Origin of the sequence: Curtobacterium sp. 1544, assembly GCF_040544915.1 — a bacterium.
Classification (GTDB): domain Bacteria; phylum Actinomycetota; class Actinomycetes; order Actinomycetales; family Microbacteriaceae; genus Curtobacterium; species Curtobacterium pusillum_C.
The window spans coordinates 1-57,671 of sequence record NZ_JBEPKX010000023.1 but is presented as its reverse complement, the minus strand read 5'-3'; the positions used below and the strand labels follow the sequence as shown (position 1 = coordinate 57,671).

At 71.5% G+C, this 57,671-nt stretch carries 49 protein-coding genes and 2 tRNA genes (1 of these 51 running past the window's edge); 37 read left to right on the top strand and 14 right to left on the bottom strand.

The features are described 5' to 3' along the window. The 6 genes from ABIC61_RS13380 to ABIC61_RS13355 all read left to right on the top strand — a co-directional run. On the top strand, window positions 1-2,508 hold the 3' portion of the coding sequence (locus tag ABIC61_RS13380) for an AMP-binding protein (protein WP_354030292.1). The gene continues 312 nt to the left of window position 1, outside the view; the window shows 2,508 of its 2,820 coding nt (coding positions 313-2,820); the start codon falls outside the window, past its left edge; the stop codon is at window positions 2,506-2,508. A 372-nt stretch (window positions 2,509-2,880) separates the two neighbouring features. Beyond that, window positions 2,881-3,792: a glycosyltransferase family 2 protein gene (locus ABIC61_RS13375; protein WP_354030291.1), complete on the top strand. Its 912-nt coding sequence runs from the start codon at window positions 2,881-2,883 to the stop codon at window positions 3,790-3,792. Next, a complete protein-coding gene (locus tag ABIC61_RS13370; RefSeq protein WP_354030290.1) occupies window positions 3,789-4,751 on the top strand; it encodes a glycosyltransferase family 2 protein in 963 nt (320 codons plus the stop codon). Before ABIC61_RS13375 ends, ABIC61_RS13370 begins: the two co-directional genes overlap by 4 nt. Continuing rightward, window positions 4,748-8,371: a glycosyltransferase gene (locus ABIC61_RS13365; protein ID WP_354030289.1), complete on the top strand. Its 3,624-nt coding sequence runs from the start codon at window positions 4,748-4,750 to the stop codon at window positions 8,369-8,371. The genes ABIC61_RS13370 and ABIC61_RS13365 overlap by 4 nt, the downstream gene beginning before the upstream one ends. Before the next feature lie 37 nt (window positions 8,372-8,408). After that, a complete protein-coding gene (locus ABIC61_RS13360) occupies window positions 8,409-10,676 on the top strand; it encodes a DUF7402 domain-containing protein (RefSeq protein WP_354030288.1) in 2,268 nt (755 codons plus the stop codon). After that, window positions 10,661-11,656, top strand: coding sequence for a glycoside hydrolase family 16 protein (locus tag ABIC61_RS13355; RefSeq protein WP_354030287.1), 996 nt, complete (start codon window positions 10,661-10,663; stop codon window positions 11,654-11,656). Before ABIC61_RS13360 ends, ABIC61_RS13355 begins: the two co-directional genes overlap by 16 nt. A 255-nt stretch (window positions 11,657-11,911) precedes the next feature. Here ABIC61_RS13355 and ABIC61_RS13350 read toward each other — a convergent pair whose 3' ends face one another. The 3 genes from ABIC61_RS13350 to ABIC61_RS13340 are packed head-to-tail and all read right to left on the bottom strand — an operon-like array spanning window position 11,912 to window position 15,635. Beyond that, window positions 11,912-13,159 carry a glycosyltransferase family 4 protein gene (locus ABIC61_RS13350; RefSeq protein ID WP_354030286.1) on the bottom strand — a complete coding sequence of 416 codons (1,248 nt, stop codon included), beginning with the start codon at window positions 13,157-13,159 and terminating at the stop codon, window positions 11,912-11,914. Beyond that, the gene (locus ABIC61_RS13345) at window positions 13,156-14,703 is read right to left on the bottom strand and encodes a lipopolysaccharide biosynthesis protein (protein WP_144757428.1); all 1,548 of its coding nucleotides are present in this window, start codon (window positions 14,701-14,703) and stop codon (window positions 13,156-13,158) included. Before ABIC61_RS13345 ends, ABIC61_RS13350 begins: the two co-directional genes overlap by 4 nt. Then, window positions 14,700-15,635, bottom strand: a complete 936-nt coding sequence (locus tag ABIC61_RS13340; RefSeq protein ID WP_354030285.1) for a beta-1,6-N-acetylglucosaminyltransferase — start codon at window positions 15,633-15,635, stop codon at window positions 14,700-14,702. The genes ABIC61_RS13345 and ABIC61_RS13340 overlap by 4 nt, the downstream gene beginning before the upstream one ends. Window positions 15,636-16,069: 434 nt before the next feature. Here ABIC61_RS13340 and ABIC61_RS13335 point away from each other — a divergent pair, with 434 nt between their 5' ends. After that, window positions 16,070-17,380 carry a glycosyltransferase family 2 protein gene (locus ABIC61_RS13335; protein ID WP_354030284.1) on the top strand — a complete coding sequence of 437 codons (1,311 nt, stop codon included), beginning with the start codon at window positions 16,070-16,072 and terminating at the stop codon, window positions 17,378-17,380. A 491-nt stretch (window positions 17,381-17,871) separates the two neighbouring features. On the opposite strand, the gene ABIC61_RS13330 is transcribed toward ABIC61_RS13335, so the two are convergent. Continuing rightward, on the bottom strand, window positions 17,872-19,200 hold the full coding sequence (locus ABIC61_RS13330) for a glycosyltransferase (protein ID WP_354030283.1): 1,329 nt from the start codon (window positions 19,198-19,200) through the stop codon (window positions 17,872-17,874). A gap of 211 nt (window positions 19,201-19,411) precedes the next feature. Between ABIC61_RS13330 and ABIC61_RS13325 the strand changes: the two genes are divergently transcribed. From ABIC61_RS13325 to ABIC61_RS13295, 7 genes are all read left to right on the top strand, one after another. Next, on the top strand, window positions 19,412-19,951 hold the full coding sequence (locus tag ABIC61_RS13325; RefSeq protein WP_354030282.1) for a ricin-type beta-trefoil lectin domain protein: 540 nt from the start codon (window positions 19,412-19,414) through the stop codon (window positions 19,949-19,951). 240 nt (window positions 19,952-20,191) lie between these two features. After that, window positions 20,192-21,475: an ABC transporter substrate-binding protein gene (locus ABIC61_RS13320; RefSeq protein WP_354030281.1), complete on the top strand. Its 1,284-nt coding sequence runs from the start codon at window positions 20,192-20,194 to the stop codon at window positions 21,473-21,475. Window positions 21,476-21,636: 161 nt separating this feature from the next. Further along, the gene (locus ABIC61_RS13315) at window positions 21,637-22,611 is read left to right on the top strand and encodes a carbohydrate ABC transporter permease (protein ID WP_354030298.1); all 975 of its coding nucleotides are present in this window, start codon (window positions 21,637-21,639) and stop codon (window positions 22,609-22,611) included. Between the two features lie 44 nt (window positions 22,612-22,655). Next, window positions 22,656-23,519: a carbohydrate ABC transporter permease gene (locus ABIC61_RS13310; RefSeq protein ID WP_354030297.1), complete on the top strand. Its 864-nt coding sequence runs from the start codon at window positions 22,656-22,658 to the stop codon at window positions 23,517-23,519. A 5-nt stretch (window positions 23,520-23,524) separates the two neighbouring features. Next, window positions 23,525-23,944, top strand: coding sequence for a hypothetical protein (locus tag ABIC61_RS13305; protein ID WP_354030280.1), 420 nt, complete (start codon window positions 23,525-23,527; stop codon window positions 23,942-23,944). Between the two features lie 20 nt (window positions 23,945-23,964). Continuing rightward, on the top strand, window positions 23,965-24,966 hold the full coding sequence (locus tag ABIC61_RS13300) for a LacI family DNA-binding transcriptional regulator (RefSeq protein WP_354030279.1): 1,002 nt from the start codon (window positions 23,965-23,967) through the stop codon (window positions 24,964-24,966). A 53-nt stretch (window positions 24,967-25,019) separates the two neighbouring features. Then, complete coding sequence (locus ABIC61_RS13295; RefSeq protein ID WP_354030278.1) at window positions 25,020-25,655, top strand: MBL fold metallo-hydrolase; 636 nt, start codon at window positions 25,020-25,022, stop codon at window positions 25,653-25,655. Window positions 25,656-25,686: 31 nt separating this feature from the next. Here ABIC61_RS13295 and ABIC61_RS13290 read toward each other — a convergent pair whose 3' ends face one another. After that, a complete protein-coding gene (locus ABIC61_RS13290) occupies window positions 25,687-26,526 on the bottom strand; it encodes a DUF72 domain-containing protein (RefSeq protein WP_354030277.1) in 840 nt (279 codons plus the stop codon). Between the two features lie 102 nt (window positions 26,527-26,628). On the opposite strand from ABIC61_RS13290, the gene ABIC61_RS13285 reads away from it, so the two are divergent. The 3 genes from ABIC61_RS13285 (at window position 26,629) to ABIC61_RS13275 (ending at window position 27,337) form a co-directional block, all read left to right on the top strand. Then, window positions 26,629-26,704: transfer RNA gene (locus tag ABIC61_RS13285), tRNA-Glu, on the top strand. 73 nt (window positions 26,705-26,777) lie between these two features. After that, a tRNA-Glu gene (locus ABIC61_RS13280) sits at window positions 26,778-26,850 on the top strand. A gap of 64 nt (window positions 26,851-26,914) precedes the next feature. After that, window positions 26,915-27,337, top strand: a complete 423-nt coding sequence (locus ABIC61_RS13275; protein WP_354030276.1) for a hypothetical protein — start codon at window positions 26,915-26,917, stop codon at window positions 27,335-27,337. 16 nt (window positions 27,338-27,353) lie between these two features. On the opposite strand, the gene ABIC61_RS13270 is transcribed toward ABIC61_RS13275, so the two are convergent. The 5 genes from ABIC61_RS13270 to ABIC61_RS13250 all read right to left on the bottom strand — a co-directional run bounded on the left by ABIC61_RS13270 (window position 27,354) and on the right by ABIC61_RS13250 (window position 33,193). Further along, a complete protein-coding gene (locus ABIC61_RS13270) occupies window positions 27,354-28,820 on the bottom strand; it encodes an SDR family NAD(P)-dependent oxidoreductase (protein WP_354030275.1) in 1,467 nt (488 codons plus the stop codon). Between the two features lie 17 nt (window positions 28,821-28,837). After that, window positions 28,838-29,911, bottom strand: a complete 1,074-nt coding sequence (locus ABIC61_RS13265) for a threonine aldolase family protein (protein WP_354030274.1) — start codon at window positions 29,909-29,911, stop codon at window positions 28,838-28,840. A 4-nt stretch (window positions 29,912-29,915) separates the two neighbouring features. After that, entirely contained in the window at window positions 29,916-30,587 is a 672-nt protein-coding gene (locus ABIC61_RS13260) for an SDR family NAD(P)-dependent oxidoreductase (protein WP_354030273.1), read from the bottom strand. Next, a complete protein-coding gene (locus ABIC61_RS13255) occupies window positions 30,584-32,041 on the bottom strand; it encodes a DUF6421 family protein (RefSeq protein WP_354030272.1) in 1,458 nt (485 codons plus the stop codon). Before ABIC61_RS13255 ends, ABIC61_RS13260 begins: the two co-directional genes overlap by 4 nt. A gap of 144 nt (window positions 32,042-32,185) precedes the next feature. Further along, on the bottom strand, window positions 32,186-33,193 hold the full coding sequence (locus tag ABIC61_RS13250) for a TerC family protein (protein ID WP_354030271.1): 1,008 nt from the start codon (window positions 33,191-33,193) through the stop codon (window positions 32,186-32,188). Between the two features lie 111 nt (window positions 33,194-33,304). Here ABIC61_RS13250 and ABIC61_RS13245 point away from each other — a divergent pair, with 111 nt between their 5' ends. From ABIC61_RS13245 to ABIC61_RS13230, 4 genes are all read left to right on the top strand, one after another. Beyond that, window positions 33,305-33,712 (top strand): RidA family protein, encoded by a 408-nt coding sequence (locus ABIC61_RS13245; protein WP_144749291.1) that lies wholly within the window; start codon window positions 33,305-33,307, stop codon window positions 33,710-33,712. A gap of 159 nt (window positions 33,713-33,871) precedes the next feature. Beyond that, window positions 33,872-34,318 (top strand): fluoride efflux transporter FluC, encoded by a 447-nt coding sequence (locus ABIC61_RS13240; protein WP_354030270.1) that lies wholly within the window; start codon window positions 33,872-33,874, stop codon window positions 34,316-34,318. After that, window positions 34,315-34,689: a fluoride efflux transporter CrcB gene (gene crcB / locus ABIC61_RS13235; protein WP_354030269.1), complete on the top strand. Its 375-nt coding sequence runs from the start codon at window positions 34,315-34,317 to the stop codon at window positions 34,687-34,689. The genes ABIC61_RS13240 and crcB overlap by 4 nt, the downstream gene beginning before the upstream one ends. Continuing rightward, window positions 34,686-35,291 (top strand): histidine phosphatase family protein, encoded by a 606-nt coding sequence (locus tag ABIC61_RS13230; protein ID WP_144749295.1) that lies wholly within the window; start codon window positions 34,686-34,688, stop codon window positions 35,289-35,291. The genes crcB and ABIC61_RS13230 overlap by 4 nt, the downstream gene beginning before the upstream one ends. A 115-nt stretch (window positions 35,292-35,406) precedes the next feature. On the opposite strand, the gene ABIC61_RS13225 is transcribed toward ABIC61_RS13230, so the two are convergent. Continuing rightward, window positions 35,407-36,474 carry an FUSC family protein gene (locus ABIC61_RS13225; RefSeq protein WP_354030268.1) on the bottom strand — a complete coding sequence of 356 codons (1,068 nt, stop codon included), beginning with the start codon at window positions 36,472-36,474 and terminating at the stop codon, window positions 35,407-35,409. Between the two features lie 159 nt (window positions 36,475-36,633). On the opposite strand from ABIC61_RS13225, the gene leuC reads away from it, so the two are divergent. The 6 genes from leuC (at window position 36,634) to ABIC61_RS13195 (ending at window position 43,122) form a co-directional block, all read left to right on the top strand. Next, window positions 36,634-38,073 carry a 3-isopropylmalate dehydratase large subunit gene (gene leuC, locus ABIC61_RS13220; RefSeq protein WP_354030267.1) on the top strand — a complete coding sequence of 480 codons (1,440 nt, stop codon included), beginning with the start codon at window positions 36,634-36,636 and terminating at the stop codon, window positions 38,071-38,073. After that, complete coding sequence (gene leuD / locus ABIC61_RS13215; RefSeq protein ID WP_354030266.1) at window positions 38,073-38,669, top strand: 3-isopropylmalate dehydratase small subunit; 597 nt, start codon at window positions 38,073-38,075, stop codon at window positions 38,667-38,669. The genes leuC and leuD overlap by 1 nt, the downstream gene beginning before the upstream one ends. After that, window positions 38,669-40,036, top strand: a complete 1,368-nt coding sequence (gene murA, locus ABIC61_RS13210; RefSeq protein ID WP_144749303.1) for a UDP-N-acetylglucosamine 1-carboxyvinyltransferase — start codon at window positions 38,669-38,671, stop codon at window positions 40,034-40,036. The genes leuD and murA overlap by 1 nt, the downstream gene beginning before the upstream one ends. A gap of 5 nt (window positions 40,037-40,041) precedes the next feature. Beyond that, on the top strand, window positions 40,042-40,887 hold the full coding sequence (locus ABIC61_RS13205) for a lysophospholipid acyltransferase family protein (protein ID WP_354030296.1): 846 nt from the start codon (window positions 40,042-40,044) through the stop codon (window positions 40,885-40,887). Window positions 40,888-40,978: 91 nt separating this feature from the next. Further along, window positions 40,979-41,992 carry an NAD(P)H-dependent glycerol-3-phosphate dehydrogenase gene (locus ABIC61_RS13200; RefSeq protein WP_502908810.1) on the top strand — a complete coding sequence of 338 codons (1,014 nt, stop codon included), beginning with the start codon at window positions 40,979-40,981 and terminating at the stop codon, window positions 41,990-41,992. A 32-nt stretch (window positions 41,993-42,024) separates the two neighbouring features. Then, window positions 42,025-43,122, top strand: a complete 1,098-nt coding sequence (locus tag ABIC61_RS13195; protein WP_354030264.1) for a D-alanine--D-alanine ligase family protein — start codon at window positions 42,025-42,027, stop codon at window positions 43,120-43,122. 14 nt (window positions 43,123-43,136) lie between these two features. On the opposite strand, the gene ABIC61_RS13190 is transcribed toward ABIC61_RS13195, so the two are convergent. Continuing rightward, window positions 43,137-43,622 (bottom strand): DUF3515 family protein, encoded by a 486-nt coding sequence (locus ABIC61_RS13190; RefSeq protein WP_354030263.1) that lies wholly within the window; start codon window positions 43,620-43,622, stop codon window positions 43,137-43,139. Window positions 43,623-43,646: 24 nt separating this feature from the next. Here ABIC61_RS13190 and thiL point away from each other — a divergent pair, with 24 nt between their 5' ends. Next, window positions 43,647-44,651: a thiamine-phosphate kinase gene (gene thiL, locus ABIC61_RS13185; RefSeq protein ID WP_354030262.1), complete on the top strand. Its 1,005-nt coding sequence runs from the start codon at window positions 43,647-43,649 to the stop codon at window positions 44,649-44,651. A gap of 204 nt (window positions 44,652-44,855) precedes the next feature. Here the strand turns inward: thiL and ABIC61_RS13180 are convergent, their stop codons facing one another. Continuing rightward, the gene (locus ABIC61_RS13180) at window positions 44,856-45,419 is read right to left on the bottom strand and encodes an RsmD family RNA methyltransferase (RefSeq protein WP_354030261.1); all 564 of its coding nucleotides are present in this window, start codon (window positions 45,417-45,419) and stop codon (window positions 44,856-44,858) included. A gap of 129 nt (window positions 45,420-45,548) precedes the next feature. Between ABIC61_RS13180 and ABIC61_RS13175 the strand changes: the two genes are divergently transcribed. The 7 genes from ABIC61_RS13175 to ABIC61_RS13145 all read left to right on the top strand — a co-directional run bounded on the left by ABIC61_RS13175 (window position 45,549) and on the right by ABIC61_RS13145 (window position 54,754). Further along, window positions 45,549-47,738 (top strand): ATP-dependent DNA helicase RecG, encoded by a 2,190-nt coding sequence (locus ABIC61_RS13175; protein WP_354030295.1) that lies wholly within the window; start codon window positions 45,549-45,551, stop codon window positions 47,736-47,738. A gap of 40 nt (window positions 47,739-47,778) precedes the next feature. Next, on the top strand, window positions 47,779-48,273 hold the full coding sequence (gene coaD / locus ABIC61_RS13170; protein ID WP_144749313.1) for a pantetheine-phosphate adenylyltransferase: 495 nt from the start codon (window positions 47,779-47,781) through the stop codon (window positions 48,271-48,273). 71 nt (window positions 48,274-48,344) lie between these two features. After that, window positions 48,345-48,920: a YceD family protein gene (locus tag ABIC61_RS13165; RefSeq protein WP_354030260.1), complete on the top strand. Its 576-nt coding sequence runs from the start codon at window positions 48,345-48,347 to the stop codon at window positions 48,918-48,920. Window positions 48,921-48,968: 48 nt separating this feature from the next. After that, window positions 48,969-49,172: a 50S ribosomal protein L32 gene (rpmF, locus tag ABIC61_RS13160; RefSeq protein ID WP_022905230.1), complete on the top strand. Its 204-nt coding sequence runs from the start codon at window positions 48,969-48,971 to the stop codon at window positions 49,170-49,172. Between the two features lie 13 nt (window positions 49,173-49,185). Continuing rightward, window positions 49,186-49,911: a ribonuclease III gene (gene rnc / locus ABIC61_RS13155; protein ID WP_260852428.1), complete on the top strand. Its 726-nt coding sequence runs from the start codon at window positions 49,186-49,188 to the stop codon at window positions 49,909-49,911. A 4-nt stretch (window positions 49,912-49,915) separates the two neighbouring features. Next, complete coding sequence (gene mutM, locus ABIC61_RS13150) at window positions 49,916-50,887, top strand: bifunctional DNA-formamidopyrimidine glycosylase/DNA-(apurinic or apyrimidinic site) lyase (RefSeq protein ID WP_354030259.1); 972 nt, start codon at window positions 49,916-49,918, stop codon at window positions 50,885-50,887. Window positions 50,888-50,944: 57 nt separating this feature from the next. After that, window positions 50,945-54,754 (top strand): chromosome segregation SMC family protein, encoded by a 3,810-nt coding sequence (locus ABIC61_RS13145; RefSeq protein WP_354030258.1) that lies wholly within the window; start codon window positions 50,945-50,947, stop codon window positions 54,752-54,754. A 416-nt stretch (window positions 54,755-55,170) separates the two neighbouring features. On the opposite strand, the gene ABIC61_RS13140 is transcribed toward ABIC61_RS13145, so the two are convergent. Continuing rightward, window positions 55,171-56,196 (bottom strand): TerC family protein, encoded by a 1,026-nt coding sequence (locus ABIC61_RS13140; RefSeq protein WP_144749321.1) that lies wholly within the window; start codon window positions 56,194-56,196, stop codon window positions 55,171-55,173. Between the two features lie 215 nt (window positions 56,197-56,411). Here ABIC61_RS13140 and ftsY point away from each other — a divergent pair, with 215 nt between their 5' ends. Further along, the gene (ftsY, locus tag ABIC61_RS13135; RefSeq protein ID WP_144749323.1) at window positions 56,412-57,281 is read left to right on the top strand and encodes a signal recognition particle-docking protein FtsY; all 870 of its coding nucleotides are present in this window, start codon (window positions 56,412-56,414) and stop codon (window positions 57,279-57,281) included. 65 nt (window positions 57,282-57,346) lie between these two features. Continuing rightward, complete coding sequence (locus ABIC61_RS13130) at window positions 57,347-57,505, top strand: DUF4175 domain-containing protein (protein ID WP_137767577.1); 159 nt, start codon at window positions 57,347-57,349, stop codon at window positions 57,503-57,505. The last annotated feature ends 166 nt before the right edge of the window (window positions 57,506-57,671 follow it).

Sequence of the window (57,671 nt, the reverse complement as noted above, 5' to 3'; positions counted from 1 at the left end):
GGCGTGCTCGCGCTGATCCGTGCCGGGCGCACCGTGGTGGTGCTCGACGACCACCTGCCGCCCGCTCGCCTCGCGCACGTCGTGCGGCTCGCGGGCGTCGACGAGGTCCTGGCCGACGTCGACCGTGCGGACGCCGCGGAATCGGTGGTCGCCGAGACCGGCGGACGCGTCCACGACCTCACGAGCCTGCTCGAGCGGTCGGTGCAGACGCAGACGGCAACAGCACCGGCAACAGCACCGGCAGCGGACGCCGCGCCGGCCGGTGAGACCGAGCGCCCCGGCGGCACCGACCCGCTCGTGCTCATCTTCACCTCCGGGTCCACCGGCCTGCCGAAGGGCGTCGCCGTCACGCACCGGCAGACGCTCGAGAACGCCGAGCACGACGCGATCGCCCTCGGTCTCCGCCCGGGGGACCGGGTCGGCCTCGTGCTGCCGCTGTCGTTCGCGGCCGGGTTCTCGTACACGTTCAACACGCTGCTGAACGGCGGGACCGTCGTGCTGCTCGACCCGCGCGACCTCGGGATCGAGCGGCTCCTGCAGCGGCTCGACGCCGAGGGCGTGAACGGCCTGGCGGCGACCCCGCACCTGGTCCGCTCGATCGTGCGGGCGCAGCCCGACGTGCCGGACCGACGGGTCCTCGGCGCGTTGCGCTTCGTCGTGACCGTGGGAGAACCCGTCACCGGGACCGACATCGCCGCGGCCCGGCCACACCTCGGACCGTCGACGACGTTCTGGAACGGGTTCGGGTCGAGCGAGATGGGCTGCGTGGCGTACTGCCCCGTCGGCCCGGACGACGCCCTGCCCGCCGGGGTCGTCCCCGCCGGGTGGCCCCTGCCGGGCAAGCGCGTCCGGGTCATCCGCGAGGACGGGACACCAGCCGCACCGGGGGAGAGCGGTGAACTCGTCGTGCTGTCCCACGGCATGACCACCGGGTACTGGGGTGCACCGGCCCTCACCGCCGAGCACCTGACACGAGCCGAGCCCGCACCCGAAGACGACGACGTACCCGACGACGGATCTGCAACGGCCGACCAGCGCACGGACGCGATGCCCGCCTGGCGGCAGGGCGACCTCGCCCGCATCGACCCCGACGGCCGCCTCGTGCTGCTCGGCCGCGCCGACGACGCCGTGAAGGTGCGCGGCTACCTCGTCGAGCCGAGCGAGATCGAGGCGGCGCTCCGTGCCCTGCCCGAGGTCTACGACGCCGCGGTCACCGCCCTCGTGGCGCCGCCCGCGGTGACACGCCTGGTCGCCTACGTCGTCGGCCGCCCGGGACGCCGGACCCCGGCGCCGGCGGCGATCCGCCGCGGGCTCCGCGACCGCCTGCCCGAGTACATGGTGCCCGCCTCCATCGTCCCGATGACGGAGCTGCCGCGGACCGAGCGCGGCAAGGTCGACCGCGCGGCGCTCCCCGGGGCACCGAGCATCGAGGCCGAGATGACCGAGGACGAGTACGACCAGTGGGAGCTCGTCGTCGGGCAGATCTGGGCGGAGGTCCTCGGGCTGCACGGCGTGCACCTCGACGAGGACTTCTCCGCGCTCGGCGGCGACTCGCTCACCGCCGAGGAGATGCTCGCGATCGTGCACCAGCGGCTCGGCGTCGACCTGCGCGGCTCCGACGTCCTCGAACACCCCACCCTGCGGGCCTTCGCGCGACGGGTCCGCGTCGGCACCGCGGCGCTGCCGAGCCACCCCGACGTCGTGAAGGTCTCCGAGGCCCGCGCCTCGGGCAACCCCGCGGTGTTCTGCTTCGCCGGCGCCGGAGCGCTCGCCCTGACCTTCCTGCCGCTGTCGCGCTACCTGCCCGAGTACGACGTGTACGCGTTCCAGCAGCACGCCCTCGAGCGTCGCGGCCTCCCGGACTGGTCCGTCACCCGCAGCGCCCGCCGGTACCTCGCGCTCATGCGGATCGTGCAGCCGCGCGGCCCGTACCTGCTGGTCGGTCACTCGCTCGGCGGCCTCATCGCGCTGGAGATCGCACGGCTCCTCACCGAGGGCGGCGAGCGGGTCCAGCACGTCGTCCTGCTGGACACCTACCTGCCGCGGAGCCGCGCCGAGCAGGCGCGCCTCGACTTCGGGAGGATGCGGCCCCAGCAGCCGTCGAACGCGACGGTGCGCGTGGTCCGCAACGGGTTGGACCGCCTCGCGCGCCGCGTCCTGCCGGCCGGGGTGCCCTACGGCGAGAAGGCCGCGAAGCGGTTCCGCGCGTACACCGCCGGTGTGCTCCGCTTCGGCGGGCAGAAGGACTTCGACGCGTTCTTCGACCAGGCCGCGGTCTCCAGCCGACGGCACCGTCCGACGCCGTTCACCGGGCCGTCCACCTACGTGGAGGCGGACGCGAACCCGGACGCCGAGGGGTGGGGCGGGCTGCTGCAGGGCGACAACCGGACGGTCCGCATCGCCAGCGAGCACACGTCGCTGCTGCGCGAGCCGCACGTCGCGGAGCTCGCGCCGGTGGTGCGCGACGCGCTCGCAGCGGAGGGCGCGGCCCAGGACGCGGCCGGCTGACGCAGGGCGGGTCGCGCAGCGCGACCAGGTGACGGCCGGGAGGCACGGTGCGGGCCCGCACCGTGCCTCCCGGCCGTCCTGCTGCCGCAGTCCGGAACCCGCAGTCCAGAAGCCGACGCCCGCTCGCGTTGCGGCTTTCCGTATCCGCACTCGGGGGGCCGCAAGGGACCGCAGACCGCATTGACCGCCACCCCGCCCACGGCGAGGGTTGGACCGCGGGGTGAGACGTACCCACTCAGCCCGCACCCGGTGGCGTCGTACCCGCGCCCCGCCGGCACCCGCGACGCTCGTACCCGCGTCGTCGCAGACCGCACCGCGGCCTCGCCGGACCTCCGAGCGACCCGAATGCACCCTGAACCCGACAGGAGCACCATGTCCGCCACCACCGCCCGACCGAAGGACCCGAGGGTCTCCGTCGTCATCCCGGCCCGCAACGAGGCCCGCAACCTCGAGATCATCCTGCCGAAGCTCCCGCCCGTGTACGAGGTCATCCTCGTCGACGGCAACTCGGTCGACGACACGATCGCGACGGCGCAGCGCCTCATGCCCGACGTGCGCGTCGTGCACCAGACCCGCAAGGGCAAGGGCAACGCGCTCGCCTGCGGGTTCGAGGCCGTGACGGGTGACGTGGTCGTCATGTTCGACGCCGACTGCTCGGCCGACCCGGACGAGATCCCGCGCTTCGTGCAGGCGCTCGTGGACGGTGCCGACGTGGCGAAGGGCACCCGGTACTCGCACGGTGGCGGGAGCGACGACATCACCCTGCTCCGCAACGTCGGGAACCGCGGACTGAACATCCTCTGCAACGTCATCCTCGGCACCCGCTACAGCGACCTCTGCTACGGCTACAACGCCTTCTGGGCCGACGTCCTGCCGAAGGTCGGGCTGCTGTCGTCGACCCTGCCGCGTCCGACCGACGGCTCGATGCTCTGGGGCGACGGGTTCGAGATCGAGACGGTGCTGACGTGCCGGTGGTCGGCCGCCGAACTGGCGATCACCGAGGTCGGGAGCCACGAGAAGCTGCGGGTGCACGGGACGAGCAACCTCAACGCGGTCACCGACGGCATCCGCGTCCTGAAGTCGATCATGCACGAGCGTCGCCGCGCCGCCGAGGGTCGGGCCCGTGCCCGGGTCGCGACGCTGTCCGGGGGAGCCGCGCTGTCCGGTGGCGCCGCGCTGTCCGGCGGTGCCGTGCTCGGCTCCGTCGCTGCGGTACCGACCTCGCCGGACGTCACGCCCGTCGTCCCCGCCACGGTCTCCGCACTCGAGGGGGACGCCGCGTGACGACCGTCGTCGTCGTCATCTGCGCGTACACGCAGCAGCGATGGGGTGACCTGCAGGACAGCGTCGAGTCGGCCAAACGCCAGCCGGAGGCCCCCGAGGTCGTCGTCGTGATCGACCACGAGCCGGAGCTGTTCGCCCGCGCCGTGGCCCGCTGGCCGGAGCTGCGCGTCGTCGAGAACACCGAGGACCGCGGACTCTCCGGCGCCCGGAACACCGGCGTCGCGCTCACCGAGGCCGACGTCGTCGCGTTCCTCGACGACGACGCCACCGCCGACGAGGACTGGCTCGGCCACATGCTCGCCGCGCTCGAGGACCCGGACGTCGTCGGTGTCGGCGGCCGTGCCACCCCCTCGTGGCCGGACGCCACCGGCGCCGGCCCGTACACCGACGAGCTCCTCTGGATCGTCGGCTGCAGCTACCGCGGACTCCCCGAGACCGCCGGCGACGTCCGCAACGTGATCGGGTCGAGCATGGCGTTCCGCCGCGAGGCGATCCTGCTCGCCGGCGGCTTCCGGTCCGGCATCGGCCGGGTCGGCAACCAGCCCCTCGGCTGCGAGGAGACGGAGATGTGCATCCGGATCGCCCAGGCGCGTCCGGGCGCCCGCATCCGGCACGAACCGCGGTCGAACGTGTCGCACCGGGTCTCCCCGGACCGCGTCACGATGCGGTACCTCCGCCGTCGCAGCTACTACGAGGGCATCTCCAAGGCCGTGCTGAGCCGCCGCGTCGGCACCGGCGACTCGCTGTCCAGCGAACAGACGTACCTCACGAAGGTCCTGCCTGGCGCGCTCCTCCGCGAACTGCGCGCCGTCGGCCGCGGTGGCGCACCCCGTGCCGTCGCCATCGTCGTGTCGGTCGTGTCGACCGTCACCGGGTACGCCGTCGGACGCCTGCTCGGCAGCGTCGTCGTCACCGCGCCCGCGGCCCGGGCCGCACGCGCACCGGTGGTGACACGGTGACCCGCGCGACCCTGGCGATGGTCGTCTCGCCGATCGTCACAGGACCGCTCGCCCCCACGTGGGACGGCGCCCTGTGGGTCGGCGAGGTCGACCGGGCCGACGTGCACGCGTCGAGCCACCGGGACGTCATCGCGCTCGCCGGGGCCGAGGGGTACCGGCGAGCCCGCCTCCTCGTGCGCGACCACGGTGAACCGCTCGGCTTCGTCGAGGCCGACGTCACCGAACGGCGCCGCATCGGGCCGACGATCGACGTCCGCGCCCTCCAGCGCGCGATCCGGCCGATGCCGGCACCCGAACGACGGCCGGCAGCAGGTCAGGACCTGCCGTCCGTCTCCGTGGTGCTCTGTACGGACGGCGCCGCCGGGGACACCATGCGGTCCGTCCTCGCCAACGGCTACCCGCTCTTCGACGTCGTCGTGGTCTCCCACGGTGCCGACGGCGACGACCCCACGAGGATCGTGATCGGCGGACGCCGCGTCACGACGATCGCCGCACCGGCCGGCGGACTCGCGGCCGCACGGAACGCCGGACTCCTCGCCGCCTCGGGCGACGTCGTCGCGTTCGTCGACGAGGGCGCCGTCGTCGACGCGGGCTGGATCGACGCCCTCGCGGCGGCGTTCGCGACCGCTCCCGACATCGCCTGCGTCACCGGTCTGGTGCCGACCGCCGAGCTACGCACGCCCGCCCAGCGCTGGCGTGACGACCGCACCGCCGCCGCACGGACCGTCCGACGCCGGGTGCACCGGCTCGACGACACCGAGCCCGCGGCACCGGGCTTGCCCCGACACCCGTTCGCCGCCGCCGAGTACGGCACCGGCGCGAACCTCGCCGTGCACCGGGCCACCGCCCTGCGCATCGGCGGCTTCGACACCGCCTTCGGACCCGGCACCCGGGTCGGCGGCGGCGACGACCTCGACCTCTTCACACGACTGCTCGTCGCCGGATCCGCGATCGCCGTCGAACCGGCCGCGATCGCGTGGCAGCGGACGGCGGACGACGTCGCGTCGCTCCGCAGTGCCGCGGCAGCGCACGGCCACGGACTCGGAGCCTGGATGACCAAGAACGCCCTCGACCACGAGACGCTCAGCGCCTCGGTCGACGCCCTCCCCGACGCCCTCAGCGCGTTCGCACGCCTCGGACTCGAGCAGGGTGACCGCGCCGCCGACGTGTCGGACGGGGGTGCCGGGGCCGCCGCGGGTGGGACTCCTGCGGGTGGGCCTGCTGCTGGCGGCCCGTCGGCGATCGACGAGGTCGACGCCGTCGACGCCGAGTTCGCCGCCACCGCGCGGAAGCTGCGCGGTGTCGAGCGACGTTCCGTGGCCACGGCGCCGTTCCTCGCGCTCCGGGAACGCCTCGGCGGAGCCGGGACGATCGACCGGACCGCCCGTGGGCGTCACGAGCTCCAACGCGGCCTCGGTACCGCCGGTCCCGCGCGGCCCGGCGTGCGCGGTGCGATGACCCCAGCGGCACGACTCACCGCCGCCGCGCTCCCGGTGCTCGCCCTCGTCGTCGCGGCCGTCGGTGCCGTCTCCGGGCTGCCGGTCCTGCGGGGGAGCGCGATCGGGGTCTTCCTCTTCGCGCTGCTCGGCGTCGCGCCGCTCCTGCTCGTCCGCCCGATGCCCCTCGCGCGGTTCACGGTCTTCGCCGTCACGGGCTCGTTCGTCGGCACGATCGGCATCGGGTACACGATGGCGACGTTCCACGTCTGGGCGCCCGTCGTGCCGTTCGTCGCCGTCGTCGTGCTCACCGCCGTCGCCGTCGCGATCGCCGTGCCCCGTGACCTCGCCGAGCTGCGGCTGGACCGGCTCGCGCAGGCGGCTGCGGGTGGCCCGTCCGGCGGTCCTCGCCGGTCGTGGGACACGACGGCCTCCGTCACGGTGGCGTCGCTCGTCGGGCTCGTCGTCGTGGTCGTCGCCGCGCTGACGCACATCGGTGACCCGGTTCCCGCGGGGCTCTTCGGTTCGCTCGGACCGGGCCTGGTCATCGGGCTCGCGATCATCGTCGCCGCTGCCGTCGTCGCCCTCGTGCGCGGTCGTGGGCTCGCGGTGCCGGTCGTCGTCCTCGGCGGCGTCGTGCAACTCGCCCAGGCGATCACCTACGGCGTTCCGACGGTCGCCGCCGCCGCCCGGCACATCGGTGTCCTCGAGTACATCCGGCAGTTCGGCGGGACCAACCCGGCGGCCGACATCTTCCAGACGTGGTCGGGCCTGTTCGCCGCCGGGGCGTGGGTCGCGGACGTCGGCGGGATCGCCAACGCGATGCTCATCGCCGCATGGGTGCCGGTCCTGCTGGCCTTCAGCACGACGATCGCGGTCGGCGTGCTCGCCGCGCACTGGCTGCCCGGTGCCCGTCGCCCGTGGATCGCCGCGTTCCTCACCGCGATGACCGGGTCGCTCAACACGACCTACTTCTCGCCGCAGTCGACCGGCATCCTGCTCTCGATCGTGATCCTCGTGCTCGCCACCGGTCCGCTCCGCGACACCGCCGCGAGCAGCACCGAGGCGACGGTGCCGGCGAAGCCCCGCGCCCGCCGGGTCGGGCTCTCCCGGATCATCGCGATCACCGTCATCGGCGTCGTGCTCGTCGTGACGCACCAGATCTCGCCGTACCTGACGGTCGCAGCACTCGTCGCGCTCATCGTGTTCCGGATGCTCCGTCCCTGGTGGCTGCCGGTCGTCATCCTCGTGCCCGCAGTTGCGTTCGCCGCGATGAACGGCGACATCCTCGGCCGGTTCCTGTCGTTGGCCGCGGTCGGACGGGTCCTCGACAACGTCCAGCCGCCGTCGCACGACATGACCGTCCTGCCGAAGCCGCTCGTCACCCGGCTGGCGTTCGACATCCCGGCCGCCGCGCTCGTCGTCCTCGGGCTCGCCGCGCTGCTGACCGTGCTGATCCGGCGCGATCGCGTGCACTGGGCGCTCCTGGCCGCCGCCGCGAGTCCGATCTCGCTGCTCGTCGCCACGAACTACGGACAGGAGGGCATCTTCCGTGTCGTGCTGTTCGCGACCCCGTGGATCGCGATCCTCGCCGCCGCGCTCCCGATGCCGTCCGGCAGGCTGGCCCCCGTCGGCGCGTTCGTCCGGCGGGTGACACGCCCGACCGCCGGGCGGTTCGCGGTGGCCGGGTTCGGCGTCGCGGCACTCGTCGCCGTCGGTGCCTTCGGGCAGACGGCGCTCGACTGGAACCGCGTCGTGACCCGCAGCCAGTCCGAGGCGACGCAGCTCTACGACCGCACCGCGCCGAAGGGGTCCGTCATGCTCCTCACCGGTTCGGCGAACGCGGTGCCGAGCAACACCGGAGCACGGTACTTCGACGTCGGGTACCTCTCCCGCGAGGCCCTCGGTCCCTACCCCGACCCGGCCGGCACCTACGACGCGACATCCGACGTGTCCGACCTCACCCGCGAGCTCGTGGAGAACTGGACCGCGACGAAGTACTACGCCCTCGTCGCCGAGCCGTTCGGCGCCTACGACGAGCGCTACGGGTACCAGAGCGACGCCGACTACCAGCAGCTCGCGGCCGCGATGGCCTCGTCGCCGTACTGGCACCGCATCTGGTCGTCGGGCACGACGGCGATGTACGAGCTGACCCAGGAAGGGTTGCGCCATGCGACCGAATGACCCCACGCACCCGCGGCGGACACGGCGAACGATCGCCGTGTCCGCCGCGGCGGTGCTCGCGACCGTCGCAGCGCTCCTCGTCGGACCCGCTCTCGTCGTCCCCGCCGCGGACGCCGCGACGACCGCCGACTGCAGCGCGGGACGCGTCCTGAACGTCGTCGCGCACCCCGACGACGACCTGCTCTTCCAGGGCACCGCGCTCCGGGCGGACATCGACGCCGGGCGGTGCGTGCGGTCCGTCGTGGTGACCGCCGGGGACGCCGGGTACCCCGCGGGGTACTGGCAGAGCCGCCAGGAAGGGCTGATGAAGTCCTACGCCGGCATCGCCGGGGTCGCGTCCGACTGGTCGACCGGGTCGCTCACCGTCGCGGGCCGGACCCTCCACACCGAGACGCTCACGACCGATCCACGCGTGAGCATGGTGTTCCTGGAACTGCCGGACGGCAACGTCGAGGGCAACGGGTTCTGGGCCGACGGGTACCAGAGCCTGCAACGCCTGTACACGGGCGACACGAGCACGATCAGCACCGTCGCGGACGCCCTGCACGGCGCGACCTACACGCTCCCGCAGCTCCGTTCGACGCTGCTCGGCGTCGTGCAGGACTTCGCGCCGAGCCACATCCACACCCTCGACTACGAGGGCTCCTACGGCGACGGCGACCACAGCGACCACCACACCGTCGGGTACCTCGCCGACGAGGTGCAGCAGCAGTACAGCGGCACCCACGACTTCACGGGGTACATGGGGTACCCGATCGCCGACCGACCCGCCAACCTCACCACCGCGCAGGTCGACGCGAAGGCGGACGCGTTCTTCACCTACGCCGCGTACGACGACCTGACCTGCGCGTCCTGGGAGGCGTGCGCCTCCCGTCCGGAGTCGTCCTGGTTGAACCGCCAGTACACCGTGGGCTCGACGGACCCGACCGTCCCGTCCGACCCGCAGCGCACCGACGTCACCGCCGGCGCCACGGTCACCGCGAGTGCCGAGAACCCCGCGGACGGGCAGACCGCGCTGAAGGCCGTCGACGGGGTCGTCTCGGGCTACCCGGCCGACCCGACGAAGGAGTGGGCTGCGCCGAACGGTGGCGTCGGCACGTGGATCCAGCTCGGCTGGGGGAGCGCGACGACCCTGACCGAGGTCGACCTGTCCGACCGTCCGAACAGTGCCGACCAGGTGCTCGGCGGCACCCTGACGTTCTCCGACGGGTCGAGCGTCGCGGTGCCCGCGCTGCCGAACGGCGGTGCGGCGCAGACCGTCACGTTCAGTGCCCGGAAGGTCACCTGGATGCGCTTCACCGTCACGGCCGTGAGCGGGTCCACCGAGAACATCGGACTCGCCGAGCTCCGCGCGTTCGGGCCGGCAGGCGCGACCACACCGCCGGCGACCGGCCCGACCGACATCACCACCGGCGCGACCGTCACCGCGAGTGCCGAGAACCCGGCCGACGGGCAGACAGCGCTGAAGGCCGTCGACGGCGTCGTCTCGGGCTACCCGGCCGACCCGACCAAGGAGTGGGCGGCACCGAACGGTGGCGTCGGGACCTGGATCCAGCTCGCGTGGTCGAGCGCGAGGACGCTCAGTGAGGTGCACCTGGCCGACCGGCCGAACACCGACGACCAGGTGCTCGGCGGGACGCTGACGTTCTCCGACGGGTCGAGCGTCACGGTGCCGGCGCTCCCGAACGGCGGCGCGCTCCAGACCGTGGCGTTCACCGCCCGGCAGGCCACGTGGGTCCGGTTCACGGTGACGGCGGTGAGCGGGGCGACGAAGAACATCGGGCTCGCCGAGATCCGCGTGTACGGGACCTCGACCTCCACCACGACACCGACACCGACACCGACGCCGACACCGACGCCCACGCCGACGCCCGCGCCGAAGCTGACCGACGTCACCGGATCGGCCACACCGTCCGCGAAGGCCGACAACCCCGCCGACGGCCAGACCGTCGCGAAGGCCGTCGACGGCGTCGTGTCCGGCTACCCCGTCGACCCGACGAAGGAGTGGGTGGCGCCCTCGGGCCGCACGGGCGTCTGGTACCAGCTCACCTGGGCGAAGGCCGTCCCGCTGCAGCGGATCGTGCTGCACGACCGCCCGAACACCGCCGACCGGGTCACGAGCGGAACGCTCACGTTCTCCGACGGCAGCACGGTGACCGTCGGGCAGCTGCCGAACGACGGCACGGCACTCACGGTCGACTTCAGTGCCCGGAACGTCACGTGGGTCCGGTTCACCACCACCGGGGTCTCCGGGACCACCGTCAACATCGGGTTGTCGGAGATCCGGGCATGGGCCCTGCAGTGACCCCGTCGCTCGACGGGGACGCCGCCGTCGACCACGGGGCACCACCCGCACACGGGACCGGGCTCGCGAGACACCGTGGTCCGGTCCGACGTGCCGGCCGTCGGATCGCCGTCGTCGCCGGTGCCCTCGTGATCGCAGCCGGTGCGGTCGCCGCGACGACCGCGACGCCCCTGGTGGTCGACCCCACCGACCCGAGCGGAGCGACGATGCCGACCAGTGACGGCAGCGGCTGGGACCGAGTGTTCTCCGAGGACTTCGCGGGCGGCTCCTCGCGGGGCGGCTTCGAGGCGGACTACTCCGACCGGTTCTCCGTGTACCACGGCTTCGCGGACACCGCCGGGACGGGTCGGTACCAGGCCTCGGTCCTCAGCGCGCACGACGGTCTCCTCGACATGCGGCTGCGCACCACGAAGGGCGGTACACCGCTCGCCGGAGGGATCGTGCCGCTCGTCGACGGCCAGTGGGGCGGGCAGACGTCCGGTCGGTACTCCGTCCGGATGAAGAGCGACGAGGTCGACGGCTACGGGGTCGCGATGCTGCTCTGGAGCGACGAGAACGTGTGGGAGCACGGTGAGATCGACTTCCCCGAGGGCGCGCTCGGCGCTCCGGCGTACCTGAACGTGCACTGCCTCGAGGACCCCGCCGAGAAGTGCGTCCACTACGAGACGAGTGCCTCGCTCGCCGACTGGCACACCTACACGATCGAGTGGACGCCCTCCCGGATGTCCTTCCTCGTCGACGACGAGGTCGTGGGGACGACGACGGAGAACATCCCGACCTCGCCCATGCACCTCGTCGTGCAGGCGGGGTCGAACGAGGGGCTGCCGCCGCGCAGTGCGGCCGGTTCGCTCCTGATCGACTGGATGACGATCGACGTGCCGGCGGCCGGCGCCGAGCCGCAAGCGAGCCTGCCCTCCGGTGCCGTGCCTCCCGCGCGGGGCAGCTGGACAGCGGGCGACGAGGATCCCGAGGCGGGCTGAGCCCGCGCACGCGGAAGCGACGGTCTGCCGCGATCCTTGCGCGCACCTCCGTCGCTTTCGCGGCAGGCTCCGCTGACGCTCGCGCGGGTCTGTCGCGTTCGCGACGCACTGTCGGCCTGGAGGCACGGATCCAGCCCGCACCGTGCCTCCAGTCCGATGTCCGTCGCGTCCCGTTGTGAAAGCGACGGTCTGCCGCGGAACGTCGGCGCACTCCTGTCGCTTTCGCGACAGCAACCGACGGCGACAGCCGCGCGCTCAGCGCCCGGCGTGCTCCTGGAGCGCGCCGAGCAGCGCGGCGACGTGCGGCTCCCGTCCGTGGTGTGCGCGGACGAACTCCCGGCCACGGGCTCCGAGGGTCGGGTCGTGCACCGCCTCGTCGAGGACGTCCAGCAGCTTCCGAGCCAGCGCCCGCGTGTCCGCGGGGTCGACCGTGCAGCGCGCCCACTCACCGGACAGGATCTCCCCGGTTCCTCCCGACTCCGCGGCGACCACCGGGCGGCCGGTCGACATCGCCTCGACGACCACGCGGCCGAAGCCCTCGGGTTCGATCGAGGGTGCCACGACGAGGTCTGCGGCGTGCAGCAGCGGGACGACGTCGTCCCGCTCGGGGAGGACGAGCACCGAGTCCTCCGGGAGTTCGGCGATCGCGCGGTTCACGGCGTCCGCCTCGCTCGGGTAGAGCGCGCCGGCGAGGACGAGCAGCGGCGCGCGACGCGGCCCCGCGGAGGAGGCGGGGACGGTCTGCAGTGCCCGGGCGTCCGCGGTGGCGAGCACCTGACTCCAGGCAGCCAGCAGGGCGAGCACGCCCTTCGACCGGGTGAGCCGGCCGTAGTAGAGCACTGTGGGGGTGGCGTCGTCGATGCCGAGCGTCGCCCGGGCACGGCGGGTCTCGTCGGGGGTCGCTGCGCGGAACGCATCCGTGTCGACGCCGTTCGGCACGATCGTGATCTTGTCCGAGGGTGCGCCGGCCTCCTGCCATGCCGCGGCCATCGCGTTCGAGACGGCGAAGAACCGTGTGCGGCCGCCGGAGAACGCGCGGATGCGACGGTAGTTCGGGGCGTGGTGCAGGTGCACGGCCAGGGGGACGCCGGCGACCATCGACGCGATGCGACCGAACGGCAGGTACTCCGGCCGGTTCAGCCAGAGGACGTCGAGGCGCGAGCGGCGGATGCGGAGTCCCTCGCGGGCGAAGCGCCAGGCGTCGCGGAGCGCGGTCCGGACGCCGAAGCGGTAGTCGGTCGCGTCGATGAGGGAGACGCCGAGTCGTTCGTACGGTGCGCGGCCCTCGCCCGGACGGGGCGCGTGCGCGTCGCGGTGCCAGACCTCGACCTCGTGGCCGGCTGCGACGAGGTCGGCGGTGTCCTCGAGCACGCAGCGCTCCAGCCCACCGTTCAGGGCGAGCCCGGTGACGACGGCGCCGATCCGCAGCGGTCTGCTCCCGTCGGCCGTTCGTCTCCGCGCGGCCGTTCGTCTCCGGTCGGCCGTTCGCTTGCGGTCGGTCACGACGCACCTCCTCGTGCGGCCCGTAGTCGTCGGATGAACCAGGGGAGACAGGCGAGCACCCCGGCGACGCGGATCCAGTTCCAGAGGGCGTCCTGCGGCACGGCTGTCGACACCGCCGCGACGACGAGGGCGGCCACGATCGGCAGCACGATCCGCAGACCCGGCCCGCGCCACTCGCGGCGGTCGGACAACGCGAAGAGCTGCATGGCGGCGAGGCCGACGTACGCGACGACGGTCGCGATCGCGGCGCCGGCGATGCCGAACACGGGTACGAGCAGCAGGTTCGCGCCGATGTTCACGACGCCGGCGATCGCGGCGATCACGCCGACGGCGACTCCTCGGCGTTCGATGAGCAGCAGACGACCGGTCGCACCGCTCGCCACGACCGGGAAGGCCGTGACGGCGACGATGAACACGACGATGGTGAGCTCGTGGACGCGGTAGGACGCCGGCGCGAGGATCGGCAGCGCGACGGGGGACACCAGGGTCACCGCGAGCAGCACGGGTGCGAGCATCCGGTAGAGCTCGTTCCGTGAGTGCATCGCGAGCTGCCGACGGGCGACGGCGTCGCGGAGGGCGGCGAAGTGCGGCGCCCACGCCTGGTTCGTGAACGACAGGAGCAGGATCACCGCGGACCCGACCACGTAGGCGATCTGGTAGCGCGCGACCTCCTCCGGGCCGAGCAGCCGCTGCACGACGACACGGTCGCCGGCGTTCAGCACGAAGTAGGACAGGTTGCCGAGGGCGATCGGGATGCCGAGCCGGAACGCGCGCGCGTTCGTCCGGCGGTCGAACAGGCCGGCGAGCCGGGGCCTCGTCGCCGCGATGCCGATCACCATGGCCACGCCCTGGGCAACGACCCCGCCCCACGCGTACGTGGTGGCGTCGGCGTGCACGAACGTCAGCAGGCCGAGGCCGATGATCGAGCCGCCGATCGACGACAGCAGGCTCGTGACGGCGAAGACCTTGATGCGGTCCTGTGCGACGAGGAGCGCCAGGGAGATCTGCACGATCGCTGCAGGGCCGGTCCAGAGGACCGCGACCAGGAGCAGCGGGTGCGAGCCCACGAACCCGGCGGCGTCACCCCACGCGGGGATCGTCGTCAGGGCGATGACGGTGACGATGCTCGCCGTGATCATGCCGACCGCGAGCAGTCCGCGGGCGCGTCGGTCGTCACCGTCCTCGGCACGTTGCAGCACGGCGGCCTGGTCGATGCCCGCTACGGCCAGCACGACGAGTGCCTGGTAGAGCGCGATGGCCGACGCGAGCACGCCGAACTCGGCCGGCGGCATGAGGTGCGCCAGGACAGGGGAGATGAGTGAGGAGACGACGAGCTGCATCGACCAGACGACGACGTAAAGCAGCCCGCGGCCGAACAGGACGGACGAGCCCTTGCGCACCGCGACCGCTCCGGTGTCGAGCGACTCGGGGACGGGCGCGACGGTCTCGGCGGGGTCACCGACCTCCACCTCGGCGGGGGTGTCCACCGCCGCGGCTTCTCGTGCGGCGCGGGCTTCGCGGCGGGTCTGCGGCGGGAGCGTCACGGTGCGACCACCACCGACGGCGAACCGGCCCCGTGCTGCCGCAACCCGAACGCCCCGTCCACGATGTCGAGCAGGTCCGAGCTCAACGCCGTCGAGAACTTGCGCGCGAACACGTGGGGGTGCTCGAGGTCCGGCATCGTCCGACGCTCGAGCAGTGCGCCCGCATCTGCCGTCGTCAGCCACGGTGGGCTCTTCCGCGCCGTCCCGTCCCAGCCGATCCACCACAGCGGACTCGGCACGTGCTCGTCCGCGAACCCCGGCGTCAGGGTGGGGGTGCTGAGCACGGACGGCACGAAGGTCTCGTCGGCCACCCACGTCCGGCGCCAGAAGCGGACCAGGTCCGGCCGGTTGTCGACGGTGTCCACGACCGCAGCAGCGTGGCGGCGTGCGAGGACCTTGAGCTGCGATCCGCCCGCGAACACGACGTCCTTCGGGACCCGGCGGGGGACCGGCAGCCGGATCATCCGCTTCCGCCACGCCCAGTGCCGGTACCGGATCCGTGCGACCCCGCCACCCCGGCCCCACTCCGGGAACGGCAGCGGGTGCGCAGCGATGAAGGACTCCTCACGGTGCGCGTCGAGCAGCGCGGTGATCTCGGCCGGGTCCGCGAGCGGGTAGTCGCTCCCGGTGAGGACCGCCACGTGCGACGCGTCCGACCCGGCGAGTGCCGCTCGGTACCCCTCCACCTCGGCCTCGACGTTCTCCCACTTCGCCCAGCCGGTGCGGATGCGCGGGAGGAGCCGGACACGGTCCGGCAGCCCGTCGGTCATCGCCCGGAACACCGACTCCGGTGTGCTCGCGTCGCAGTGCAGGAACACCGGGAACGGATCGAGCGCCTCGACGAGTCGGCGGACGTGCTCGGGGTCCTCGTGGGCGAGGACGATGCACGCGAGTGCCGCGGGTGAGGCGGGCGCCGCTGGGGAGATGGCCATGGACGCGACGCTAACCGCGCCGTTCCGGGGCCGACAGGGCTCCCGGCGCCTGCTGCGGGGAAGCGGCGGTTTCCCGCACCACGGCCCCTGAACTGGGTCTGATCAGCGTTTCTTGCGGAACCTCGGGCAGTCGCAGAGCGCGCAGTCGGTACCGGGGCGGTAGTGCTCGTGCGCCTCTTGTACGTGGCCGCAGACGCACGTCGCGGCATCGACCACGAGGACGGTCCGTTCCGACGGGAGGTCGGCGCCGAGCTCGGTCGTGGGGCCCAGCGGCATTCGTCCTCCTCGTGCCCGGCGTGCTGCCGCCGGGTCGTCCCCCCGATCCTACGGGCCGCGCGGGATCCGGTGGCGGCAAACCGCAAGAGGGACGTCCGTCGCCGCATCCCCGCTGGGTCCCCGTTGACCGTGCCGGAGCCCCACCGGAGCATCGGACCATGACCGACCACCAGGCCACCGCCGTGCCCGTGCTGATGATCGCGCCCGCGATGCCGTCGCCGGACCTCCCCGCCTGGCCCGGAGCCGCCTGGGTGGGCGCCATCGACCGGCAGGAGGCGCTCGCCGCCTCCGCCGTCGAGCTCGCCGGCGCGGAGGGGTTCCGCCGCGCCCGCCTCCTGGTGCGCGACGGTCGCGAGGTCGCCGGCTTCGTCGACGTCGCCGTCGACGCGAGCGGGGAGGTGGACCCGGCCGAGCTGGGTCCGGCCCTGCGCGCCCTGCGCACCCTGCGCACCACGGGCCTCCCGGCCGCCCCGCAGGGGGACCCGTCTGGTCGCATCTCCGTCGTCATCGGCACCCGCGACCGGCCGGACGACGTCCGCCGCTGCGTCCGCAGCGTCCTCGCCTCCGACCACCCCGACTTCGAGGTGTTCGTGGTCGACAACGCGCCGACCACCTCGGCGACCCGCGACGTGGTCGCCGCGTTCGCCGACCCGCGGCTCCACTACGTCCTGGAGGCCCGACCCGGCGTCTCACGCGCACGGAACGCCGGTCTCGCCCTCGCCTCCGGGGCCGTGGTCGCCTTCGTCGACGACGACGTGGTCGTCGACCGGCACTGGCTCGCGGCGCTCGCCGACGCGTACGCCCGCGACGCGGACGTCGTCTGCGTGACCGGACTCGTGCCGAGCGGGGAACTCCGCACCCCCACGCAGCGCTACTTCGACGAGCGGGTGACCTGGGCGCGCAACCTCGACCGCCGGGTGTTCCGGACGTCGGCACCCCCGGAGGACCTGCCGCTCTTCCCGTTCTCGGTCGGCGCGTTCGGCACCGGCGCGAACATGTCCCTCCGGCGCTCGGCCGCGCTCGCCCTCGGTGGTTTCGACGTGGCACTCGGCCCGGGGACGCCGTCCCGTGCGGGGGAGGACCCCGACCTGTTCACCCGTGTCCTGCTGTCCGGCGGGGCGCTCGCCGTGGAGCCCTCCGCGATCGTGTGGCACAAGCACCGTCCCGACCGTGCCGCGCTGCGCTCCCAGGCGCTCGGGTACGGCACGGGGCTCGGGGCCTGGGTCGCGAAGCTGATGCTGCGACCCCGGACGGCGTTCGCGGTGTTCCGTCGGGCGTTCGGTGCGCTCAAGCAGCTCGGGGCGCTGGGGCAGGGCGACGGGCAGGTGTCGGCCGCGGTGGACGCGCTCGGGGGCTGGCCGGTCGACGACGAGTTCGTGGCGGCGACGGCAGGGCTCAAGCGTGTCGAGTTGATCGCGGCGCTCGGTGGGCCGTGGCGGTACCTGCGGTCGGTGCGCGCGGCGCGCTGACGCGGGGCGGCGTGCGCGGGTCGGCTGGGCTGCCGGGCGGGGCGGGGCGGGGCGGCGTGCTGTGCCGACCCGTTGCGACAAAAACGGTCGTCGTTCGACAGCCGTTTTGTCGCGTGTTGTGCGTGCAACGGTTGCGGGTGCATGTTGCGACAACGCGCTCGTCGTTCGACAGCCGCTTTGTCGCTCGTTGTACGCGCAACCACCGGTCTGGAGGCGCGTGGCGGACTGGCACCGTGCCTCCAGGCTGGTGAGTGGGCCAGCATGCGCGTGCATGGTGCGACAACGTGCTCGTCGTTCGACAGGTGCGGTGTCGCTTGTCGCGCGTGCAACGGTTGCGCGTGCATGGTGCGACAACGCGCTCGTCGTTCGACAGCCGTTTCGTCGCTTGTTGCACGCGCAACGACCCTGCCGCCCCCCCGCACGCACCCGCCGGCGGACGGGAGGCCCGTGGCGACGCTGCCACGGGCCTCCCGTCCGTCGGACGGTCGCGTCTAGGGCCGGAAGCGGCCCTCCTCGACGTCGCGCCAGAACCGGCGGCTCCGGAAGTACGCCGCCGGGCCGGCCGGGAAGCCGCGGAACTCGTGGTACGCCAGCGAGCGGGGGATCTGGGTCGTCGACGCCTCGGTGATGGTCTCCGCCGCAGCGTCCCGCTTCCCGCGCAACCGGGACACCAGCTGGGCCAGCTTGATCTTGCCGGCGCGCGGCATCAGGCGGGCGAGCACGAGCGCGTGCCGCCGGTCCTTCGCGATCAGCTCGCACATCAGCGCCGTGAAGCCGACGCCGTTCGAGTGCAGCTGGCCGTGCAGCCCCTCGAGGTCCTGGCGGTGCCGGTGGTGCACGACCGCCCGGGGCTCGAAGCCGATCCGGCCGCCGCCCCAGAGGATGTCGATGAAGATCGCCAGGTCCTCACCGCCGCGCGCGGGCACGCCGGCACCGAGCACGGGGTCGAACCCGCCGACGGCGTCGAACGCGGAGCGGCGGACCGCCCAGTTCGCACCGGCGCCGTAGCCGCCGATGCCGTAGATCGCGAAGTGCTTGCGGACGGTGCCGTCAGGTGCGATCGCGGAGGCCTGCGCGTGCCGCATGACGCCCTGGACGTCGTCCGGGACGATCGTCACCGGGTCGAAGGTGCGCTCGCCGCTGAAGCCGCCGTAGTAGGCCTCGTACCAGATCTGCGCGGGCGTCTCGAGCTCGACGGGCAGGATCATGCCCGTGACGGCCTGGACCTCGGGCTCGCGGACGAACCGGCTGCCGATCGAGCGGAGCCACTGCGGGTCCACGCGGACGTCGTCGTCGGTGAACGCGATGATCTCGCCCTTGGCCGCGGCGACGCCGGAGTTCCGGCCGACCGAGCAGCCGGGGCGTCGCTCGGTGACGAGCCGCACGTTCCGACCCTCGAGCAGGCCCGGCAGCGCGTCGATGTCGGGCACCTTCACGCGGTTGTCGACGAGGACGACCTCGTAGTCCGGGTAGTCCAGGTGCTCGAGGAAGTCGAGCAGCTTCCCGATGTCCTCCACGCGGGCGACGATGGTCGACACGACGATCGAGATCATCGGCAGGTCCGCGTCCGGCACCTGCTCCGGGAAGGCGTCGACCGCGCCCGGGTGCCCGTCGACGAGCGGAGCGAGCGCGCGGGCGGCGTCGGCCGGGTCCGCCGTGAGCAGCACGTCGAGGGTCGTGACCGGGAAGCCGTCACGGTAGCCGACGACCAGCGCGGAGGAGCCGGTCTCGTCGGCGACGAGGGTCGGCAGCGGAGCGTCGAGGTCGATGCTGACGACCCGGCGCGGGCCGGGGACGGTGACGGGGGAGAGCAGGGCCATGCAGCGGACGCTACGGGGGCGGATCGGAGCGGACAACGGCGGGCCCACCCCGTGGCGGGGTTCGTGCGGGGTTCCGCACCGCTCCGTGGAATGAGACCAACCGTCCGTCTGCTGTGAATGCGCTCATGGAAGCGCAGCTTCTCATCGGCCGTACGTGGTCGGATGACGGTGGGGGGCGAGGGGTCTCCCACGTGGTTCAAGGGAGAAACACATGCAGAAGACGCGCACACGAGCACGCATGGTCGCCATCGCTGTCGTGGCAGCAGCCGCGGTCGGGGTCGTGCTGCCCGCTCAGTCCGCTTCGGCGGCGGTCACGACGCACTACTACGAACTGACGCACCTGAGCTCAAGCGGCACAAAGCTGTGTCTGACATCCACTGGCAACGCTGCAGCCGTCGTGATGAAGACCTGCGCGAAGTCGAAGTCCCAGCAGTGGTTCCAGCTTCCGTACGGCAACGCGATCGTCCTGACGAACGTGGCCAGTGTCTCGAAGACGTCGAGGAGCTACGTGCTCACCTCGTCCTCGCAGAGCGCAGGGGCGACATTCACGATGCAAGCAGTGAACGGCGGCGTGACCCAGCAGTGGAAATACGGGCACGCGGCGAAGAACAACGGTTTCGTGAACGCGTCGTCCGGTCGCGTGATGGCCGCGGGCTCTCTTGCGGTCGGTGGCCGAGTCGTCATCGCGAAGTCCCAGGACGGCGGGTACCTGCAGGCTTGGTCTGACTACGCCGCAGGCACGTACAGCTGATCCGTCACCGAGCGCCGAGGCGCGTCGCCCATCCGGGCGGCGCGCCTCGGCGTGAGCGCTCATCCAGGAAGTCACCGGAACTCCGGAGGTCACGCTCAGGTCACGGAATCTTTGCAACCGGTTGCGAAACGCCATGAGCGGGCGTAGCTTCCTCCACCAGCAGGCAGCGTCGCCTGCTCCAGGCAGCGTCGTCGACACCCGATCGACGTCACCTGGTGATCTCGACGAGGAGACAACGCTGTGAAGACAACACGCGCCAAGGTGCGGTTCGCATCGGTTGCGGGCGTGGCCGTCATCGGCCTCGTGCTCACCGGCTGCTCGAGCGGCAGCTCGGCATCGAACGACGCCCAGAACGGGCAGGACAGCCGCGGCCCGATCACGTACGTGCAGGGCAAGGACAACTCGAACGTCGTCCGACCGCTCATCGCGAAGTGGAACAAGGCACACAAGGACGAGAAGGTCACCTTCAAGGAGCAGTCCGACCAGGCCGACCAGCAGCACGACGACCTCGTGCAGCACTTCCAGGCGAAGGACGCCAACTACGACGTGGTCGACGTCGACGTCGTCTGGACGGCGGAGTTCGCCGCCAAGAGCTGGCTCGTGCCGCTCACCGGCAAGATGAAGATCGACACGTCGAAGCTCCTGCCGGCGACGGTCAAGACGGCGACGTACAACAACACGCTGTACGCGGCACCGCAGACCTCCGACGGCGCGCTCCTCTACTACCGCAAGGACCTCGTCAAGACGCCCCCGACCACGTGGGCCGACATGATGAAGGACTGCGACATCGCGAAGCAGGCCGGCATCGGCTGCTACGCCGGGCAGTTCGCCAAGTACGAGGGCCTGACCGTGAACGCCTCCGAGGCGATCAACGGTTCCGGCGGCTCGGTGCTCAACAAGGGCGGCACCCCGGACGTCGACACGTCCGACGCCAAGGCCGGTCTGCAGAACCTGGTCGACGCCTTCAAGGACGGGAACATCCCGGCCGAGGCGATCACCTACCAGGAGGAGCAGGGCCGCACCGCCTTCGAGGCCGGCAAGCTGCTGTTCCTCCGCAACTGGCCGTACGTGTACAGCCTCGCGAAGACCGACGGCTCGTCGAAGGTCAAGGACACCTTCGGCATCGCTCCGATCCCCGGCAAGGACGGCACCGGCGCCTCGACGCTCGGTGGTCACAACGCGGCGATCAGCGTGTACTCGAAGCACAAGGCGACCGCGCACGACTTCCTCGAGTACCTGGAGTCCAACGAGACGCAGAAGTTCTTCGCGACCCAGGGCTCGCTGGCCCCGGTCGTCGGTGACCTCTACACCGACTCCGAGCTCACCGCGAAGCTGCCCTACCTGCCCACGCTGCTCAAGTCGATCGAGTCGGCCGAGCCGCGCCCGGTCACGCCGTTCTACCCGGCCGTGACGAAGGCCGTCCAGGACAACACGTACGCCGCCCTCAAGGGATCCAAGAGCGTCGACGAGGCCCTGAAGGACATGCAGGCGGCCCTCAAGACGGCCACCAGCAGCGGCAGTTGACACCGCCCCGCGGCTGACGCCGCAACTTCCGGACTGGAGGCGCGGGTCGACCCCGCCCCGCGCCTCCAGTCCGCCCCATCCTGCGTTCCGACACCCGGCAAGGAGGCCGTCACGTGTCAGCAGCAACCGAGATCCCCGCAGCCATCCCCAACCCGACGGGGATGGAGCCGCAGAAGCGGCGCAAGGGCGGACTCAACGCCGAGCACGGCCGCTGGGCCGTGTACCTCATCGGCCCGACGATCGTGCTCCTCGCCATCGTCATCGGCTACCCGGTGGTCAGCGCGGTCATCCAGTCGTTCCAACTGGACCAGGGCCTCGACAAGACCACTCAACTGTTCGTACAGGGCGGCTTCGCCGGAGTCACGAACTACGTGCACTGGCTCGCCCAGCAGTGCGGCAACACCACCTGCCCGCCCGGTAGCATCGGCAGCCAGTTCTGGGTGTCGATGGGCAACACGTTCTTCTTCACGGTCGTCACCGTCGCCCTCGAGACGGTCATCGGCGTGTGGATGGCGATCATCATGAACCGCGACTTCAAGGGTCGCGCGCTCGTCCGTGCCGCGATCCTCGTGCCGTGGGCCATCCCGACCGCCGTCACCGCCAAGCTCTGGTACTTCATCTTCGACGCGAACGGTGTCCTCAACCACGTGCTCGGCCAGCAGATCCTCTGGACGAGTGGCGAGTGGGCGTCCCGGTGGGCGGTCATCATCGCGGACACGTGGAAGACCACCCCGTTCATGGCGCTGCTCATCCTGGCCGGCCTGCAGCTCATCCCCGAAGAGGTCTACGAGGCCGGGAAGATGGACGGAGCCTCCACCGTCCAACGCTTCTGGAACATCACGCTCCCGCTCGTCCGGCCCGCGCTCATGGTCGCGATCCTGTTCCGCGTGCTCGACGCGCTCCGCATGTACGACCTCCCCGCGATCCTCACCGGCGGTGGCGGTGGTTCGGGGAACGCGACCACCACGCTGTCGATCCTCGTGGTCGACCAGATCCGGCAGGGGTTCAACTCCGCGTCGGCACTCTCCACGATCACCTTCCTCGTGATCTTCATCGTCGCGTTCGTGTTCGTCCGGTTCCTCGGGGCGAACGTCGTGCAGACGCAGGCAGCCCAGCAGAAGGGTGAGCTCAAGTGACCCTCGCAGCCGACCGCCCCCGGTCCAACGCCCGTGCGCGCGACATCGCCGTCGATCGTTCGGACGTACGAGTCCAGCGCCACACCGGCCCCAAGGTCCGCACGGCGATCCAGGCCACCGTCATCGCGGTGTGGTGCCTGCTGCCCTTCTACTGGATGGTGGTGACGAGCTTCCGGGACGTCGGGTTCACCTTCGACGCCACCCCGTGGCCGACGCACGTCACCATCGACAACTACGCGACGGCGTTCTCGACCGCGCTCGGCAACCACCTGGGACGGGCGCTGCTCAACAGCCTCATCATCGGTGGCACGGTCACGATCATCGCGCTGCTCGTCGGCACGAGCGCGGCGTACGCCCTGGCCCGCCTGGAGTTCAAGGGCAAGTCGCTCATCGCCGGCGCGATCCTCGCCGCGTCGATGTTCCCGGGCGTCGCTCTCATCTCGCCGCTGTTCCAGCTCTTCACGGACATCGGCTGGATGGGGTCCTACCAGGCGCTGATCCTGCCGAGCATCTCGTTCGTGCTGCCCCTCACCGTCTACACGCTCGCGAGCTTCTTCCGCGAGATGCCGTGGGACCTCGAGGAGGCCGCACGCATCGACGGGTGCACGCGTGTGCAAGCGTTCCGACGGATCATCCTGCCGCTGGCCGCTCCCGCCGTGTTCACCACCGCGATCCTGGCGTTCATCTCCTCCTGGAACGAGTACCTCATCTCGTCCCAGCTCTCGAGCGACGCCACCCAGCCGGTGACCGTCGCCATCGCGGGGTTCCAGGGATCGGTCCCGCACCAGGAGCCGTACACGGCGGTGATGGCGGCGGGCACGATCGTGACGATCCCGCTCGTGATCCTCGTGCTCGTCTTCCAGCGGCGCATCGTGGCCGGCCTCACCGCCGGTGGCGTGAAGGGCTGACGGCCATGGCACAGCGCGGACCCACTCGCCCGACCGCCGGGATCGAGGAAGCGATCGGCTTCGTCGGGATGTTCGGTGTCCTGTTCCTCGGGGTCACGGTCTTCTGCGAGGTCACCGGGCGTCCGGCCCTCGGATGGGCGCTCACCCTGCTCGTGTGCGTGCTCGGCATCGTCGCCCTCGACCGGTGGCGGGTGTCGGTGCTGCGGCGCACGGCGTCGGCCGACGGCATCGGGGGAGCACCCGCGGCCCCGGCACCCCGGTCCACCCCGGCCGGATCGACTCCTGCCGGCGCCCGCGTGCACCGGCACGTCGGGTGGGACGAGCTCGCACCGGCCGGCCGGCGGCCGACCCGCGCCACGCGACCCGTCGCCGCGCCAGCGCGGACCGGCCCCGTGTCGGACGTGACCCGGTCGTCGGACGGCTGACGGGCCTCCAGACAGTGGCCATGGGCATCCAGGAGATCGCGACCGTCACCGGCCTGTCCAAGTCGACGGTGTCCCGCGCACTGCGGGGCATGTCGACGGTCGCCGACTCGACCATCGACCAGGTGCGGCGGGTCGCCGACGAACTCGGGTACGTCCCGAGCTCGGCGGCGGCCGGCCTCGCCACCGGACGGCAGCGCGCCGTCGGGGTCGTGGTGCCGGTCATCGACCGGTGGTTCTACGTGAAGGCGCTCGGCGGCGTCGACGCCGAGCTGCGGCGGGCCGGGTACGACCTCGTGCTGTACAACCTCGGCGGACCGGGGGGAGACCGCGACCGGGCGTTCCGGCGCTCGATGCTCCGACACCGCGTCGACGCCCTCGTGCTGCTCTCGCTCGTGCTCGACGAGACCGAGCGCGCCGAGCTCGAGCTCGCCCGGCACCCGATGATCGTGATCGGCGGGCCGGCCGCAGGCCTGCGGAACATCGGGGTCGACGACGTCGTCGTCGCCGGGATCGCCGTCGACCACCTCTGCGGACTCGGGCACCGGGACGTCGCCTACGTCGGTGGGCAGGACGAGGCCGGGATGAACGTCGCCGTGCCCTGGCTCCGACGCGACGGGTTCGTCGACGCGATGGCCGCCCGCGGTCTCGGCGTGCGGGACGAGTGGGTGCTCGACGGACGGTTCTCGTTCGCCGGTGGTGTGGACGCCGGCGCAGCGCTCTTCGGGGGTGGGCCGCGACCGACCGCAGTGTTCTGCGCATCCGACGAGATGGCGCTCGGTGTGGTGCTCGCCGCCCGCCGCGCCGGACTCGCGGTACCGGAGGACGTGTCGGTGATCGGCATCGACGGCCACGAGTACGGCGAGGTCGTCGGGCTGACCACCGTCGCCCAGGACCCCGAGGCCCAGGGCCGGACAGCCGCCCGGGCCGTGCTCGCCGAGGTGGACGGGGCGGCTGCGCGGGCACTGCCGGCGGCGCCGGCGCACCTCGTGGTCCGGGCGACGACGGGCCCGCCGCGGGCGTGAGGTGTCGCGCGCGCCCGGCGCCGCGGGCCCGCAGCCCGCGTAGGGTCTGCCGCATGGAGGTCACCAAGCTCGAACACGCCTGCCAGATCGTCACCGAGGGAGACGCTCGCCTCGTGATCGACCCCGGCAACTTCACCCGCCCGGTCGAAGCCACGGGTGTCGTCGCCGTCGTCGTCACCCACGAGCACCCCGACCACGTCACACCGGAGCAGCTCGCCGGCATCCTCGCGCGCAACCCCGATGCCGTCGTCATCGGCCCAGCCGGGGTCGCCGCGGCGCTCGCCGAGACCGGGATCCCGATCGACGTCGTCACGGACGGCGACCACCGCACGGTCGGCCCGTTCGACCTGACCTTCCACGGCACCCGCCACAACGTGATCCACTCGAGCATCCCTGTCATCGACAACACCGGTGTCCTCGTGGGCGGCAGGCTCTTCTACCCGGGCGACTCCTACACCGATCCGGGCGTCCCCGTCGAGGTGCTCGCCGCGCCCGTCGGCGCCCCGTGGCTCAAGGTCGCCGAGATGATGGACTACGTCACCGCGGTCGCGCCCCGTCGCGCGTACCCCGTCCACGAGGCCACGCTCTCCGAGATCGGCTACGGCATGCACACCGGTCGACTGCGTGAGGTGGTCGAGCCCGACGGCGAGTTCGTGCTGCTCGCGCCCGGCGAGTCGCTCACGGTCTGAGCGGGTGCGGCGGACTGCCTGGAGGCACGGATCACCCGCCGCCGTCGGCCCGCCTGCGCAGGCGGTCGGCGACGAGGCGGTCGAGCGCGAGCGCGTCCCACGGCGCGTGCCGCTCGGCGTCGTTGTCGAAGTACACGAACGTGTCCCGCCCGGCGTCGAGGTGATCGACGATGGTCGTCGCCCACCGTCCGAGAGCCTGGGGAGAGTACCCGTCGTGGTAGGTCCGCGGCGCACCGTGCAGGCGGAGGTACGCGATCGGAGCGCCGGTGTCCGCCCGGAACCGCGGGAAGTCGCCCGCGTGTGAGTCGACCAGGGCGACGCGGTGGCGCCGGAGCGCGTCGAGGTGGTCGTCGCCGAGGCCCGCGGCCCGGACCTCGAGCGCGTGATCGATCCGTCGGGACGGTTCCTCGGCGTGGACCGACGGGTCGGCCACCTTGTCGTCGTGGCGTTCGGCGAGTTCGGCGGCGGAACCCTGGGTCCGGGGAAGCAGCGCGAGGAACTCGTCGAGCACCTCGGGCGTCGGCAGGAGGGCTTCGGGGAGCTGCCAGAGGACCGGTCCGAGCGTCGCACCGAGCTCGAGCGGGCCGGACGCGAAGAAGTTCGCCAGCGCCGTGTCGACGTTTCGGAGCCGCAGCATGTGGGTGACGTACCGCCCACCCTTCAGCGCAAAGCGGAACGAGGGCGGCACCGATGCCCGCCATGCGCGGTACCGCTCCGGGCGCTGGAGCGAGTAGAACGACCCGTTGACCTCGACCGTCCGGAACCGTTCGGCCGCGTACTCGAGCCAGCGTCGCTTCGGCACTCCGGCCGGGTAGAAGTCGCCGCGCCAGGAGTCGTACTGCCAGCCCGACAGACCGATCCGCAGCGTCATCGATCCACCGTATTCCGACCGCGGCATGACGGCACACCCGGGCGACACGCCTCGTTTTGGCAGGGCGAGGGGCTTGTGCAATACTTGTCGAGTTGTCGGAACGGCCCCATCGTATAGCGGCCTAGTACGTCGCCCTCTCACGGCGGTAACGCGGGTTCGAATCCCGCTGGGGTCACCACAGGTGGCTTGCCTCCGACTCCGGCAACGAGCACGAGACCCCCGCTCCAGGGCGGGGGATTCGCATGTGTGACGGCCCCATCGTATAGCGGCCTAGTACGTCGCCCTCTCACGGCGGTAACGCGGGTTCGAATCCCGCTGGGGTCACACCGACACGAAAGCCCTCCGGTTGGCCGGGGGGCTTTCGTCGTTCCTCGGCTACCGTGGCCGCATGAGCGACTTCTTCATCGCGGGGAGCTGGCGCAACCGGGACGCCGTCCTCCAGGTGGTGGGAGCACTCGAACGCATCGGAGCATCGACCTACAGCTTCGTCCGAACGCAGTACGACGACGACGCGTCTGCGTTCGCAGCGCCGGGTGGCGCGGACGAAGCGGCGCTCGACGACCCGGGGATCCGGAAGCTCTTCACGCAGGACCTGGACGCCCTCCGTGTGGCGGAGCAGTTCGTCCTGGTGCTGCCTGCCGGTGCGGCCGCGCACATCGAGGCAGGGATTGCGTTCGGCCTCGGGAAACGGTGCTTCGCGGTGGGCCCGGTGGACCGATCCGAGACCCTCTACCGGATCTTCGACGCGATGACGGCGGATGCTGCGGATCTCGTCCGACACCTCGAGACTGCTGGGCCGCCCCGGTCGTGAACAGCGGCGGCCGCGATCACCACGAGCTCGGCCGGTAGTCCTTCAGGAACACCCCGAACAGGTCGTCGCCCGATTCGCCCCGGACGATCGGGTCGTACACGCGGGCGGCGCCGTCCACGAGGTCGAGCGGGGCGTGGAAGCCCTCTTCTGCCAGCCGGACCTTCGTCGGGTGCGGGCGTTCGTCGGTGATCCAGCCGGTGTCGACGCTCGTCATCAGGATGCGGTCGGTGTCGAACATCTCCTGGGCGCTCGTGCGGGTGAGCATGTTGACGGCGGCCTTCGCCATGTTCGTGTGGGGGTGCCCCGGTCCCTTGTACGCCCGGCCGAACACCCCCTCCATGGCACTGACGTTCACGACGTACGTCCGGTCTGCCCGGCTCGCCGCCAGTGCGGGGCGGAGCTTGGAGATGAGGATGAACGGCGCCGTGGTGTTGGCCAGCTGGACCTCGAGCATCTCGAGGGGGTCGACCTCGTCGACGTGCTGCGTCCAGGAGTTCACGTCGTGCAGGTCCGGGACGAGACCGCCGGCGTCGATCGCGGTGCCCGTGGCGAGGCGTTCGAGTGAGCTCGATCCCGGGGCCATGGCCAGCTCGGTGAGTTCGTCGGCCCGGGCGGCGGCCGCGGCCAGGATCGGGTGCGCCGAGACCGAGCGGGCGAGCGCCTGCGGGTGCTGGTCGTTCGTGTGCCCGAAGGTCACGAGCTCGGGCAGTGGTCCGTCCGGCAGCGGCGCGAGTTCCGCGTCGACGAGGGGCTGGTACGCGCCGGTCGACCGGCGCACGGTCTGGGTGGCGTTGTTGATCAGGATGTCGAGCGGGCCGGCCGCGGCGACGTCGTCGGCGAGACCGATGACCTGGGCGGGGTCGCGCAGGTCGATGCCGACGACCTTGAGGCGCGAGATCCACTCGGCGGAGTCGGGGAGGCTCGTGAACCGGCGAACCGCGTCGCGCGGGAACCGCGTGGTGATGGTGGTGTGCGCACCGTCCCGCAGGAGCCGGAGCGCGATGTACATGCCGATCTTCGCGCGTCCGCCGGTGAGCAGGGCGCGCTTGCCGGTCAGGTCGGTCCGGGCGTCGCGCTTGGCGTGGCTCATCGCCGCGCACGAGGGGCAGAGCTGGTGGTAGAAGGCGTCGACGACCGTGTACTGCTGCTTGCACATGTAGCACGGGCGCGACTTGAGCAGGGTGCCTGCGGTCGACGCCGTGGTCGAGGAGCTGATCGGGACCCCGCGGGTCTCGTCGTCGATCCGGTCGGCGGCCCCGGTGGCGGTGGCGGCGATCACCCGGCGATCGGCTTCGGCGATGACCGCACGCTTCTCGAGACGGTGCGCTCGCTTCACGGCCTTGAACATCTTCGCCGTCGCCTGGCGGACCCGCACGAAATCGGGGTGCGACTCGTCGATCGACGGCATCTGCTCGAGGACCCGGAGCGTGACGATCAGGTCCTCGGGGAGGATGCCGCTGGGTCCAGGGGTCTCGGAGATCACACGAGATTCTACGTGCGTCAGACCGCGTCGAGCTCCCGCGTCAGTGCGGCCACGAAGTCGTCGATGTCCTGCTCCGACGTGTCGTACGCGCACATCCACCGCACCTCGTTGCGGCTGGCGTCCCAGTCGTAGAACCGGAAGTGCTTGCGCAGGCGTTCGGCCACCCCCGCGGGCAGCGTCGCGAACACCCCGTTGGCCTGGGTCTCCTGGCTGAACCCGACGCCCTGGATGCTGCCGTCGGCGATCCCGGCCTCGAGCGCCCCGCGCAGTCGTGTGGCCATCGCGTTGGCGTGGCCCGCGGAGCGGAGGTACAGGTCGTCGGTCAGCAGGGCGATGAGCTGCGCCGACACGAACCGCATCTTCGACGAGAGCTGCATGTTCATCTTCCGGAGGTAGTGCAGGCCCTCGGACGCCGCCGGGTTCAGCACGACGATCGCCTCGCCGTAGAGCATCCCGTTCTTCGTGCCCCCGAAGCTCAGCACGTCGACGCCGGCGTCGGTCGTGAAGTCGCGGAGGGGCAGGCCCAGGGTCGCCGCGGCGTTCGAGATGCGGGCGCCGTCCATGTGCAGCGTCATGCCGAGCGCGTGGACGTGGTCGGCGATCGCGCGGATCTCCTCCACGGTGTACGCGGTGCCGAGCTCGGTGGTCTGGGTGATCGACACGACGAGCGGCTGGGCACGGTGCTCGTCACCCCAGCCCCAGGCCTCCTTGTCGATGAGCTCGGGGGTGAGCTTGCCGTCGGGTGTCTCGACGGGCAGGAGCTTGATCCCACCGATGCGCTCGGGTGCCCCGGCCTCGTCGGTGTGGATGTGCGCGGTCGCGGTGCAGACGACGGCGCCCCAGCGGGGGAGCATCGACTGCAGGCCGACGACGTTCGCGCCCGTGCCGTTGAACACCGGGAAGGCCTCTGCCTGCGGGCCGAAGTGGTCCTGGACCACCTCGCGCAGACGTGCCGTGTAGACGTCCTCGCCGTACGCGATCTGGTGGCCGTCGTTGGCCGCGGCGATCGCGTCGAGGATCTCGGGGTGGACGCCGGCGTAGTTGTCGGAGGCGAAGCCCCGCAGGTCCAGGTCGTGGAGTCGAAGGGTCACGGATTCATCCTAGGGAGGGTGGGGAGAGGGGGATGCGGGCGCCGTTCACGTCCGCCGCTGACGCCGACCAGAGCCGGACGACCTCGTCGGCGAGACGGTCCTCGAGGCCGGCGAGTGACCGGACGACGAACACCGTCGCGGCGGCGTTCGGCGCCTCCTTCCGGAAGCCCTGGGCCACGGCGCGCACCCAGGCGTCACCCGCGGCCTTCGCGGCGGCGTAGTTGGCGGCCCCGGCGGTGGGGGAGTCGACCACAGTCGACGACACGAACGCGAGCCGGCCGGCCGGGGACGCCACGAGATCGTCGTTGAACACCCGCGTGGTGTTCCGGAGCGTGCGGAACGCCCGGTCGAAGAACGCCCAGTCGTCGTCGGACTGCCCCGCGATGCCGCCCCCGCCGCGCCAGCCACCGACCAGGTGGACCAGGCCGTCGATGCGGCCGGACTCGGCGTGGACGGCCGCCGCCAGCGCGGTGACTGCACCGAGGTCCGAGAGGTCGCACGTGCGGGTGGTGACGCCCGGGACGGACGTCTGCAGTGCCTCCAGGGCGTCGGGTCTGGTGCCGACCGCGACGACGGCCGCACCGGCGGCGGTGAGCGCACGCGCGACCGCCGCGCCGCTGGTGCTGGTCGCACCGGCGACCAGCACCAGGCGGCCGGCGAGGGAACCACCCGTCACGCGGCGACGTCCTGGACGGAGGAGGCCCCGGTGATGCCGGCCGTCGACGCGATCACCGTCGCCATCTTCTTGTTGAGCGCTTCGTAGAACATCGAGAGCGGGAACTCGTCGTCGAGCACCGCGTCGGTGTAGCCCTTCGGCGGGCCCGCGAGCGTCTCGGCGGGGAGCCCGCGTGCCCAGGCGGAGGCCGGGTGCGGCGTGAGCGTCCGGGTGAGCATCTCGTACGCGGCGAGCCAGTGCGCCGACTTCGGCCGGTCGATGGAACGCCAGTACAGCTCGTTGATCTCGTCGCTGAGGGCGATGATGACGTCCGGGACCGCCTCCCAGTCGATCGTGAGCCGCGTGTCCGTCCAGTGCAGGACGTCGTGCTGGTGCATCCACGCGAACAGGAGCTGGCCGCCGAGGCCGTCGTAGTTCCGGACACGGCTGCCGGTGATCGCGAACCGGAAGATCCGGTCGAAGACGACGGCGTACTGCACCAGTCGTGCGTGGTCACGGATCGCGCGATCCGCGTCGGAGAGTTCGGCATCGGGCCGGGCTTCGAGTTCGCGCTGCAGCCGCACGCTTTCGCGGAAGGCCGTCAGGTCGCAGCGCAATTCCTCGAGCGAGTAGAGGAAGAACGGCATCCGCTGCTTGATCATGAACGGGTCGAACGGCAGGTCCCCGCGCATGTGCGAACGGTCGTGGATGATGTCCCACATCACGAACACCCGCTCGGTCAGTTCTTGGTCGTCGAGCATTGCCGCAGCGTCGTCGGGGAGGTCCAGTTTCGTGATCTCCGCGGCGGCCCGGACGACCCGGCGGTAGCGCGCGGCTTCGCGGTCCTGGAAGATCGCGCCCCACGTGAACGTCGGGATCTCGCGCATCGCGACCGTCTCGGGGAACAGCACCGCGGAGTTCGTGTCGTACCCCGGGGTGAAGTCGACGAACCGCAGAGCGACGAACAGTTTGTTGCCGAAGTCGCCGGTCTCGAGTTCGGCGATGAAGTCCGGCCAGATCACCTCGACCAGGACGGCCTCGATCAATCGCGAGGAACTGCCGTTCTGCGTGTACATCGGGAACACGACCAGGTGTCCGAGTCCGTCGACGCGGTGCTGCTGGGGCTGGAATGCATTGAGGGAATCGAGGAAGTCGGGAATGCCGAACCCCTCGTCGGCCCACCGTCGGAAATCGCGTTGGACCGCCTCCAGGAACGACGCGTCGTGCGGGAAGAAGGGGGCCAGTTCGGCGATGGCCGGGAGGATCGTGGCCAGGTGCGCGGTCGCGGTCGCGTGGTCCGACTGGTCGGGTACCGAGCCGTCCTCCGTCTGCAGCGCACGGAACGACACGACGGCGGCCTTCAGCCGCAGCCATGCGGGGTGCGTGGCGAGCGCACGGACCGACGCACGGTCCTCGACGACCTCGGGTTCTCCGACGATGGCGTCCTGCGAGAACTTCTGGACGAACTGCGACATGTCGAACCTCCCGTCGTTGGGTTTCCCCCGAGCCTAGGGAAGATCGGCGGACGCATTCTTGCCCGTTCCCGGCGAAGTCGTGCGTGCGCGTCGGTTCTGCGCGCGGCGCTCGGCGCGCCGCGCAAGAAAGTGCCGTTGCGGGCGTCAGTCGGACGTGCGCGGGGCGTTCGAGGCCTTCGTCCGGGCGTCGTCACGGCGGACCCGGACGACGCTGGCGACGGTCGAGACGGCCATCGCGCCGACGATCACCAAGAGGGACACCGTCGTGCTGATCTCCGGCGCCCACTCGATGTGCTCGCCACCGTTCAGGAACGGCAACTCGTTGGCGTGCAGCGCGTGCAGGACGAGCTTGACGCCGATGAAGGCGAGGATGAACGCGATGCCGTACTTCAGGTAGACGAGCCGCTCGAGCAGACCCCCGAGCAGGAAGTACAGCTGCCGCAGGCCCATCAGGGCGAACACGTTGGCTGTGAAGACGATGAACGCGCTCTCGGTGATGCCGAAGATCGCGGGGATCGAGTCGAGCGCGAAGAGCAGGTCAGTGGTGCCGATGGCGATGAGGACGACCAGCAGCGGCGTGAAGTGCCGCACGCCGTCCTCGGTGGTCCGGAACTTCATCCCGTCGAACGTGTCGGTGATCCGGACCCGGCGGCGCAGCACGCGGACGATGAAGCTGTCCTTGTCGTCGTCCTCGTCTTCACCACGCAGCTGCTGGATCGCGGTCCACACCAGCCACGCGCCGAAGATGTAGAAGATCCAGGAGAAGTCCTCGATGAGCTGCGCGCCCACCAGGATGAAGATCCCGCGCAGTATGAGCGCGATGATGATGCCCAGCATGAGGACCTCTTGCTGGATCGTCTTCGGCACGGAGAAGCGCGCCATGAGGATGACGAAGACGAAGAGGTTGTCGATGCTCAGGCTGTACTCGGTCAGCCAGCCCGCCAGGAACTGCCCGGCCGGCTCGGTCCCGGCGAACACCAGCATCGCGACGGCGAACACCAGCGCCAGACCCACGTAGATGCCGACCCAGACCGCCGACTCCCGCAGCGTCGGCACGTGCGGGCGCCGGGCCACGATGAGGAGGTCGGCGAGCAGGATCAGGACGAGCGCGATGATCGAGCCGACTTCGAACACGAGCGGGAGCTCGGGCATGCGGAGCACTCCTAGAGGCAGGGGAGGGACGGGCGGCCGGAGGGTCGCCATCGTTCCAGTCTCCCGGAAAGTCCGGGCCGCTGTGACCGCGCGCTCTGTCAGGCTTGCTCCGTGACCAGTGTCGTGCAGCTCATCCGCTCCACCGCCCTCAGCGACGTCGCCGAGTACGCCTACGCCGCGACCGCCCCCGCCGACGCGCGACTGGTGTTCCTCGCCGGCGCCTGCCCCCTCGACGCCGACGGGGCGACCGTGGCGGTCGGGGACGTCCGCGGGCAGGCCACCCAGTGCGTGGAGAACCTCCGGACGGCGCTCGCTGCGGCCGGAGCCGGAATCGAGGACCTCGTGCAGACCCGCGTGCTCGTCGCGTCGTCACGCCAGGCGGACCTCGTCGCAGCGTGGGAGGTCGTGCGCGCCGCGATGGGGGACCACGACGTCCCGAGCACACTGCTCGGTGTGACCGTCCTGGGCTACGACGACCAGCTCGTCGAGCTCGAGGGCACCGCAGCGGTCGTTGACTGACCGATCGACGGCACGGTGCACCGTCGCGGTACGCTGACGGGGTCGTCAGACCCGGCAGTGGGGCCTGCCGGACCCAACCGCGGACAGCCGCCAACGGTCCCTATCCCGAGAACACCGCACGCGCGGAGACGATCCGGCGTGCTCGGCGATAGGAGCACCGTGCCCGGCGAACGCCCACCCCACCTCCGTTGGTCGATGCTCGGCCTCGTCGCGCTCGGCGGCGCGATCGGCACCGCCGTCCGTGCGCTCCTCGCCGAGGCGTTCCCCGCGCACGACGGGATCAGCTGGACGATCCTGGCGATCAACGTCGTCGGGGCGTTCTGCCTCGGACTCCTGCTCGAGGCGCTCGCCCACCGTGGCCCCGACGTCGGTCGGCGTCGCACGTTCCGGCTCTTCGTCGGCACCGGCGTCCTGGGTGGGTTCACGACCTACAGCACGCTCGCGGACGACACGGCGCAGCTCCTCGACGCGGGGCACTGGACGGCGGGTGGCGGGTACGCCCTGCTCACCGTCGTGCTCGGGCTGCTCGCCGTCGGCGCGGGCGTCCTGCTCGCCGGGGCCGTCCGTCCGAAGCGGGCCGTCCGCTCGAAGGGGGGCGCACGGTGAATGCCGTCGAACTGGTGCTCGTCGCGGTCGGCGGGGGAGTCGGTGCCGGGCTCCGGTTCCTGCTCGACGGCCTCGTCAAGGCCCGGGTGACCGGCTTCCCGCTCGGCACCCTCGTCATCAACGTCTCCGGATCCCTCGTCCTCGGGCTCCTCACCGGCCTCGGGCAGGCGGGCACGATCCCGCTCCAGTCGGTGGCCGTGCTGGGAACGGGCATGATGGGTGGGTACACGACGTTCTCGACGGCGAGTGTCGAGACCGTGCAGCTCCTCCGATCCGGCAAGCCCCGGCTCGCCGTCCTGAACGGCCTCGGGATGCTCGTCGTCTCGGTCGGCGCAGCCGCGCTCGGCCTCTGGCTCGGAAGGAACACATGACCTCGGAACGCCCCGGCGAACTCGTCCTCGTCCGTCACGGAGAGACGGAGTGGTCGAAGAGCGGGCAGCACACCGGCCGCACGGACATCCCGCTGACGGACAACGGCATCGAGCAGGCGAAGCGCGCCGGCCGGTACCTGGCGGACCGCACGTTCGCGTTGGCGCTGTCGAGTCCGCTGCAGCGCGCCCGGGACACTGCGGCGCTCGTCGGCGTCGATCCGGACCTCGACGAGGACCTGCTCGAGTGGGACTACGGCGCGTACGAGGGGCTCACGACGCCGCAGATCAAGGTCCTCCGGCACGGCCCGTGGGACCTCTGGACCGACGGGGTCCCGGCCGGTGACACGCCCGGCGAGAACGCCGCCGAGGTCCGCGTCCGCGTCGAGCGCATCCTCGATCGTGCCCGTCCGGTGCTCGCTGACGGGCAGGACGCGATCGTCGTCGCCCACGGACACGTCCTCCGCGCGCTCGGTGCCGCGTGGATCCGGCTCGCGCCGCAGGACGGTGCCGTCCTGAAGCTCGGGACCGCGTCGGTGAGCGTGCTCGGGTACGAGCACGGCCGCCCGGTCATCGACACCTGGAACCTCCAGCCGCGCGACTGACGTGGGCCGCGCGGCCGCAGTGTGCGAGGTTCCGCGTCCCGTGGGACCCACGCGGCCTCGCACACCGCGCGGAGCCTCGCACACTGCGGAGCCCTCGCACGGTGCGACCCCGGAATCAGACCGTGCGGATCGCGCTCGTCGCGCCGAGCGCCCGGCCCCGGCGACGCTCGATCGCCCGGCCCACCAGGAGCAGCGCGACGCTCACGAGGGCACCCAGGGTGGTCTGCGCGACGCGGTCCAGTGCGAGGAGCTCCGGCGCCTCCGGCAGGCTCAGCCACGACACCGCGAGTGCGAGCGGCGTGAGGAACAGCAGCGTCACGGCGTAGTTCCGGGCGACGAAGATCTCGGCGAAGAACTGCCCGATGACGGCGATCACCACGATCCACCACGCCGAGGGCTCGAGCAGCAGGACCCCCACTGCGATGACCGTGCCGCCGATCGTGCCGATGAAGCGCTGGAACGCCCGGACGACCGTGTGCCGCTGCCGGAGCGCCGGCAGCGTCGACACCACGGCGATGACCGCCCAGTACGGGTGCCCGAGCCACGGGATGGTCTCGGCGACCGCCCCGGCCACGAGGGCCCCGACCACGTTGAGGCCGACGGTCTCCCACAGCGCGGGCGTCCGCAGCACGGCGAGCGAGCGGTGCTTGCGCGGCGCGAGCGGGCGGAAGCGGTGCGGTGCCCGCGGGTGGAACACCAGGCGGAGGACCGACCCGGACATCGCGACCAGCCAGGCCCAGACGACCGAGCACACGATGATCGTCGCGACGAGCGGCACGTCCGACGTCTTGAGTGGAACGAGGGCCGACACCACGAACGCGAACGTCGGGAAGATCGGCTGCGCGGGGATGGTCTGCAGGGCGCTCAGCGTGCACACCGCGAAGACGAGCACCGCGACGAGCCCCACCGTCTGCAACCAGAGCTGCGAGCCGGCGAGCGAGACCGCGACGCCCGCGAACATGCAGAGCGCCTGCATCACGCCGGCGACCCCGGTGGTGACCGCGCGCTGCCGGTAGGGCTCGGTGGCACCGAAGATCGCGGTGAACCCGGCGAACATCGCGAACGCCGCGTACCCGGGCATCCCGAGGGCGATGAGCAGGGCGAGCGGTGCACCCCCGGCGATCGCGGCGCGTGCTGCGCCCTCGAGGTTCACGGTCCGGGTCGAGTGCGCAGGTGTCGTCATGTCGCCACCATCTTCCCACCGCGACAGGTGTCGCGGACCCGACCCGTGCCTCCAGGCCGACCGGTGAAGACGGACGCACGTTGGTATACCAAGCTGCTAGACTCGCCCGATCACGCCGCGACAGCGGCGCCGGACGACGAGAACGAGGAGGTCGAGGTCATGGGAAGGACGCTCGCCGAGAAGGTGTGGGACGACCACGTCGTGGTCAAGGGCGAGGACGGGAACCCGGACCTCCTCTACATCGACCTCCACCTCGTGCACGAGGTCACGAGCCCGCAGGCGTTCGACGGCCTGCGGCAGGCCGGCCGTCCGGTGCGGCGCCTCGACCTGACGATCGCGACCGAGGACCACAACACCCCGACCCTCGCGATCGACCGCCCCATCGCGGACCCGACGAGCCGCATCCAGATCGAGACCCTCCGTCGCAACTGCGAGGAGTTCGGTGTCCGCCTGCACTCGCTGGGCGACAAGGAGCAGGGGATCGTCCACGTCGTCGGTCCGCAGCTCGGCCTGACGATGCCGGGCATCACGGTCGTCTGCGGCGACTCGCACACCAGCACCCACGGCGCGTTCGGCGCGATGGCGTTCGGCATCGGTACGTCCGAGGTCGAGCACGTCCTCGCGACGCAGACCCTGCCGCTCAAGCCCTTCAAGACGATGGCCATCACCGTCGAGGGCACGCTGCGCCCGGGCGTCACCGCGAAGGACATCATCCTCGCCGTCATCGCGAAGATCGGCACCGGCGGCGGGCAGGGCTACGTCCTCGAGTACCGCGGCTCGGCGATCCGTGCGCTCTCGATGGAGGGGCGCATGACGATCTGCAACATGTCGATCGAGGCCGGAGCGCGCGCCGGCATGGTCGCCCCCGACCAGACCACCTACGACTACGTCCAGGGCCGTGACCACGCCCCGACCGGCCAGGACTGGGACGACGCCGTCGCGTACTGGGACACCCTGTCGACCGACGACGACGCCGTGTTCGACGCCGAGGTCTTCATCGACGCCGACGAGCTCGAGCCCTTCGTGACCTGGGGCACCAACCCGGGCCAGGGCGTCTCCCTGTCGGAGAACGTGCCGAACCCCGCCGACTACAGCGACCCGAACGACCAGGCCGCCGCACAGCGCGCGCTGGAGTACATGGACATCGCCGCCGGTACCCCGATGAAGGAGATCGCGGTCGACGCGGTGTTCATGGGGTCGTGCACGAACTCACGGATCGAGGACCTCCGGGCCTTCGCGTCGATCATCCAGGGCCGCAAGAAGGCCGACGGCGTGCGGGTGATGGTCGTGCCGGGGTCCGCCCGGGTCCGGCTCGAGGCCGAGGCCGAGGGGCTCGACGTCGTGATCAAGGAGTTCGGCGCCGAGTGGCGGTTCGCCGGGTGCTCGATGTGCCTCGGCATGAACCCCGACCAGCTCGCACCGGGGGAGCGCTGCGCCAGCACCTCGAACCGCAACTTCGAGGGGCGCCAGGGCAAGGGCGGGCGCACCCACCTGGTGTCGCCGCTCGTCGCCGCCGCCACCGCGATCCGCGGCACGCTGTCCAGCCCGTGGGACCTGGAGAACTCCGAAGCGGAAACCGTCCTGGAAGGGGCCATCTGATGGACAAGATCACCACCGTCACCGGCATCGCCGCGCCCCTGAAGCGGTCGAACGTCGACACCGACCAGATCATCCCCGCGGTCTACCTCAAGCGGGTCACGAAGACCGGCTTCGAGGACGCCCTGTTCTCCGGCTGGCGGCAGGACCCTTCGTTCGTGCTGAACCAGCCCGAGTACCAGGGCGCGAAGGTGCTCGTCGCCGGTCCGGACTTCGGCACTGGGTCAAGCCGCGAGCACGCCGTCTGGGCGCTCCGTGACTTCGGCTTCGCGGTCGTCATCTCGCCCCGGTTCGCCGACATCTTCAAGGGCAACGCGGGCAAGCAGGGCCTGGTCACCGCGATCGTGACCGAATCGGAAGTCGAGGCGCTCTGGGCCGAGATCGAGCGGAACCCCGGGGTGTCCGCGACGGTCGACCTCGTGGGCCAGCGCGTGTCGCTCGGCGATGTGGACATCCCGTTCGAGATCGACGCTTACACTCGTTGGCGGTTGATGGAAGGGCTCGACGACATCGGGCTCACCCTCCGTGACGAGACCTCGATCACGGAGTTCGAATCCCGCCGCTCCAGTTGGCGGCCGAAGACATTGCCGGTGAAGTAGTGAACTCTCTCGTACAGGACGCAGCAGCCGCCGGGGCGCGCGTGGGCCTCAAGTCGGACGAGATCGTCATCCGCGGGGGCAAGCCGCTCGTGGGGCGCATCGAGGTCCGCGGGGCGAAGAACCTCGCGACCAAGGCCATGGTGGCGTCGCTGCTCGGTGACACCCCGTCGATCCTCAAGGACGTCCCGGACATCTCCGACGTCAAGGTCGTCCGCGGGCTGCTCGAGGTGCACGGCGTGCGCATCACCGATCCTGCACGGGGCGAACTCATCCTCGACCCGTCCAACGTCGAGTCGGCGCACTTCGCCGAGATCGACGCCCACGCGGGTTCGAGCCGCATCCCGATCCTGTTCTGCGGCCCGCTGCTGCACAAGCTCGGCGAGGCCTTCATCCCCGACCTCGGCGGCTGCCGCATCGGCGACCGTCCGATCGACTTCCACCTCGACGCGCTCCGCGCGATGGGTGCCGTCGTCGACAAGCAGGTCAACGGGATCCACCTGACGGCTCCGAACGGCCTCAAGGGCGCGTACATCGAGCTGCCGTACCCGAGCGTCGGCGCGACCGAGCAGGTCCTGCTCTCCGCCACCCTCGCCGAGGGCGTCACGGAGCTCCGGAACGCCGCGATCGAGCCCGAGATCATGGACCTCATCGCGATCCTGCAGAAGATGGGCGCCATCGTCTCGGTCGAGCCGAACCGCGTCATCTTCATCGAGGGCGTCCAGTCGCTCCGCGGCTACACGCACCGCGCGATCAACGACCGCAACGAGGCCGCCAGCTGGGCCTCCGCCGCGCTCGCGACCAACGGCGACATCTTCGTCGAGGGCGCGAAGCAGCAGGAGCTCATGACGTTCCTCAACGTCTTCCGGAAGGTCGGCGGCGGCTTCGACATCCAGGAGGACGGCATCCGGTTCTACCGGGAGCTCGAGACCCTGAAGCCCGTCGTCATCGAGACCGACGTGCACCCCGGCTTCATGACGGACTGGCAGCAGCCGCTCGTCGTCGCCCTGACGCAGGCCGAGGGCCAGAGCATCGTGCACGAGACCGTGTACGAGAACCGCTTCGGCTTCACGGACGCCCTCAACGAGATGGGGGCCGACATCGTCGTGCACAAGGAGGGGCTGCCCGGTCACGACCGTCGCGTCGCCCGCCGTCCGTTCGAGCAGGCCGCGGTCGTCACCGGCCCGACGACGCTGCACGCCGCGAACGTCCGGGTCCCCGACCTGCGCGGGGGCTTCAGCCACCTCATCGCTGCGCTGACCGCCGAGGGCGAGTCGCACATCACGAACGTCGGCATCATCAGCCGCGGCTACGAGCACTTCATCCCGAAGCTGCGGAAGCTCGGGGCCGACTTCGACTTCGCTGGTTGAGCGCGGTGTCGGCTCCGCAGTCGGGTGACGGCCCGGCGCGTCCTGGTGACGGCCTGGAGGCGCGTGGTGCGTCCGGCACGTCGGTCGCGACCGGCTTGCCGGTGCCCGGGCGACGGTGGAAGCGCGGGGAACTCAACCGCGCGTTCCGCATCACCGCCTCGGTCGTGATCCCGGTCTTCCGGTTCTCCTCGAACTACCACTGGGTGGGCCCGAACCGCCTGCCGGAGGACGGTGCGTTCGTGCTCGCGCCGAACCACTTCACGAACATCGACCCGCTCGTGGTCGGCACCGCCGTGTACCTCAGCCGACGTGCGCCGCGGTTCCTCGCCAAGGCGTCGCTCTTCAAGGTCCCCGTCTTCGGCAAGCTCATGTCCGGCATGGGGCAGATCCCGGTCGAGCGCTCCGGTCGCACGCGGTTGAGCGACCCGCTCGGCGGCGGGCGGTCGCTCATCGAGCAGGGCGGGGCGATCATCGTCTACCCCGAGGGCACGCTCACCCGTGACCCGGACCTGTGGCCGATGCGCGGCAAGACCGGCGCGGTCCGGATCGCGCTCGAGAACGACGTGCCGCTCATCCCGATGGCCCACTGGGGCACGCAGGGGATCATGGCGCGGTACTCGAACAAGCTCCGGCTGTTCCCGCGTTCGCGCGTGGACGTCATCGTCGGCGACCCCGTCGACCTGTCCGCCTACCGCGGGCGGCCGATCGACCAGCAGATGCTCGTCGAGGCCACCGAAGTGCTCATGCAGCACATCACGGCGCTGCTCGAGCAGCTCCGCGGCGAACAGGCACCGGCGACCCGCTGGGACCCGGCGGCGAACAACCAGAAGGAGACCGGCAAGTTTGAGTGACCAGGGACCGGGCCTCCGCCCGCACGAGGACCACCCGGACCCCGCGGTCGCCGCTCCGGGCGCGGTCGACACCGCTGCGATCCGCGTCGTCATGCAGTCGACCGACAAGCCGCGTGTCGCCGTCATCGGTGCCGGCAGCTGGGGAACCACCTTCGCGAAGGTCCTCGCCGAGGGCGGTGCGCAGACCGTGCTGTGGGCCCGCCGCCCCGAGGTCGCGCGCGAGATCACCGAGACGAAGCGGAACTCCGAGTACCTGCCCGGCATCAACCTCCCGCGCACCCTCACCGCGTCGACGTCGCTCGAGTCCGTGCTGTCCGGCGCGGAGCAGGTCTACGTGTCCGTGCCGTCGCAGTCTCTGCGGTCGAACCTCGCCGCGATCCGTGACCTGCTCGGCCCCGACGTTCCCGTCGTCAGCCTGATGAAGGGCGTCGAGAAGACGACCGGGCTGCGCATGAGCGAGGTCCTGCACGAGGGGCTCGGGATCGACCGCGACCGGATCGCCGTGGCGAGCGGGCCGAACCTCGCCCTCGAGATCGCCCGCCGGCAGCCCACCGCGGCCGTGGTGTCCTCGACCAGCTCGGAGACCGCCAGCGCCGTCGCCGCCGTCGCGACGAACCCCTACTTCCGCTCGTTCATCAACACCGACGTCATCGGCACCGAGTTCGGCGGCGTGCTCAAGAACCTCATCGCCGTCGCGATCGGGATCGTGGACGGCGTCGGCTACGGCGAGAACACGAAGGCCTCGATCATCACCCGCGGCCTCGCCGAGATGACCGACTTCGCGGTGTCGTTCGGCGCCCAGCCGTCGACGCTGTCGGGGCTCGCCGGGCTCGGCGACCTCATCGCCACCTGCCAGTCGCCGCTCTCGCGGAACAACACCGCCGGGCGCCTGCTCGGTCAGGGGTACCGCTTCGACGAGGTCGTGCGGCAGATGAACCAGACCGCCGAGGGTCTGGCGTCCGTCGCCCCGATCCTCGAGCTGGCCGCGGCCAACGGCGTCGACATGCCCATCGTGGGACAGGTCGCCGAGGTGCTCGCGGGTAGGCTCGATCCGCGCAACATCGCGCCGCACCTCACCGAGACCGACGAGCCCCAGGGCGAGTGACCGGTCCGGTCCCGACCACCAGGGGGACTGCCATGCCCACGATCGCTCCCGCGCCGACGACCGTTGCCGTGCTGTTCGGCGGCCGCTCCAGCGAGCACGAGATCAGCTGCGTGACCGCCGGCGGCATCATGGACGTCGTCGACCGGTCCGTGTACGAGATCGTCCCCGTCGGCATCACGAAGGACGGCGCGTTCACACTCCAGCCCGACGACCCGGCGCAGCTGGCGATCCGCGACGGCGAGCTGCCGACCGTCCCGGACAACGGCACGCGCGTGGCCTTCCCGACGTCCCCCGCCACGAACGAGCTCGTCGTGTCCCACCCGGACGGTTCGGTCACGACCGTCGCGGTGGACATCGTCTTCCCGATCCTGCACGGGCCGTTCGGCGAGGACGGCACGGTGCAGGGGCTGCTCGAGATCGCCGGCCTGCCGTACGTCGGCGACGGGGTGCTCGCCAGCGCTCTCGCCATGGACAAGCACGTCGCGAAGGCCGTCCTCGAGCACGCCGGTCTCCGTGTCGCGCCGTGGACCACGGTGCTCCGCCGTGAGTGGGCGGCCGACCCGGTGGACGTCGCCGAGGCCGTCGCGGCGCACGGCTGGCCGCTCTTCGTGAAGCCCGCCCGCGCCGGGTCGAGCATGGGCGTCTCCCGCGTCGACGAGCCGTCGCAGCTCGGCGCCGCGATGGACCTGGCGTTCGAGCACGACTCCAAGGTGATCGTCGAGCCGCGGGTGATCGGCCGCGAGGTCGAGGTGGCCGTGCTCGAGGGTCGTGACGGCGTCCCGCGCACGAGCCTGCCCGGCGAGATCGTCGTCGACGAGGCGGGCTTCTACGACTTCGAGTCGAAGTACCTCGGCGGGGACGAGTCCCTGCTGTGCCCGGCGCCGCTCACCGAAGCGCAGACGGACGAGATCCGGTCGATCGGCGCCCGCGCCTTCGAGGCGATCGGCGGTGCCGGACTCGCCAGGGTCGACTGCTTCCTGACCGACGACGGCTTCGTCGTGAACGAGGTCAACACCATGCCGGGGTTCACCCCGCTGTCGATGTACCCGCGGTGCTGGGCGGCCTCCGGGGTCTCCTACGCCGAACTCGTGGCGGAGCTCATCGAGCTGGGGCGCGCAGCGGTCCGCTGACCGGCGGGCTGGTGTCAGCCCTGCACCTCGGACGCGTCGAGGCACTTGTGCCCGTCTTTCGGCAACGTCGAGACAGCGTCCGTCAGGTCCTGGACGACCTGCGACGTGGTCAGGGACGTGTCAATGACCACCTGCACGGCGGGGGAGCGGCCGAACGTCGTGTAGACGATCTGCTTCCCGCGGTCGTCCCGGATCCAGTCGACGCCGCCCTGGTCGAAGCAGGGCAGGTCGGACACCGTCGGCACCGTGACGCCGCAGTGGTAGATCGCCGCCTCCGGGTCGCCCCACGCGGCGGTCGACTGCGCGTTGGTGTTGCGGAGGTCGAACTTCGTGTCGACGGCGGCCGGCAGGCGCACCTGGGCCGCGGCGCACGCGGCAGCGTTCGCGGAGGGTGCGGGAGACATCGCGACGGCGTTCGTGCAGCCCGTCAGCCCGGCGGCGAGTGCCACGACGACGCCCACGATCGCGATCGTCCGGGAGGGTCGGCGCACGGTGTCCATCGACGTCCAGGCTACCGTTCTCGTGTGGACGCGACGTACGACGCCTGGGCCGGACCGACCGTGGGGGACCTCGGTGAACTCGTCGTCCTCGACCGCATCGTGCGACGGCTGCCCGCCGGCTCGCCGCTGCTCGGCCCCGGTGACGACTGCGCAGTCGTCGCCGCCCCGGACGGCCGGTTCGTCGTGACCACCGACATGATGGTCCACGGTCCGGACTTCCGGTGGGCGTGGTCGTCGCCCGAGGACGTCGGCTGGAAGGCCGCCGCCACCAACCTCTCCGACGTCTGCGCGATGGGCGCCGTGCCGTCCGGACTCGTCATCGCGCTCGCGGCGCCCCAGGACACCCCGGTCGCGGTCCTCGAGTCCTTCGCCGACGGGGTGCGCCTGGCCGTGGACGCCCTCTCGCCGGGCTGCGGCGTGGTCGGCGGGGACCTGTCCACCTCGGCGACGTTCACGGTGTCGGTGACGGCGTTCGGTGACCTGCTCGGACACGATCCGGTGCTCCGGTCCGGTGCCCGCGTCGGCGACGTCCTGGCCGTGTCCGGCGAGCTCGGCCGAGCGGCTCGCGGCCTGACCCGGCTGTTCCACGAGGGCGTCGACGCCGCCGGCGAGCCGTCCCGTGCCGCGACGCTCGCGAGCGGCGCCGATGCCGACCCGGACGTCGCACGACAGCGGCGCCCGGTGCCGCCCATCGCCGATGGGCCACTGGCCGCCACCGCCGGTGCGACGGCGATGCTCGACCTCTCCGACGGCCTGGCGATCGACGCCGGGCGACTCGCCCGCGCCAGCCGGGTGACGCTGTCGCTCGAGGTCGCGCTCGACGGTGCTGTCCTCGACGAGGTCGCGCTGCACGGCGGCGAGGACCACGGCCTGCTCGCGACCTTCCCGCCCGACACAGCGCTGCCCGGGGGCTTCCGACGGATCGGCGTCGTGCTCGACCGCGGCGACGCGGACCTCGTGCGCGGGGGTGTCGCCGTGCCGACGACCGGCTGGGACCCGTACGCCGACTGGGACGGTGCCGCCGGCTGACGAGCCGGCCCGCGCCCGCGCCGTCCCGGAACGACATCGTCGATGTCGTACGACAGCGGATTCGTCGCTACCGCGCGCCTGCAACTGTTGCACGGGCGTGCTTGCGACATCGCGGACGTCGTACGACAACGGAGACGTCGCTTCAGGGCGACAGCCAACAGGTGCGCGACGACCGCGCCGCGCCCCCGGCGGCGTCCGCCACGCCTACTCGGCCGAGACGACGGCCTCCCACGCCACGGTCTCGCCGTAGCTGCGCTTGCTGAACGGCTCCAGCCCCGCGGGCCACGCGGGCTCCGCCGAGCGCTTGCTCCGCTCCACGATGACCACGGCGTCTCTCGTGAGGCGCGGCACCAGGGCCTCGAGCACCTCGGCGATCTCGTGCTCCGTGACGTCGTACGGCGGGTCGATGAACACCAGGTCGAACGTCCGCACGGTCCCGCGCAGGTACCCCAGCACGGGCTGCGGCTGCACGTCGATCCGCACGCCCGGCACGCGCTGCTGCACGGCCTTCGCGTTCGCACGGCATGCCTGCGCCGCTGCCGAGGCCCGGTCGACGAGCACGACCTCGACCGCACCGCGCGACGCTGCCTCGAGCCCGAGCGCGCCCGTCCCGGCGTAGAGGTCCGCGACCGAGGTGTCGTCGACCAGCCCACGTGCCTCGAGCGACGAGAACAGGGCCTCGCGCACCCGGTCGCTCGTCGGTCGGGTGCCGGACTTCGGCACCCGGAGCGTCGTGGAACCGGCGGCGCCGGCGATGATGCGGGTCATGCAGCCACCGTAGCGGGCCGTAGGGTGCTCCAGCGGTTGTCCACAGGCCTGCCTGGAGGCGCGGGGCACGTCGGTCCTGCCGGGTACCGTTGACGTGTGGTCACGACCGGAACGACAACCGAGCCGGCGGTGCCGGACCTCGGTCCCGCACCGCTCGACGCGCGGTTGGCGAACGTCCTCGGCGGCCGGACGGCGGCCGCCGTCGAGAAGGCGTTCGGGTACCGCACGGTCGGCGAGTTCCTCGAGCACGCGCCACGCAGGTACGCCGAGCGCGGGGCACTGACGGCGCTCGACTCGTTGGCGATCGGCGAGTCCGTGACGATCGTGGCCGAGGTCGTCGACGTGCGCGAACGGACGATGCGTGCCCGGCGCGGGTCGATCCTCGAAGCGAAGATCGGCGACGGCAAGGGACTGCTGACCCTGACGTTCTTCAACCAGGGCTGGCGGACGAAGGACCTGGTGCCCGGTGCCCGCGGCATCTTCTCCGGCAAGGTCGGCGACTACCGGGGTGCTCGACAGCTCGCGCACCCGGACTACGAGCTGTTCGACCGTGACGACCCCCGGGCCACGGCTGATCCCGAATCCGAGGAAGCCATCCGCTTCTCGCGCCAGCCGATCCCGATCTACCCGGCGACGTCGACGTTGACCTCGTGGCAGATCGCCAAGTCGATGGCGATCGTGCTCGACACCCTGCCCGACGTCCCCGACCCGATCCCCGGTCGCGTGCGGACGCGGCTCGACCTCGTGCCGTTCCGTCGCGCCCTGGAACTACTCCACCGCCCCGAGAAGGTCGCGGACTTCAAGCGCGCTCAGGACGCGCTGCGCTACCGCGAGGCGTTCATCCTGCAGACCGCCCTCGTGCAGCGCCGCATCGCCGCCCGAGCGACGGCTGCCACTCCTCGGACGGCGTCGCCCGGCGGCACCCTCGCGCGCTTCGACGCCACCCTGCCGTTCACCCTCACAGAGGACCAGCAGTCGGTCGGCGCCGAGATCGCGCACGACCTGGCGGCGGACTGGCCCATGCACCGCCTGGTGCAGGGCGAGGTCGGTTCCGGCAAGACCCTCGTGGCGATCCGCGCGATGCTCACGGTGGCGGAGTCGGGCGGGCAGTCCGCGCTCATCGCCCCGACCGAGGTGCTCGCGGCGCAGCACCTCCGGTCGATCGTGAAGTTCCTCGGCCCCGACCTCGCGGCGGAGCTCCGACCGGTGATCCTCACCGGCTCGCAGTCCACCGACGAACGCCGCCGTGCCATGCTCGCGGCGGCGTCCGGCAGCTCCCGGCTCGTCGTCGGCACGCACGCGCTCCTCGGCGACCGGGTCGACTTCGCCGAGCTCGGGCTGGTGGTGGTGGACGAACAGCACCGCTTCGGTGTCGAGCAGCGCGAGGCGCTCCGCACGAAGGGCGTGACGCCGCCGCACGTGCTGGTCCTCACCGCCACGCCGATCCCGCGCACGGTGGCGATGACGGTGTTCGGCGACCTCGACGTCTCGACCATCACGGGCCTTCCCTCCGGGCGCGCCGGCGTCGAGACCTTCACGGTACCGCTCGCCGAGCACCCGGGCTGGGAGTCCCGCATCTGGACCCGCATGGCCGAGGAACTCGCCGACGGGCGGCAGGCCTTCGTGGTGTGCCCCGCGATCGACGACGCTCACACCGAGGACGACGGCGAGCCCGACCCCGAGAGCGACGACGCCCCCAAGCGTGCCCCGGCCACCGTGCTCGCCACGGCGGAACGGATGCGGACCATGCCGGTGCTCGCCGGCCGCCGCATCGAGGTGCTGTACGGCCGTATGACCTCGGAGGAGAAGGACCGCGTCATGACGTCCTTCGCCGCGGGCGACATCGACGTCCTCGTCGCGACGACCGTGATCGAGGTCGGCGTCGACGTGCCGAACGCCTCGATGATGGCGGTCCTCGACGCCGACCGGTTCGGGGTCTCGCAGCTCCACCAGCTCCGCGGACGCATCGGTCGCGGGCAGTGGGCGGGCGTCTGCCTACTCGTGACCGCGGCCGAGGCCGAGACGACCTCGCGGGAACGGGTCGACGCGGTGTCGGCGTCCGACGACGGCTTCGAGCTGGCGCGGGTCGACCTCGAGCTCCGGCGCGAAGGCGACGTCCTCGGCGAACGGCAGTCCGGCGGTCGGTCGTCGCTCAACCTGCTGCGGGTGGTCGAGCACGCCGACCTGATCATCGACGCGCGCGAAGAAGCCGAGCGCGTCCTCGAGCCCGACCCGCAGCTCGAGGGCCACCCGGCGCTGCGCGAGGCCCTGGCCCGGCGGCTCGACGAGTCGGACGCCGCGTTCCTCGGCAAGAACTGATCGAGCCGGACGCCCGGGGACGACCGGTATCGTCACTGCCATGGCGCAGATCGCGGTGGTCCCCGGTTCGTTCGATCCCGTGACCCTCGGGCACCTCGACGTGATCGGGCGTGCGGCGGGATTGTTCGACGAGGTGCACGTGCTCGTCGTGCACAACCCGGACAAGAAGCCCGCCATGTTCGACGCCGTCGACCGGGTGCGCCTCATCGAGGAGTCCTTCGTCGAGACCGGCGTCCCCGACAACGTCCGGGTCGGGGAGTGGACCTCCGGTCTGCTCGTCGACTACTGCCGGCAGGTCGGCGCGACGGTCCTGGTCAAGGGTGTCCGTTCCGGCGAGGACGTCGCGTACGAGACCCCGATGGCGATCATGAACCGGCACCTCGCCGACGTCGAGACGGTGTTCCTGCTGCCCGAGGCGTCCCGTGCACACGTGTCGAGCTCGCTCATCCGTCAGGTCGCCTCGCTCGGCGGCGACGTCGCCCCGTACGTCCCGGCGGTGGTGGCCGCGGCGTTGCACGAGCACACCGGCCGCTGATCGCCGGACGGAACGGGACACGCCCGCCCCTGCCTCGACTCGTGGGCCGGAGCGATGTAGGCTTGTCGATCGTGTCTTCCCACGTGAACAGCCCCTACGCCCTGCGCGTGCGCGACCTCGCGCACCGGCCGGGTGAGATGCGCGAGCACACGCTCGACATCGAGGTGCCGGACGCGATGGGGGCCGGCGTCATCGCCGTCCGACAGGGCGCGTCGATGCAGATCGACCTCCGCCTCGAGGGCCTGCACGAGGGCGTCCTGGTGTCCGGGCACGCGAGTGCCGAGGCTGCGGGGGAGTGCTCGCGCTGCCTCATCGAGATCAGCGAACCCGTCGAGGTCGATTTCGCCGAGCTGTTCGCGTATGATGCCTCGGAGGATTTCGACTTCTTCGTTCACGATGACCACGTGGATTGTGAACAGGTCGTTCGAGATGCGGTGGTGCTGGCGCTGCCGTTCCAGCCGGTCTGCCGACCGGACTGCCCAGGACTCGACCCGGTGACGGGTGAGCGACTGGCCGACATCGGCGAGCAGCGCGCTCACGAAGTCCTGGACCCGCGATGGGCTGCCCTGCAGTCCTTGACGTCCGACAGCACCGACACCCAGACCACCGAGGGTCAGGAGCGGTCCGAAGCCGACCAGGCTGACTGACCGCCCGTCCCTCGACACTGACCACCGACCAACCGAAAGAGAACCACCATGGCCGTTCCCAAGCGCAAGCAGTCCCGTGCCAACACGCACGCCCGTCGTTCGCAGTGGAAGGCCGCGCCGGTCCAGCTCGTGAAGACGATCGAGAACGGCAAGGTCACCTACAGCCTCCCGCACCGTGCCAAGGTCGTCGAGGACTCCGCCGGCACCCCCCTGTACATGGAGTACAAGGGCCGCAAGGTCGCCGACGTCTGATCGGACCGCACGCATGACAGCGACGTCCGGCGTTACGGGGTCCCGCCCCGTGGGGCCGGACGTCGTTCGTCTGCGAGAGCAGCTCGGGGCCGACATCGACCTCGAGCTGCTCCAGCTCGCCCTGACGCACCGTTCGTTCGCGTACGAGCACGGTGGCATCGGGCACAACGAACGCCTCGAGTTCCTCGGGGACTCCATCCTCGGCCAGGCCGTGACCGTGAAGCTCTACCGGTCGTTCCCCGAGCTCGACGAGGGTGACCTCGCCAAGCGGCGGGCGAGCCTGGTGTCGACGGTGGCCCTCGCCGAGATCGCCCGCATGATCGGGCTCGGCGCGTACCTCCGCCTCGGCAAGGGCGAGGAACAGACCGGCGGTCGCGACAAGTCGTCGATCCTGGCCGACACCGTGGAAGCCGTCATCGGCGCCACGTACCTGTCCGCCGGCCCGGACCCGGCGACCGACCTCGTGCTCCGGCTCGTCGAACCGCTGCTGGTCGACCCGGACCGGTTCGGTGCCGCGATGGACCCCAAGACGAGCCTGCAGGAGCTCGCGTCGAGCCTGTCGCTCGGCAACCCGTCGTACCGCGTGACCGAAGCCGGTCCCGACCACGACAAGACCTTCCACGCGACGGTCGTGCTGCAGGGCGAGGACGTCTCCACCGGCTCCGGGTCGAGCAAGAAGACCGCCGAGATGGCCGCCGCGCTCGAGGCGTGGACGCGGCTCTCCGGCCGGGCGGCCTGACCGCGTGCCCGAACTCCCCGAGGTCGAGGTCGTCCGCGCCGGCCTCGAACCCGCCGTCAGCGGTGCGCGTGTCCTGCACGTGGACGTCGTCGACGACCGCGCCCTCACCCGGCACGACGGGCCTGCCGAGGACTTCGCCGACCGGCTGACCGGCCGCACGATCGCCGCCGCGGTCCGCCGGGGCAAGTTCCTCTGGATGCCGCTGCAGCCCGAGCGCGACGGGGACGCTCCGGAGGCCCTCGTCGCGCACCTCGGGATGAGCGGCCAGATCCTGCTGGGTCGGGGGCGCGAGGCGGCGAAGCACCGTCGGATCCTCATCGACGTGCAGCCCGCCGGCACCGACCGCGACGGGACACCGGAGCCCCCGGTCGAGCTCGAGTTCGTCGACCAGCGCACCTTCGGGTCGATGGCGATCGACCAGATGGTCCCGACGATCGACGGCGCGCCCGCGGGGTTCGGCGGTCAGGTCGACGGCGCCGACCCCGACGCCGTGTGGCGCCGGAACATCCCGAAGCAGGTGTCGCACATCGCCCGGGACCCGCTCGACCCCGCGTTCGACGACGACCGGTTCATCCGGATGGCCCGGAAACGATCGAGTGGCATCAAGCGGGTGCTGCTCGACCAGGGCGTGGTGAGCGGCATCGGGAACATCTACGCCGACGAGTCGCTGTGGGCCGCGAAGCTCCACTACGACCGCCCGGCCGACCGGCTGCCGCGGGCGTCGCTGCAGCTGCTCCTCGACGAGGTCCGCAGCGTCCTCGCACGGGCGCTCGAGGACGGCGGCACGAGCTTCGACGCGCAGTACGTCAACGTGAACGGGCAGTCCGGGTACTTCTCCCAGCGGCTGAACGTGTACGGGCAGCAGGGCAAGCCGTGCCCGCGCTGTGGAACGACGATCGTGCGCGAGGCCTTCATGAACCGGTCGAGCCACATCTGCCCCGTGTGCCAACCGCGCCCACGCCCTCGCACGCGTTAGCCTGACGCCGAGCGAGCACCGCCCAGCAGCACGCGAGCCAGCACACCCGGAGACCGCATGTACTTGAAGAGCCTGACCATCAAGGGGTTCAAGTCCTTCGCGCAGCCGACGACGTTCGCGTTCGAGCCCGGCGTGACGTGCATCGTCGGTCCGAACGGCTCCGGGAAGTCGAACGTGGTCGACGCCCTCGCCTGGGTGATGGGGGAGCAGGGGGCGAAGACCCTCCGCGGCGGCAAGATGGAGGACGTCATCTTCGCCGGCACCTCGACGCGCGGGCCGCTCGGGCGCGCGCAGGTGCTCCTGACGATCGACAACGCCGACGGCCTGCTGCCGATCGAGTACTCCGAGGTGACGATCTCGCGCACGCTCTTCCGCAACGGTGGCAGCGAGTACGCGATCAACGGGGAGAACTGCCGGCTGCTCGACGTCCAGGAGCTCCTGAGCGACACCGGCCTCGGCCGCGAGATGCACGTCATCGTCGGGCAGGGACAGCTCGACAAGGTCCTGCACGCCACCCCGGAGGACCGCCGCGGCTTCATCGAGGAAGCAGCGGGCATCCTGAAGCACCGCCGCCGCAAGGAGAAGACCCTCCGCAAGCTCGACGCGATGCAGACGAACCTGACGCGGTTGTCCGACCTGGCGGGGGAGATCCGCCGGCAGCTGAAGCCGCTCGGTCGCCAGGCCGAGGTCGCACGCAAGGCGCAGTCCGTCGCCGCGGTCGCCCGTGACGCCAAGGCGCGCATCCTCGCCGACGACGTGGTCCGGCTCCGCCGTGAGCTGCACGAGCACCAGGAGGTCGAGGCCGGCCGCAAGTCCGAGCGCATCGTCCTGCAGGAGCGACTCGACCAGACGCGGGTGCGACAGCAGCACGTCGAGCAGAGCATGGTCGGCGACGACGTCGACCGCGCCCGGACCGTGGTGCACCGGCTGGAGAGCGTGCAGGAGCGGCTCCGCGGGCTGTCGAGCCTGGCGAACCAGCGCCTGATGTTCCTCGCCCAGCAGGCCGACGCACCACAGCAGGGGCCCACGATCACGCCCGAGCGGGTGCAGGGCGTCCGGAACGAGGCCGACCGGCTCGAGGCCCAGGCGGCCGCGATGACGGGCGGCATGGCGACCGCGGCGCAGCAGGTCCAGGAGGCCCGGGCCGCGCTCGACGCCCTCGACGAGCGGATCGCCGCCCAGGCAGCCCTCGTCTCCCAGCACGACCTCGAGGCCCAGCGGCTCGCGTCCGCGGTGGACGTCGCCCGGTCGAAGCGCGGTTCGGCGGTCGCGGACCGGGAGCGCCGGGAACGGGCGCTCACCGAGGCCGGGGAGCGCGCCGAGCGTGCTGCTGCGGCCCTCGCCGAGCTCGGGACCGACCCGTCCGAGGGCGCGGACGACGCGGCGCTCGCCTCGGCGCTCGAGGCCGCCCGCGAGCAGCAGGAGGCAGCCCAGACCGCTCGCGACGAACACCGTGACCGGCTGCACGCCCTGGAACGCGAACGGGACGCCCTCGACGCCCGCGTGGCCGCGCTCGGCATGTCGATCGACGTGCGTGACGGTTCGCAGGCGCTCATCGACGCCGGTCGCGCCGGCATCGTCGGTCGTCTGGCCGACAGCCTGACGGTAACGCCCGGCTTCGAGGGAGCGATCGCGATCGCCCTCGACGGCCTCGCCGACGCCGTGCTCGCCGACGACCGCACGGTCGCGCTCGACGCCGTCGCGCACGCCCGCTCGGAGGACATCGGCCGCATCGACGTCGTCGTCGCCGATGCCCCCGGCCCGACGAGCGCGCTGCCCGATCGGTTGCCCGCCGGGGTCCGTCGCGCCCTCGACGTCGTACAGGGGCCGCCGGCCCTCGCCGCGATCCTGCGGGACACGCTCATCGCGGACGCCTCCGCTCACGCGGACGCGGACGATGCGGTCGACCTGGAGGCAGTGCTCACCGCCGCCCCGCAGGCGACGGTCGTCACGCGGTCCGGTGACCTGGTCCGTGCGGTCCGCGTGACCGGCGGCGGTGCGCGGGTGACCTCCCGCATCGAACTCGTCGCGGAGCGCGACGACGCCGTGACCCGGCGCGAGGCCATCGCGAGCTACGCGGAGGACGCGGCCACGCGCCTCCAGGCCGCTCGCAGCGCCGTCGAGGACGCACGCCGCCGGGCGGACGAGGCCGACGCCGCGTCCCGCGCGTACGCGAAGGCGACGGCCGAGTACGACCGGGCGAGCGCGTCGACGCGTGCGAAGGCGGAGAACGCCGCGGCCGAGGTGGAGCGGCTCCGGGCTGCCCTCGCTGAGACCGACGGTGCGGTCGAGACGGCCCAGGCGACCCTCGACGACGCGGAACGCACGCACCGCGAGTTCACCGAACGGCCGCGACCCGTGGTCGACGCGTCCGGACGCCCGGGCCTCCAGGACGCGCTCGATGCGGCGCGTGCAGCGGAGATCGAGCAGCGGATCCAGGTCGAGACCGTCCGTGAACGGGTGCGCTCGGAGCGCCGACGGGCCGACCAGTTGGAACGCCAGCTCGAGGCCGAACGCGCCGCCGCCGAGGAAGCCGCTCGCCGCGCGGTCGTCCGACGTGGGCAGATCGCCGTGGCCGAGGGCGTGCTCGCCGACCTGCCCGGGCTGCTCGGCGCGGTGGACCGTTCGCTCGCCGAGGCCCGCGTGCAGCTCGCGACCGAGGAGTCCGAGCGGTCGAAGCGGAACACCGAGCTGCAGACGATCCGGAACGAGGAGCGCGAGCTCCGCGACCGGCTGCAGACCATCACCGACGGGGTGCACTCGCTCGAGATGGAGATCTACGAGAAGAAGCTGCACGTGTCCGGCGTGCTCGACCGGGCGCAGAGCGAGCTCGGCCTGGTCGAGGCCGTGCTCGTCGCGGAGTACGGGCCGCACGTGCCGGTGCCGGTCGACGTGCTCGTCGACCCCAGGGTCCTCGCCCGGAAGCACCGCGAGGCCGAACGTGCCGCGGCCGCCGCGGCGGCGGAGGCCGCGGGCGTCGAGCCCGAGACGGACGCGACCGACACCGAGACCGAGACCGACACCGAGACCGACGCTTCGACCGACGCCGAGACCGTGACGAATGCCGACGACGTGCCCGAGCTCGTCGACGCCGAGTCCACCCTTCCCGGCGGTCCGGCGCTGCCCGAGTTCGACGCCACGGACGAGGTCGACCCCGCCGACGTCGAGACCGTGCCGTACAACCGGGCCGAGCAGGAGCGCCGGCTCAAGTCCGCCGAGCGTGACCTCGGGCAGCTCGGCAAGGTGAACCCCCTCGCGCTCGAGGAGTTCCAGGCGCTCGAGCAGCGGCACGCGTTCCTCGCCGAGCAGCTCGAGGATCTGCAGAAGACCCGCACCGACCTGATGACGATCATCGACGAGCTCGACACGAAGATGCAGACGATCTTCGAGTCGGCGTTCGACGACACCAAGGAAGCGTTCGACGTCATCTTCCCGATCCTCTTCCCGGGCGGGACGGGGTCGATCACCCTCACGAACCCGGACGACCTGCTGAACACGGGCCTCGAGGTCCAGGTGAAGCCCGCGGGCAAGAAGATCGACCGCCTGACGCTGCTGTCCGGTGGCGAGCGGTCCCTGGCGGCGGTGGCGCTCCTCGTGGCGATCTTCACGGCCCGACCGTCGCCGTTCTACATCATGGACGAGGTCGAGGCGGCACTGGACGACGCGAACCTCGGGCGCCTGCTCAGCGTGTTCGAGCGGCTCCGGGCGTCGTCGCAGCTCATCGTCATCACGCACCAGAAGCGCACGATGGAGATCGCCGACGCGCTGTACGGCGTCTCGATGCGGCAGGACGGTGTCTCGGCGGTCGTCGGGCAGCGCGTCCAGAAGCGCGAGCCGGAGCCGGAGCCGGTGGACGCGGTCGCGTAGCGCGCCGCGCCGCGCCGCGGCGCGCGCCGCTGGGCGTGGGCTTTCGCGAAAGCGACAGAATCCCGCCGGGATCTCGCGGCACGGAGTCGCTTTCGCGGGAGTGACCGTGACCGGTCTCCGAGACCTGTCGCTTTCGCGGGCGGGCGGTCGCGACAGGAGACGGACGGGAGGCGGGGGGGCCCCCGGGCCCCCCCCCCCCCCCCCCGGGGGGGGGGCCCCCCCGGGGGGGGGGGGGGGGCCGGGGGGGGGGAACCCCCGCGCGGGGGGGCGGGGGGGGGATTTTGTTGGCGTCCCCCCCCATTTTGGCCCCGGGAGGGGTGCGGGGCCCCGTGTTGGGGGGGGGGCGCCCCCGGGCCGGGGGGGGGGGGGGGGGGGCCCCGGGGCCCCCGCGCCTCCCGTCCGAGGAGGGGTCGCGACTACTTCGCGTCGGCCTCGACCGTCTTCTGCGAGCCCGTCGGCGTGAGCCCGCGCTCGGCGCGCTTCTTCGAGACCACCAGCGACGCGACCGTCGCGACGGCGATCGTCAGCATGATGAAGCCCAGAGAGAACCAGATGGGGATCTCCGGCGCCCACTCGATGTGCTCGCCACCGTTGATGAACGGGAGCTCGTTGACGTGCATGGCGTGGAAGACGAGCTTGACGCCGATGAACCCGAGGATGACGGCGAGCCCCTGGCCGAGGTAGATGAGCCGTTCGAGCAGCCCCGCGATGAGGAAGTAGAGCTGGCGGAGGCCGAGGAGCGAGAACGCGTTCGCGGTGAACACGATGAAGGCGTCCTGGGTGAGGCCGAAGATCGCCGGGATCGAGTCGAGGGCGAACAGGACGTCGGTGAGACCGATCGCGACCATCACGAGCAGCATCGGGGTGAAGAGCCGCTTGCCGTCGACCTTGGTGGTCAGGCGGTCGCCGTCGTAGTCCTTCGAGGTCGGGATGACGCGGCGGAGGATCCGGATGAGGCGCGAGTCGCCCTCGGACGCGTCGTGCTCGCCGCTGCTGCGCGCCTGGGACCAGGCGAGCCAGAACAGCAGTGCGCCGAACAGGTAGAACACCCACGAGAAGTTGTCGATGATCGTCACGCCGAGGGCGATGAACACGCCGCGGGCCACCAGGGCGATCGCGACGCCGACGAGCAGCACCTTTTGCTGGAACTCCTTCGGCACCGCAAAGCTCGACATGATGATCAGGAACACGAACAGGTTGTCGACCGACAGCGCCTTCTCGGTGAGCCAGCCGGCGAAGTACTCGCCACCGGCCTGACCGCCGCCGAAGACGAGGATGCCGATGCCGAACACGATCGCCAGGCCGATGTAGAACACCGACCAGAACGCGGATTCCCTGATGTGCGGCACGTGCGGCGTGCGCACGTGCGAGAAGAAGTCGAACACCAGCAGCGCGAGGATGCCTGCGATGGTGAGGAGCCAGACGTAGAGAGGGACGTCCACGGAATTCCTTCAGGTGAGGGCGCAACCAGGTGGTGGGTACGCCGAGGCCTGAAGGTCTCTTCCGCCGGCGGGCTGTGCTGCTGCCCGACCGACCGGCGCCCCGGGTCCGGATCGTTCCGGACCGTACTGACGGGGACACCGAGGAGGAATACTCCCCTTCGTGTCCCCGAGCATACCGGGCACAGGAGACATGCGCCGCGCTCTAAGCTGGGAGCATGGCGAGTTCCTGGTCACTGTCCTCCCGGCTGCGCGGGCTGTTCCAGCGCAAGACGATCGACGAGACGACGTGGGACGACCTCGAGACGGCCCTCATCGGTGCGGATTTCGGCCCGGACATCGCGGACGAGATCATCGAGGACCTCCACGCCCGCGTCGACCGGTACGGCACCACCGACCCCGCCGACCTGCAGCGCATGCTCCGCGAGGTCCTCGAGGAACGGCTCTCCAAGCTCGACACCACCCTGAAGCTCAGCGCGCGCCCGGCCGTAGTGCTCGTCGTCGGGGTGAACGGCGTCGGCAAGACGACCACGATCGGCAAGTTCGCCAAGTTCCTGAAGACCTACGACCGGACCGTGCTGGTCGGTGCGGCGGACACCTTCCGTGCCGCCGCCGTCGAGCAGGTCGCGACGTGGGCGCAGCGTGCCGGCGTCGACGTGGTGCGGCCGTCGCAGCCCGGGCAGGACCCGGCGTCGGTCGCCTACCAGACGGTCGAGAAGGCCATCCGCGAGGGCACCGAGATCGTCGTCATCGACACCGCGGGTCGCCTGCACACCAAAGCCGGGCTGATGGACGAGCTCACCAAGATCAAGCGCGTGGTCGAGAAGCAGACCGAGATCAGCGAGGTCCTGCTCGTCCTCGACGCCACGACCGGGCAGAACGGTCTGGCGCAGGCCCAGGCGTTCATCGAGGGTGCCGGCGTCACAGGGCTCGTCATCACGAAGCTCGACGGGTCGGCCAAGGCCGGCTTCGTGCTGAGCGTGCAGGAGAAGACCGGCATCCCGATCAAGCTGATCGGGCAGGGCGAGGGCATCAACGACCTCACCGGTTTCACCCCGCACGTGTTCGTGCAGAACCTCGTGGGCTGATTCCGAGTAGCGTCCCTGTCGGCCCGGGCATCCGCTCGGTCTCGTTCCAGGGATAGGAGACCCTCATGCCCGCACTGCTGATCATCGCGATCATCGTCGGCCTCGTCCTGCTCTTCAGCGGCATCTTCGTCGGTGCGCTGAAGTTCCTGCTCTGGGTGGGCATCGTGCTCATCCTGCTGGCGGTCATCGGCTGGCTCCTCCGGAGCATCCGCGGTCGCGCGTAGCGACCGGCTGTCGCGTCTCGACGCGACCACCTGACGGACGGGAGGCGGGGGGGCCGCGGGGCCCCCCCCCCCCCCCCGGCGGGGGGGGGGGGGGGCGGGCCCCCAGGCGCTGGTCAGAACCCCAGTGGGGCCCGCGCGGCGGGCAGCAGGTGGGGCAGGTGGTACC

What these genes read in the sequence shown, in the direction of transcription:
- ABIC61_RS13375 (WP_354030291.1), top strand. Translation starts at nt 2,881, where the DNA reads ATGTCCGCCACCACCGCCCGACCGAAGGACCCGAGGGTCTCCGTCGTC.
- ABIC61_RS13355 (WP_354030287.1), top strand. Translation starts at nt 10,661, where the DNA reads ATGGGCCCTGCAGTGACCCCGTCGCTCGACGGGGACGCCGCCGTCGAC.
- ABIC61_RS13340 (WP_354030285.1), bottom strand. Translation starts at nt 15,635, where the DNA reads ATGGCCATCTCCCCAGCGGCGCCCGCCTCACCCGCGGCACTCGCGTGC.
- ABIC61_RS13335 (WP_354030284.1), top strand. Translation starts at nt 16,070, where the DNA reads ATGACCGACCACCAGGCCACCGCCGTGCCCGTGCTGATGATCGCGCCC.
- ABIC61_RS13330 (WP_354030283.1), bottom strand. Translation starts at nt 19,200, where the DNA reads ATGGCCCTGCTCTCCCCCGTCACCGTCCCCGGCCCGCGCCGGGTCGTC.
- ABIC61_RS13325 (WP_354030282.1), top strand. Translation starts at nt 19,412, where the DNA reads ATGCAGAAGACGCGCACACGAGCACGCATGGTCGCCATCGCTGTCGTG.
- ABIC61_RS13315 (WP_354030298.1), top strand. Translation starts at nt 21,637, where the DNA reads ATGGAGCCGCAGAAGCGGCGCAAGGGCGGACTCAACGCCGAGCACGGC.
- ABIC61_RS13305 (WP_354030280.1), top strand. Translation starts at nt 23,525, where the DNA reads ATGGCACAGCGCGGACCCACTCGCCCGACCGCCGGGATCGAGGAAGCG.
- ABIC61_RS13300 (WP_354030279.1), top strand. Translation starts at nt 23,965, where the DNA reads ATGGGCATCCAGGAGATCGCGACCGTCACCGGCCTGTCCAAGTCGACG.
- ABIC61_RS13295 (WP_354030278.1), top strand. Translation starts at nt 25,020, where the DNA reads ATGGAGGTCACCAAGCTCGAACACGCCTGCCAGATCGTCACCGAGGGA.
- ABIC61_RS13290 (WP_354030277.1), bottom strand. Translation starts at nt 26,526, where the DNA reads ATGACGCTGCGGATCGGTCTGTCGGGCTGGCAGTACGACTCCTGGCGC.
- ABIC61_RS13275 (WP_354030276.1), top strand. Translation starts at nt 26,915, where the DNA reads ATGAGCGACTTCTTCATCGCGGGGAGCTGGCGCAACCGGGACGCCGTC.
- ABIC61_RS13255 (WP_354030272.1), bottom strand. Translation starts at nt 32,041, where the DNA reads ATGTCGCAGTTCGTCCAGAAGTTCTCGCAGGACGCCATCGTCGGAGAA.
- ABIC61_RS13250 (WP_354030271.1), bottom strand. Translation starts at nt 33,193, where the DNA reads ATGCCCGAGCTCCCGCTCGTGTTCGAAGTCGGCTCGATCATCGCGCTC.
- ABIC61_RS13230 (WP_144749295.1), top strand. Translation starts at nt 34,686, where the DNA reads ATGACCTCGGAACGCCCCGGCGAACTCGTCCTCGTCCGTCACGGAGAG.
- ABIC61_RS13225 (WP_354030268.1), bottom strand. Translation starts at nt 36,474, where the DNA reads ATGACGACACCTGCGCACTCGACCCGGACCGTGAACCTCGAGGGCGCA.
- leuC (WP_354030267.1), top strand. Translation starts at nt 36,634, where the DNA reads ATGGGAAGGACGCTCGCCGAGAAGGTGTGGGACGACCACGTCGTGGTC.
- leuD (WP_354030266.1), top strand. Translation starts at nt 38,073, where the DNA reads ATGGACAAGATCACCACCGTCACCGGCATCGCCGCGCCCCTGAAGCGG.
- ABIC61_RS13200 (WP_502908810.1), top strand. Translation starts at nt 40,979, where the DNA reads ATGCAGTCGACCGACAAGCCGCGTGTCGCCGTCATCGGTGCCGGCAGC.
- ABIC61_RS13195 (WP_354030264.1), top strand. Translation starts at nt 42,025, where the DNA reads ATGCCCACGATCGCTCCCGCGCCGACGACCGTTGCCGTGCTGTTCGGC.
- ABIC61_RS13190 (WP_354030263.1), bottom strand. Translation starts at nt 43,622, where the DNA reads ATGGACACCGTGCGCCGACCCTCCCGGACGATCGCGATCGTGGGCGTC.
- ABIC61_RS13180 (WP_354030261.1), bottom strand. Translation starts at nt 45,419, where the DNA reads ATGACCCGCATCATCGCCGGCGCCGCCGGTTCCACGACGCTCCGGGTG.
- coaD (WP_144749313.1), top strand. Translation starts at nt 47,779, where the DNA reads ATGGCGCAGATCGCGGTGGTCCCCGGTTCGTTCGATCCCGTGACCCTC.
- rpmF (WP_022905230.1), top strand. Translation starts at nt 48,969, where the DNA reads ATGGCCGTTCCCAAGCGCAAGCAGTCCCGTGCCAACACGCACGCCCGT.
- rnc (WP_260852428.1), top strand. Translation starts at nt 49,186, where the DNA reads ATGACAGCGACGTCCGGCGTTACGGGGTCCCGCCCCGTGGGGCCGGAC.
- ABIC61_RS13145 (WP_354030258.1), top strand. Translation starts at nt 50,945, where the DNA reads ATGTACTTGAAGAGCCTGACCATCAAGGGGTTCAAGTCCTTCGCGCAG.
- ftsY (WP_144749323.1), top strand. Translation starts at nt 56,412, where the DNA reads ATGGCGAGTTCCTGGTCACTGTCCTCCCGGCTGCGCGGGCTGTTCCAG.
- ABIC61_RS13130 (WP_137767577.1), top strand. Translation starts at nt 57,347, where the DNA reads ATGCCCGCACTGCTGATCATCGCGATCATCGTCGGCCTCGTCCTGCTC.